Source organism: Nitrospirillum amazonense, assembly GCF_007828035.1.
Classification (GTDB): domain Bacteria; phylum Pseudomonadota; class Alphaproteobacteria; order Azospirillales; family Azospirillaceae; genus Nitrospirillum; species Nitrospirillum amazonense.
The window spans coordinates 53,861-111,531 of record NZ_VITV01000002.1 but is presented as its reverse complement, the minus strand read 5'-3'; the positions used below and the strand labels follow the sequence as shown (position 1 = coordinate 111,531).

Sequence of the window (57,671 nt, the reverse complement as noted above, 5' to 3'; positions counted from 1 at the left end):
TCGGGAGGTGGACGCCGAAGCGCTCCGCCGCCAGCCATTCCCAGGGATAGAGCTTGAACCACAGCGCCAGCGGCCGGCCCGCCGCGTCAACGAAGCGCGTCTTGTCCTTGTCCCAGCCCACCTGGGTGATGGGCAGGTGGGCGGCGTTCAGCCCTGCCTGACGCGCCGTGTCCACCAGGTACTCCACCGTCCGCAACTCCTCCTCATAGTCGGCGTAGGACGACAGGTGGACAAGGGCGCCGGATGGCTGGCGCCGGCCGATTTCCCGCCAGCGGGCGATCAGCCGCTCATGGATGGAATTGAACTGGTCGGCATCGGGCAGGACGTCGCGCAGCCAGAACCATTGCACCACCGCCGATTCGATCAGGGTGGTGGGCGTGTCGGCGTTGTATTCCAGCATCTTGGGTTCGGCCAGTTCCTCCCGGTCCGGGTTGAAGGCCAAATCGAAGCGGCCATAGAGGGCGGGGTCGTCCCGCCGCCAGCTGTCGATGACATAGGCACGGTAGGCCGGGCTGAGGCCGAAGCGGTCCATCAGGCGCGGCGTCGCCACCACGGCCGCCACCGCCTGCAGGCATAGCTGGTGCAGCGTGTTGGTCGCGGCCTCCAGCCTGTCGACCTCCCCGGCGGTTAAGGCGTAGGCGGCGGATTCATCCCACCACAGGCCGTCGGCCTCACTGCCGGGCGGCAGGCCCAGAGAGTGATAGGTCAGGCCCTGGGATTCGATACGGGCGATCCAGTCGGCCCGGGGGGTGAAGCGAACGCGTTCCATGATCGCGGGCCTCCCTACTCGCCACCGCCACCGCCACCGCCGCCGTGGCCGCCACCTCCCTCACCGCCACCCCCGCCGTGGGCGGCGGCGCTTTCGCCGAAACCACCGGTTTCAACGCCGCCGGACTTGGACCCGGCGACATAGCTCGCGCCCCCGCCATGGCCACCGCCGCCGGAACGGCAGTCCGCCTGCTGGTCCGCCTTGCAATCCTGATCATGCTTTGAATCACATCCGCTCAACGACAGCGTCGTCGCGGCGGCCAGGGCCGCCAACGTGATGTGGTGGCTGCGTTTCATGGATTTGGTTCCCAAAGGGTTGGCACCGGGGGTGCACCCGATCAGTCGGCTCACACTGAAAGCCCCTGCTTAACGGGGCATCCCCGCGCAGCGAAGGGTGCGCCGGCGCCGGTCCCGGCACCAATGGCACCGCGACATGTCAGGTCCTGCATAATTGTGCGAGACAGCGGTTTGGACGCGCATGCCGGGTGGTGCGCCCATCCCCCCTTGACGCCCCCCTTGACGCCGTGACGCCCATGGCGCACATGGCTTCGCCACTCCCCGTCCAACCCGGTGCCCATCCCATGCCTTGGCGTCCCATGACGGCGGCCGACCTGCCCCCCGCCTTCACCCTGGCCTGCGCCATCCATGTCGACTTCTTCGAGGCGCTGGACATCATGGCCGACAAGCTGGCGGCCTACCCCGCCGGCTGCCTGACGTTGGAGACGGCCAATGGCGGTATTTCCGGCTACGCGGTCAGCCACCCCTATGCGCGGGGCCGCGTGCCCAAGCTGAACCACCTGCTGGGCGGCCTGCCGGCGGACGCCGACATCTACTACATCCACGACATCGCCATCGACGCCGCCGCGCGCGGCAAGGGTCACGCCGAGATGGCGGTGGACTTGTTGGCGGCGCACGCGCGGAGTGCCGGCTTCCGCGAGATGCGGCTGCTGTCCGTCAATAATTCCGGGGCCTTTTGGCGGCGGCGCGGTTTCAGCCCCGCGCCGGATGAACAAGTGGACGTGTCGTCGTACGGCTCGGATGCCACTTATATGCGACGGGTTCTTTAAACCTTTCGCCCATAACGTGATGGCAACGATGTCAATATAGCAACGGTGCCTTGTCCAAGGTCCGGGTATAGCCAGCTGTTAGAGCGGCGGCGTTAAGCCGCACCCTTTTTCTGGGCCCCTTTCTGGTTGGTGGTAACCGATGTCATTCCTGAACGCGCTGCGCGGCATCAGCGGCCGCATCCTGCTCATTCCGCTGCTGGCCGTAATCGCGCTGGCGGCGCTGGGCGCCGTCACCGTCGTCACCTCCAGCCGGACCCTGATGGAGGAGCGGCAGGCGCGCGCCCGCGTGGCGGTGGAGGCGGCGATATCGCAAATCCAGACGCTGGAAGCCAAGGCGAAGGCGGGTGAAATGCCGGAGGACAAGGCCAAGGAGCTGGCCTTGGACCTGGCCCGCGCCTTCCGCTACGACGGCGACCACTACCTGATCATCCACGATGACACGGGCCTGACGCTGGCCAGCGGGCAAAGCCGCACACTGGAGGGCAAGCGCAACATGGACAGCGTCGACGCCAACGGCGTCCACTATGCCCAGGACCAGCTGCAGCGCGCCAAGGAGGGTGGCGGCTTCAGCTATTACGTTTGGCCGCCCAAGACGGGCGCGCCGCCGGCGCCCAAGGCCACCTACAACAAGCTGACCAGCGGCTGGGGCTGGGTCGTGTCCTCCGGCATCTACATCGACGACGTGGACGCGGCCGCCCGGGCCAGCGGCTATCGCACCGCCGGCACGGTGGGGCTGCTGGCGCTGGCGACCTTCGGCCTGGCCCTGTGGCTCAGCCGGGGCATCACCGGCCCCCTGCTGCGCCTGACCAATACCACCAACCGCCTGGCCGACGGCGATCTCAGCGTCACCGTGCCGGGCACCAGCCGCACGGATGAGATCGGCACCCTGGCCCAGGCGGTCAATGTGCTGCGCGACCGCTCGGCGGAGGCCGTGCACCTGCGCGAGCGCCAGGAAGGGATGAAGGAAGAGGCGGAGCGGGAGCGCAAGGCCGCCCTGGCCCGCCTGGCCGACGAGTTCGAGGGCAGCGTGAAGACGGTGGTGGACGGCATCGCCGCCGCCACGACCGAGATGGCGGCCAGCGCAGACGCCGCCACCACGGCCGCCGCCCGGGCGGAAGACCAGACCACCTCGGCCGCCGCGGCCGCGGAACAGACCAGCGCCAACGTGGCCACCGTGGCCGCCGCGACGGATGAGCTGAGCGCTTCCATCCATGAGATCGCCCGCCAGATCACCCAGTCGTCGGAGATCGCGGCCGGCGCCGTGGCCGAAGTCGGCCGCACCAGCACCGCCATGGGCGACCTGGCGGCCTCGGCCGCGCGGGTGGGCGACATCGTGGCGCTGATCACCGGCATCGCCGGGCAGACCAACCTGCTGGCGCTGAACGCCACCATTGAGGCGGCACGGGCGGGTGAGGCCGGCAAGGGCTTCGCGGTAGTGGCGTCGGAGGTGAAGAACCTCGCGACCCAAACCGCCAAGGCGACGGAGGAGATCCAGGCCAAGGTGGCGGAAATCCAAGGTATGACGGATGCCGCCGTGGACGCCATCGCCGGCATCGGCCAGACCGTGAACCGCATGAACGAGATCACCGCCGCCGTGGCGGCGGCCGTTGAACAGCAGGGGGCCGCAACGGCGGAGATCGCCGGCAACGTCCAGCAGGCGGCCACCGGCACGCAGCAGGTCTCCGGCAACGTGACCGCCGCCCGCCAGGCGGTGACCGAAACCGGCCAGGTCGCCCACACCGTGCGCACCGCCGCCGGCGAATTGTCGGTGGAAGCCGAGCGCCTGCGCGGCCAGGTGCACGGCTTCCTGGCCAATATCCGCTAGGAAGCGAGACCAGCGGCAAGAGCGATCGCTCTTGCCGCTGTAGGCCCCGACGGGGGCCGCCGGAGATTGCCGGGGAGCGTCAGCGGACCGGACATCGAGGATGGCAAGCCGGCGGATGCCGGCGCCCGCAGGGCATCAAACATTGAGCAATAAATTCTCCCGCTCCCAACTGGAGATCACCTGCTGATAGGCGGCGTCCTCGGCTTGTTTCACCGCCGTGACGCAAGCGACGAAGCGCTCGCCGAAGATCTCCCGCAAGGGACGGCTGGCGTTCAGCTTGGCCAGGGCGTCGCCCTGGTGGCGGGGCAAGGTGAAGGCCAGGCGATGGGCGGTGCCCTTCACCGGCTCCGTGGGTTCCAATTCCTGCACCATACCCAGATAGCCGCAGGCCAGGCTGGCGGCGATGGCGAGGTAGGGGTTCGCGTCGGCGCCGGCCACGCGGTTCTCCACCCGCCGCGCCTCCGGCTGGCTCAGGGGCACGCGGAAACCGGTGGTGCGGTTGTCCCGCCCCCAATGGACGTTGATGGGCGCGTCCGACCCCTGCACCAGCCGGCGATAGCTGTTCACGTTGGGCGCCAGCAGGGGCATGGCGCTGGGCAGGTACTTCTGCAGGCCGGCGATATGGCTCATGAACAGGGGCGTGTCGCAGCCATCGGGATGGCCGAACAGGTTGCGCCCCGTTTTGGCGTCCACCAGCGACTGGTGGATGTGCATGGCGCTGCCCGGCTCATTCTGCATGGGCTTGGCCATGAAGGTGGCGTAGATGCCATGGCGGATGGCCGCCTCGCGCACCGTGCGCTTGAACAGGAAGACCTGGTCGGCCAGGCTCAGCGCGTCGCCGTGGTTGAAGTTGATCTCGATCTGGGCGGCACCGGCCTCATGGCTCATGGTATCGACGTCGATGTCCTGCTGCTCGCAGTAATCGTAGACCGCCTCGAAAATGGGATCGAACTCGTTGACCGCGTCGATGCCGAAGGCTTGGCGCCCGCTTTCCTGCCGGCCGGAGCGGCCAACCGGCGGGACCAGGGGATAGTCCGGGTCCTTGTTCACCGCCACCAGGAAGAATTCCAGCTCGGGCGCCACCAGGGGCTTCCAGCCGCGCTCGGCATAAAGCTCCAGCACGCGCTTCAGCACCCAGCGCGGGCTGATGTCCACGCTGGTGCCGTCGGCATAGACGCAATCGCAGATGACGGCGGCGGTGGGCGCCTCATACCAGGGAACGAAGCGCACGCTGCCCGGGTCAGGCAGCATGTAGACGTCGGAGTTTTCCGGGTTGGTGACGCTGTTGGGTGGCGTGTCGCCCGTCACGGTCTGGATGAACACGCTTTCGGGCAGGCGCAAACCGCGATCCCGCAGGATGCGCAGGAACTTTTCCGCCGGGACGATCTTGCCCCGGGCGATGCCCGACAGGTCGGGCACCAGGCACTCCACCTCGGTGATGCGGTTGCTGCGGATGAATTCTTCCAGGACGGCCATGGGGTCGTACACCTCGATATCGGGGATGGGACCGCCGCTCACGGGCGATCCGAACCGGACAAAATCGACAGGGACCGTCCCATCATATCGGGGCGGGAATGCGGCATGGCAGCGGCCAAAGCTGGCGGGAACCCTAGCGCTTGCGGCTTATGCCGAGGTGACAGCGCCCCCATCGGATGGTATGTGCGGACGGGTACGCCCCCTCATCCTCCCGGATCGTCCCGCCGCCATGCCGTCCCCAACCCTTCCCCGCGTCCTGAGTTTCATGGCGTTGATCGGCCTCGCGGCGTTGCTGGCCTACGCGACGGTTTCACCCACCCTGGACCTGGCCGCGGCCGGTTGGTTCTGGACGCAGCAGGCGGGCTTCGCCTGGCGGGCGGATCCGGTGGCCAACCTGCTGCACGAGGCGGTGCAGGTGGGCGCCCGGGTGATGGCCGGCGTGCTGGTTCTGGGCACCGCCTGGACCGCCTGGCGTCGCCGGCCCCTGCTGGGGGCGGACGTGCGCGCCTGGGGCTTCCTGCTGCTATCGCTGGCCATCGGGCCCGGCCTCCTGGGCAATGCCGTGCTGAAGGATCATTGGCACCGCGCCCGCCCCGTCCAGGTGGTGGAATTCGGCGGGGCCGCCCCCTATACCCCGCCGGTGCTGCCGGCGCCCAAGGCCAATTGCGGGCGCAACTGCTCTTTCGTCTCGGGGGACGCGGTGCTGGCCTTCTTCCTGCACAGCTTCGCCTATACCGCGCGGCGGCGGCAGCGCCTGTGGCTCTATGGCGGGCTGGGCGCCGGGGCCGGCGCGGGCCTGCTGCGCATTGGCATGGGCGGCCATTTCTTCAGCGACGTCCTGTACGCCGGCCTGCTGGCGGTGCTGACCAGCGCCCTGCTGCACGCCGCCCTTTACAGCCGCCGCGCCACCCTGGCGCTGTGGTGCCGCTGGCTGCCCGGCTGACATGAGCACCTGCTGGCCGGACAGCTGGTACGTCCACTCCTCTCCGCCCGGCCCCGCCGTTGCAGCGCTGGCGGGCGATACGGACTGCGACGTCTGTGTCGTCGGCGCCGGCTACACCGGCCTGTCCGCCGCCCTGACCTTGGCGGAACGCGGCTACAACGTGGTGGTGGTTGAGGCGGAGCGGGTGGGCTGGGGCGCCTCCGGCCGGAACGGCGGCCAGCTGATCAGCGGCTATAACAAATCCATCAGCGCCATCGCGCGGCTTGGCGGCGCCGACGACGCGCGGCGCCTGTGGGCCTTGGCGGAAGAAGCCAAGGCCCTGCTGGTGCGGCGGGTGGACCGGCACGGCATAGCCTGCGCCCTGCGCTGGGGCTACATCAACGCCGCCGCCAAGCCCCGCCACCGCCGGGATTTGCTGGCCCAGCTGCGCGACGCGGACGCCGTGGGCTATGACCGCCTACGCCTGGTGGAGGGCGAGGCGCTACGCGCCCTGCTGGCCAGCCCGCGCTATGATAGCGGGCTGGAGGATATGGGCAGCGGCCACCTGCACCCGCTGGCCTACGCCCAAGGCCTGGGACGCGCCGCACGGGAGGCCGGCGCGCGCCTGTACGAGAACACACCAGCCCTGGCCATCACCACGGGTGCCGCCCCGGTGGTGACCACACCCCGCGGCCGCGTGCGGTCCCGCTTCCTGGTGCTGGCCGGCAACGCCTACCTGGGCGACCTGGCGCCGCCGCTGACGCGCACCCTGGTGCCCATCGTCACCTACATGCTGGCGACGCAGCCCCTCGGCACGGAACGGGCGGCGGCCCTGCTGCCGGGCGACCACGCGGTGTCGGACACCAACGTCGGCCTGCACTACTTCCGTCGCAGCGCCGATCACCGCCTGCTGTTCGGCGGCCGCGTCAACTACGCCAACCGGGCGATGCCTGACGCCAAGCCCAAGCTGGCGCGGGACCTGGTCCACTGCTTCCCTCAGCTCAAAGACGTGGGCATTGATCATTTCTGGCACGGCAGCGTGGGCATGACCGTCAGCCGCCTGCCCCAGTTGGGCCGCCTGTCGCCCACCACCTACTACGCCCACGGCTACAGCGGCCACGGCGTCGCCCTCACCGGCATCTGCGGCCACTTGCTGGCCGAGGCCATCATGGGCCAGGCTGAGCGCTATGACGTCTTCGCCCGGCTGCCCCAGCACCCTTTCGTGCGCGGCCCTTGGCGCGTGCCCCTGCTGGTGCTGGCCGGCCTGTGGTACCGCCTGCGCGACCTGCTGTGAGAAAAGCCGGAGCGCAGCGACCAGCCCGCGGCCGCAGGCGCTGGAGATTTCTGGGAAGCCGAAGGCGGACTGGAAATCGGGGATGAGCCAAGGGCCGGACGGCCCGCCGGCGCTTGAGGAATCAGAAAAACGGCAGTTCGGCTTCCACCGGTTCCGGGACCGGCGCCCTGGGCATGTCCGACAGGGGGATGTCGAAGGTGACGACCTCGGCCGGGATGCCGATCAGCAACAGCGGGCATGGATTGCCCACGCCCCGGTGCACCCGGTCCTCCAGCTTGCGCCAATGGGTGGTGGCCGCTCCATACTTGTCCTGGCAGAAGGAGGCGGCCCAGGCCTCGGCGAAGGACGGCGCACCGCCGGCCATGCGGCGGGCCACGTCATCCTGCTGTCGGGTGGTGGGGCGCAGGCCCAGGGCCAGCACGTCGGCGTCGCAGGTCAGGCCCCGCCCCTGGGCGAAGCGGCGCACCATGGGCACCATCTCATCCTGCAGGCTACGGCCCCGGGTGACGATGACGCCGACGGAGATGACACCCTCGGCATGCAGTCGCTTGAAGTTCTCCAGGTCCCGGTCGAAGAACGGGTCCTTATTGTTCCACTCGATCTCCAGCGCGATGACGCCGACGCCGGGCACGTCGCGCACATGGTCCACCTCGTGGCTGATGGACTCGCGCCGCTTGCCGTTCACCCGCTTCTCGATGGTGAAGTGCGCCTTCTCCCATCCATGCTCGGCCAGGGAGCGGCGAAGGCGTTGGGTGATCTTGGCCTCACCGCCGCCAGACCCGACGATTTCCGTGACGGGGATGGACAGCGCGCCGATGACGGCGTCCAGCTCGGCCATGGCGTCGGGGAAGTCGACGCCCAGGATAGCCCGGGCATGGGACAGGAACTCCACCTGGAAGCCACGCTGAAGCAAGGTAGGGAACATCTGGAGGTAACGTCCGCTGGCGAAAACCGAGGCGGGGACCCTACCCGATCCTATGGCCCTGTCGATACCGGATCCGGCACAGGCACCTCTGGCGCGTTCAATGGCCGCTAGCGGAGGCCGCTGGCCAAGGCATCAGCTATCGTCGCCGGGATACGTCGGTAGGGCATCTATCTCCATCGGCCATACGGCTTCCGGTCCCTTGCTGTCCGGGAGATGCGTAGTCGCCCGCGGCAGGGGTCGTCTAAGGTCTGCGCCGCGAAGCGGGGTCGCGCTAGCGACTCGGGGAGCCGGACCGCCGGCCCGGCCGACAGACCGTCCCTGATCGCGAGATCGAGTAGGACGCCAGGATGATCATGCCTGATCCGTTCAACCAGGAAATGACCTGAGAGGCGAGCGTGAGTGCTGAGCAAGATTTCACGACAACACTGCAACTAAACTCCGCCGGCGACATGGACAAGGCGGAAGACTGGATTCGGGCCAATATTCGGGGTCGCTGGGCCGTGGAGTTTCTGGGCATGGAAGAAAAACTCGACCCAGGCCTGAACCGCCGTTCCCAGGTCTTGCACGTGTCTTTCCGTTTCGGCCTGCGCGAGGATCTGGAGCGGTTCAAGCGTGACTACGCCGGCATAAAAACGCCAGGATCCTCCACCCCAGCCACGGCGGGCGCCAAACGGCCGAGCGGAAAAGCGCCGGCGGCGAAGCCCAAAAGCAAAGGGATTTTCGCGTGGTTGCGCTCGTGAGGACGCACCCCAGATCCATCCGCTTATCGCTTCCCTTCTAGTCGGAAAGACCTATTTTCCGCGCCGGTCGTGTCTCTAGATTCCCAATGGTTTCATGCTTCTGACCACTATCATCCGGAAGCTTTCAGGAGTACCGCTGACAAGGATTGGCCACGGATGTCCTCCTGGCCGCCGCTGGCCAATTCAGGACGTTGAAAAACGGCCTGCCTAATGGAGTAGGCATATGCCCTGCCAATCCTTTTTCGCACTTGCAGCAGAGTATCGGATAGTGTCAGGATCGCGTCAGGCGTTTAGAAATACATTCTCGGATATGCGATTTCAGTGCCCCTGTCACGCTCTGTTAATCGCCCATAAACAATCAACCGCAGGCTGGAGCCATGCGTAAATTAAAAGAAACCTTCAAGCTGCCGCTTATTTTTGATCGGCGCTTCCTTGCATATTTTCATGACATTTTGGTTGCTGGGATTTCGTTTATTGTTTCGCTGTACCTGAGGGTTGGGGATGGCATCATCCACTATACCCAAGCCCTGGTTCCCGGCGCGGCACTCTTCACCATCATCGCCGCCGCCGCCTACCGACTGTTCGGTATGAACTCGGGCGTTTGGCGCTACGCCTCGTTGCGCGATCTGATGGCCATCGCGCGCGCCGTCACCACCACCATCCTGGTCTTCCTGCTGCTGATGTTCCTGGTGACGCGGCTGGACGCCCTGCCCCGCTCCGTGCCGCTGATCAACTGGTTCGTGCTGGTGGTGCTGCTGGGCGGGCCGCGCCTGCTGTACCGCCTGGCCAAGGACCGCCGCCTGGCCGGCATTCTGGAAAGCAACGCCCGCGACCGCATTCCCGTGCTGCTGGTCGGCGCCGGTGACGAAGCCGAGATTTTCATTCGCGCCATGGCCACGGATCGCGACGCCGCCTATCGCGTCGTCGGCATCCTGGACGACAAGGGCGGCCGCATCGGCCGCGAGATCCACGGCGTGAAGGTGCTGGGCCGCCTGGCCGAGCTGTCGTCCGTGGTCGGCGACTTGGCCGCCGGAGGGCAATGCCCGCGCCGCCTGATCCTGACCCGCCCCCGCGCCCGCCTGTCGGGCACCAGGCTGGGCGCACTGGTGGAAAAGTGCGAGGCGCTGAATCTGGTTCTGGCCCGCCTGCCCGACCTCACCGACTTCCGCGACGCCGTGAACGAGGGGCCCATGACCGTGCGCCCCATCGTCATTGAGGACCTGTTGGGCCGCCCCCAGGTGGCCCTGGACAAGGGTGCCATCGACGGCCTGGTCGCCGGGCGCACCGTGCTGGTCACGGGTGCCGGCGGCACAATCGGTTCCGAACTGACCCGCCAGATCGCGCAGCTGAAGCCGCGCCGTCTGATCCTGCTGGATCATGGCGAGTTCAACCTCTACTCCATCGAGATGGAGATGCGGGAGAACTGCCCGGACCTGGATTGCCGCGCCGTGCTGGCCAACGTCCGCGACCGCAACCGCCTCATGGAGGTCTTCCATGAGGAGAAGCCGGAACTGGTGTTCCACGCCGCCGCCCTGAAGCATGTTCCCATGGTGGAGCTGAACCCGGTCGAGGGCGTGCTGACTAACGTCATGGGCACGCGCAACGTCGCCGATGCCGCCATCGCCGCCGGTGCCGCCGCGATGGTGCTGATCTCGACGGACAAGGCGGTGCGGTCCACCAACGTCATGGGCGCCACCAAGCGCATCGCCGAGTGCTATTGCCAGGCCCTGGACATCGTGGCGTCCAGTGGCGCCGGCAAGGGCTGGCAAACCCGGTTCATGACCGTGCGCTTCGGCAACGTGCTGGGCTCCACCGGATCGGTGGTGCCGCTGTTCAGCCGCCAGCTGCGCGCCGGCGGCCCGCTGACCGTCACCCACCCCGAAGTCTGCCGCTACTTCATGACCGTGCGCGAGGCGGTGGAACTGGTGCTGCAGGCCTCCGCCTACGGCATGAACGCCGGGCGCGACGACCGTGGCCGCATCTTCGTGCTGGACATGGGCCAGCCGGTGAAGATCGTCGACCTGGCCCGGCAGATGATCCGCCTGGCCGGCCTGCGCCCGGACAAGGACATCAAGATCACCTTCACCGGCCTGCGGCCCGGCGAAAAGCTGTATGAAGAGATGTTCGCCGCTGCCGAACCGCCGGAACAGACCTCGGCCGAAGGCGTGCTGGTGGCCTCGCCCCGCGCGGTGGACCTGGCCATCCTGCGCCGCTCGCTGGATGAGCTGGACGCGGCCTGCGCCACCGCCGACGCCGCTCGCCTTCAGGCCCTGCTGCACCATATCGTCCCTGACTATAGCCAGCTGGATCCGGTTCCCCTTCCCTCGGAAACCGTGCTGCCAAATCAAGCGTAGCGTCCTGAGGCTTGAAAAGCGAAGGCCCGGAACCGCCAAGTTCCCGGGCCTTTTGTTTCGGTTGAACACAAGTCGATGGCAGGCCCTCATAGGTCCGGACCGGCGCCGCCGGAGCCTGGGGGAACGACATCTCTGAGGGTCAAGGCACCCGGGCGAAACGCACCGGCGCGTCCGACCAATCCACCAGGACGATGGCGTAAGGGCTGGTCAAGCTGCCCGTGGCGGTGTTGCGCGAGGACTGGTCGAATTCGTGATATTCGACCACCAGGCGGTCGCGCATGCCATCCCGATGTTCCACGCGGGTGTTCACCACCTCCACCCCCGCGCCGGATGAGTTGCGGGACCCGAGGAAAACACCCAGCGCCATCAGCCGTTCCGGCAGAGCGCCGGGGACACGCATCCCCACCAGGTCCCACAGCGACTGCCATTCGGCGGCGTTGCGGGCCACCAGGTATGTCGTGCTTTGCGCCCGGCTCAGCCCGCCGTGCCATTCGCCGCGCCCAACAAGACTGGGGGAAACGGCGGGGGGAAGGGCGTTGTCGTCCGGCGGCGGCTCGCCCCCCAGCCACGCCAAGCTGCCGGAACAGCCTGTCAAGGCGGCGCTCATACCCAGAGCCAGCCCCAGCGCAGCCACACGGCGCGCCGGCCGTGCACGGTGGCCACGACATCCATCTCCCGCCCGGCTGTCACAGCGGGCGGAAGCCGCGACCCGGGAACCCTCCCGGCGGATGGACCGGGGCCGGATCATGCCGCCCGGGGCAGAACGGTTTCCACCAGGGTCGCCCAGTAGCTGGCGCCCATCGGCAGAACGTCGTCGTTGAAGTCATAGCGCGGGTTGTGCAGGGAGCACCCCAGGGCGCTGCCGCCCTGGCCCAGCCAGACATAGGAGCCGGGGCGGGCGTTCAGCATGTAGGCGAAGTCTTCCGCCCCCATGCTGGGCCCCATGTCGCCCAGCACGTTCTCCGCCCCCGCGACCTTGGCGGCCACGGCGGCGGCGATGACCGTGGGGTCGGCATGGTTGATGGTAGGCGGATAGCCCAGGTGGTAAACCAGCTCACCCGTGGCACCGAACACCGGTGGCAGGGTCCGCACCAGATTACGCAAGCCATCCTCCAGCTGCTGGCGTATCTCGGGCGTCAGCGCGCGAACGGTGCCGGCCAGCTTCACCTCGTTGGGGATGATGTTGAAGGCCGTGCCGGCATGGATGCGGGTGATGCTGACCACGCCGCACTCCACGGGCGAAAGGCCGCGGCTGACCAGGGTCTGCGCGGCCACTACAAGCTGGGCCGCGACCACCACCGGGTCCACCCCCAGGTGCGGCTGGGCGGCATGGCCGCCGCGGCCCTGGATGGTGATCTCGAACCGGTCGGCGCCGGCCATGACCGGCCCGGGGCGCACACCCATCTTACCTGGCGGCAGTTCCGGCCAATTGTGCATGCCGAAGACCATGTCGCAGGGGAATTGCTCGAACAGCCCTTCCTCCACCATGCGCTTACCGCCGCCAGCCCCTTCCTCGGCCGGCTGGAAGATGAAGTTCACGGTGCCGGAGAAGTTGCGTGTCTCGGCGAGATAGCGGGCGGCGCCCAGCAGCATGGTGGTGTGCCCGTCATGGCCACAGGCGTGCATCTTGCCCGCCACCTTGGAGGCGTGGGCGAAGGTGTTCTCCTCCTGCATGGGCAGGGCGTCCATATCGGCGCGCAGGCCGATGGTCTTGCCAGTGTCCCGGCCCTCCCCCTGCAGCACGCCCACCACGCCGGTGCCGGCCAGGCCGCGGTGCACCTCGATCCCGAACTCGCTCAGCTTCTCGGCCACGAAGGCGGAGGTTTGCGTCTCTTCAAACGCCACCTCAGGGTTTTCGTGGATGTGATGCCGCCAAGCCGTCATGTCGGCGTGGAAATCGGCGATGCGGTTCTGAATGGCCATAACGGAATCTCAAGGGCACGCGAAGGCGAGGCGCTCTGCGGAAAACGGGGCGATGGCATTTCCCAACCGGGACGGCGCCAAGCGCACGGGTTCGACCACCGCATCATAGCCACGGCCAGGGGGGAACCGCCAGGGGCTTCACCCGCCCGTCATGCGCCCCCGACCGTGTGGGCCGCCCCCAACGGCGCCCGCAGCCTGTGGGAAGACGTAACCCGCACCGGCGCCTGTGCGGTTTTATCGCGCCGCCTCCAGCGGCAGGTGCAGGATGACCTTGAGGCCGCCCTCCGCCCGGTTCTCCAGGCGGATTTCACCGCCGTGCGCACGCACCACGTCGTTGGCGACCGACAGGCCCAAGCCGGTGCCGCCGGTGTCGCGGGAGCGTGAGGCCTCCAGCCTGTAGAAAGGACGGAAGACGTTGTCCCACTCCGCCTCCGGGATGCCCGGCCCCTGGTCGGTGACGGAGACGGCCACCGTCTCACCCTGCACGGCCACGGCCACGTCGGCGCTGATACCGTATTTCAGGGCGTTTTCCACCACGTTGGTGAAGGCGCGTTTCAGCGCCGTGCGCCGTCCGACCACCCGCACCGGGCCCGGCGCCGGACTGAAGCCCACGGGCTTGCCGGCGTCCCGATAATCCTCCGCCGCACGCGACAGCAGCAGGTTGAGGTCCAGGGGCTCCAGCGTTTCCTGCGCCGCTTCGTCCCGGGCGAAGGCCAGCGTGGCGCCGATCATCGACTCCATCTCGCCCAGATCTTCCAGCATCTTCTCGCGCACGCCGTCGTCGTCCACGAACTCGGCCCGCAGGCGCATGCGGGTCAGCGGCGTGCGCAGGTCGTGCGACACGGCGGCCAGCATGCGCGTGCGATCCTCCACGAAGGCGCGCAGTCGGCGCTGCATCTTGTTGAAGGCGGCGGCGGCCAGCCGCACCTCACGCGGGCCGGTCTCATCCAGCGAGGGGGCGTTCATGTCCACGCCCAGCCGGTCGGCGGCCGCTGCGAAGCGGCGCAGGGGACGGGTGGTGAAACCCAGCACCCAGGCGGACAGCAGGATGGCCACGGCGGCGCTGCCCGCCAGCGAGGCCAGGAACCCCGGTTCCGACAGGGCGTCGGCCCCGGCCATGGGGATGTGCACGTTCAGCCAGCTGCCATCGGCCAGCTGGTGGCTGGCCATGACGTACTTGGGCTCCGGCGGGGGGGTGGTGATCGTGCCGAAGGGCGGCAGGGCGATCATGTCCGTGTGATGGGGGCCGGGTGGATTCACCTTGGGCTTCTCATACACGTCCAGCGACACGTCCTGGGTGGTGCCGGCGACGTTGACCTTGAAATTGCCGTCGCGCAGGCCTGCCAGCATCTTGTCACGGATGTCGGCCGGCTGGTGGTCCACCACGCCGGCAATGCTGGCGAGACACCCGGCCAGCTGCCCGCTCTGCGCCGCGGCCACGGCCTCGGCCCGATCGGTGCGGTAAAGCCCCAGCGCGATGGCCTGGCTCAGCAGGATGCCGCCAACCAGCACGGCGAAGATGGAATACGACATGCGGTCGGTGACGGCCCTCATGGCGTGCCGACCTCGGCGGAGAAGATATAGCCGCCGGATCGCACCGTCTTGATGATGGCGGGGTCGGCGGGGTCGGTCTCGATCTTGCGGCGCAGGCGGCTGATCTGCACGTCGATGGACCTGTCGAAGGGGCCGGCGGCGCGGCCGCGGGTGATTTCCAGCAGGTCGTCGCGCGACAGCACGCGGCGGGGCCGCTGCACCAGGGCCAGCAGCAGCTCATATTCCCCGGCCGTCAGCGCGATCTCCTCGCCCGAGGCGGCGCTGAGGCGGCGCTGGGCGGGGTCCAGCATGTAGCCGGCGAAGCTGAAGGCGCCCGCCGCCGGGCTGCCGCCCACGTTGGCCGCCTGCGACCGGCGCAGCACGGCCTTGATGCGCGCCACCAGCTCGCGCGGGTTGAAGGGTTTGGGCAGGTAGTCGTCGGCCCCAATCTCCAGGCCCAGGATGCGGTCGGCGTCCTCGCCCATGGCCGACAGCATGACCACCGGCGGGCCGGATTCCGCGCGGATGGCGCGACAGAGGGCCAGGCCGTCCTCGCCGGGCAGCATCAGGTCAAGGACGATCAGGTCGATGTTCCGGTCGGCCAGGAACTTGCGCATTTCCTGTCCGTCGCGAGCGGCGGTGACGCGGTAGCCGTGGCGGGTCAGGTAGCGGGTCAGCAGGTCGCGGATTTCCCGGTCGTCGTCGACCACCAGCAGATGAATGTTCTCAGACATCTCTCGTCCCATATGCGGGCCCGAACCCGCCCGCCGGACAACGCCTCACAAGGCGCTTCCCAAAGGGCGTATCCGAGCATGGACAACTGTACCGGCAATCTCCGTCGCGTCCGACGGGGATGTTGTAACGACACTGTAAATGCCCGCAAGGCCGGTTACGCACTGTTTCATTCGACCGGCCTGGCGGAAATCTCGGCGAAACAGGGCCATGGTCAGATGGGACCGTCAACGAAAACAGGAAAGCCTGAGGCCCCGGGGGCCAAACTTCAGCCAAACCCACCCGGCGGCCCGCTAAAAGCCCCCACCCGAGGAGAACCACCATGAACCGTTTCGCCGCCCTGATGACCGCCACCGCCCTGCTGGTGGGCGCCGCCGCCCCGGCCTTCGCCGACGACGCGATGGTCAGCAGCTCTGACGCCCGCAAGGCTGTCCAGGCTTATCTGCAGGCCCACGACAAGGCCAACCTGCGTGTCGGCAGTGCCACCCGCAAGGACGAGTACTACAACGTCCCCGTCGTCACCGCCGAGGGCATTCCGCTGAAGTCCTTCCGCGTCGACGCCACCAGCGGCAAGGTACTGGACCGCTAACCCTTCCCCTTCCGCGGAGCCCCGACGGGGAATCGTGGGCCGCCTGGCGGCCCCTCCGCACCGATGCGAGACCGGTGGTGGTGGCGCCCCTTCCCCGCCACCGGTTCGAAACGGGATGGCCTGATGGTCGTGTGGCCATCCCCGATCGCACCCGGCGGACGGCGAGCGCGTAGCGCCGTCCGCCGGCTTCCCTTCGGCCGACAGTTCCGGCCGCCCTGCTCCCCCCTCGGAGACGCCCCATGAAAAGCCGACGCGGGCCCCTGCTCACGCTGACGGACGGCGGTGAAGGCGGCTCCCTGCAACAGCGCCTGTTCGACCGCCTGCGCCATGCCATCGCCACCGGCGTGGTGGCGCCCGGCGAGCGCCTGCCCTCCACCCGCACCCTGGCCCGCGACATGGGCCTGTCGCGCAACACCGCCGTGGCGGCAATCGAGCGCCTAACGGCCGAGGGCTACCTGGAATCCCGCGTGGGATCCGGCACCTTCGTGGTGGAAAACCTGCCCCCCGACTACGCCCCGGCCGAGGTTCGGGCCCCGGCGCCGCGCGCCCAGGGCCCGGGGCCGGCGGAAACGGCCCTGCCGTCGCCCACCCTGCCTTTCCGTCCCGGCATCGCCGCCGGTGACCAGCTGGACATCGAGGCCTGGCGCCGAGTGCTCAGCCGTTCCTGGCGCAGCCTCTCGGCCCGCGCGCTGGAGCGGGACAGCGCCCCCGGCTGGCGCCCCTTGCGCGTGGCGCTGGCCAGCTTCCTGGAGGCCAGCCGTGGCCTGCGCTGCCATCCCGACCAGATCCTGATCCTGCCCGGCCGCGCCGCCGCCCTGGACCTGGCGGTGGGCCTGGCCGCCAGCCCGGGCGACCGGGTGTGGACGGAGGATCCCGGCTGCCCCCTGACGCAAGCCCTGGTGCGACGCCTGGGCATGACGCCCGTACCCGTTCCAGCCGATGCCGACGGGCTGGATCCCGCCAAAGGCGCGGCCCTGGCGCCGGATGCCCGGCTGGCCGTGGTCACCGCCAACTGCCAGATGCCGCTGGGCACGGTCATGAGCCTGGAACGCCGCCAAGCCCTGCTGGACTGGGCCGCGCGCGCCGACGCCCACGTGATCGAGGATGACGGCGACGGCGGCTTCACCTTCGAAACCCGCCCGCCGGCCACCCTCATGAGCCTTGACCGCTTGGGGGATCGCCCCGGGGCCCACCTGGGGGACCGGGCCGCCCAGCGGGGCGGCCGCGTGCTGCATGTCGGCGGGTTCGAGCGTATTCTCTACCCCGGCCTGCGCATCGCCTATCTCGTGGTGCCGGACCACCTGCTGGACCGGGCGCTGGAGATGCGCGCCCTGTTCGAGTTGCACGCCCCCGTGGTGGAGCAGAGCGCGCTGGCGGAGTTCATCGACGAAGGGCACCTTGCCTCCCACCTGCGCCGCTCTCGCCTGACCTACCAGGAACGGCGCGAGACGCTGATCGATGCCGCCCGCCGCCTGTGGGCCGGCGCGCTGACCCTGACGCCGGCGGCGGCCGGGCTGCAGATGGCGGCCAAGCTGGCCGACGGACTGGCCCTGAAGACGGTACCCGGCATTTCCCCCACCCTGGCCCCCGACATCGCCCTGCGCCAGGCGGCGCGCGCGCGGTCCATTGACGTGACGCCGCTCAGCAGCTTCCACGCCGGCCGGGGCGGCACCCAGGGCCTGGTGCTGGGCTATGCCGCCTTCCCCCCACCCCTGATCCTGAAGGCGGCGCAGCGCCTGGCCGAGACGCTGGAGGCGCATGCCAGCGGTACCGCCTGCGCCTATTGATTACCCATCATCCCGGTCCATGGAAAATATCGTTGCGCCCGCTCAAAAGGCCGTGTTCGACCAAAGACGGACCGCTTGGGCAATTTGTCCAGCGGATCCGGGCTTTTCACCCCGGGCTTTCGGGGTTAAGGTCCATTTGCCCGCCGAATTGATCAACATCAAAGCTGATGGCCCCGGTCCACTGGCATGGTACTTCTGCTCGGTCGCGGCCTGCCGGCACTTGCCAGCGGTGATTTCGCTGCCCACTATGAGGACAGTGAGCACTTGGTCGGTGATGGTTGTCGTGTCGACCGGTAGCTTGCCGCCGGTCTTCTAGGATTAGAGGACCGCTCCACGAAGGAGCCATCGGACAGATGGATTACGAAGCCTTTTTCCGCTCCCAGATCGATGGCCTTCGCCGCGAGGGCCGCTATCGCGTGTTCGCCGATCTGGAACGCCGCGTGGGTGAGTTTCCGATCGCCTCCTACTACCCTTCCCCGGATGAGCCGCCGCGCGACGTGACCGTGTGGTGCAGCAACGACTATCTGGGCCAGGGCCAGAACCCGGTGGTGCTGGCGGCCATGCGCGAGGCGCTGGCCAAGTCCGGCGCCGGCGCCGGCGGCACCCGCAACATCTCCGGCACCAACCACTACCACGTGCTGCTGGAGCGGGAGCTGGCGGACCTGCACCGCAAGGAAGCGGCGCTGCTGTTCACCTCGGGCTACATCTCCAATGAGGCGTCGCTGTCGACGCTGCCCAAGCTGTTGCCCAATTGCGTCGTCTTCTCCGACGCGCTGAACCATGCCTCGATGATCGAGGGCATCCGGCACAGTGGTGCTGAGAAGCATATTTTCCGCCACAACGACCCCGAGCATCTGGACCAGTTGCTGAGCCGATACCCGGCCGACCGCCCCAAGCTGGTGGCGTTCGAAAGCGTCTACAGCATGGACGGCGACATCGCCCCCATCGCCGAGATCTGCGACGTGGCGGACAAGCACGGCGCCATGACCTATCTGGATGAGGTCCATGCCGTGGGCATGTACGGCGCCCGGGGTGCCGGCGTGGCGGAGCGTGACGGCGTGCTGGACCGGTTGACGGTCATCGAGGGCACGCTGGGCAAGGCATTTGGCCTGATGGGCGGCTACATCACCGGTTCGGCCGCCCTGGTCGACTGCGTGCGCAGCTTCGCCTCCAGCTTCATCTTCACCACCTCCATCGCCCCGGTCATCGCCGCCGGCGCCGCCGCCTCCGTCCGCTACCTGAAGGAGCATGACGAGCTGCGCGTGCTGCATCAGGAACGGGCGGCCACGCTGAAGCGTCTGCTGACGGAGGCCGGGCTGCCGGTCATGCCATCTGTCAGCCACATCGTGCCGGTGCTGGTGGGCGATCCGCGCCTGTGCAAGCAGGCCAGCGACGATCTGCTGACCAAGCACGACATCTATGTCCAGCCCATCAATTACCCCACCGTGCCCAGGGGCACGGAACGGCTGCGCATCACGCCCACGCCCTTCCACGACGACCATCACATGGCCCGCCTGGTGGATGCCTTGCTGGACGTGTGGAGCAGGCTGGAACTGCGCAAAGCGGCCTGAGGCCGTCACCTGATGAAAGGCCGCCCACCCCGGGCGGCCTTTTTCATTGAAGCACCACCAACCGATACCAATGCACTGGAGCGCCGCGACGGTCCGCGTCTTGCGCTCCGGCGCACCCGCGGGCTAGATCCACGGGATATGTTTGAGGGGCGCCATGGTTGAGCAGACCGATTTCGACGATCTTGTTGAACAGCTCAAGGTCGAGTTCCGCGACGACGTCCATGATCGCCTGGGCGCGCTGTATGAGACGCTGAAGGCGGTGTCGCTGGGGCGCATCCCCACCGCCGACGGCCTGCTGGCCATCCGCCGCGACGCCCACAGCCTGCGTGGTTCCGGCACCTCCTTCGGCTTCCCCCTGGTCAGCCTGATCGCCCAGCGTCTGGAGGCCTACCTGACGGGCCTGAAGGATCTGACGGAAAGCCAGATCGTCGACCTGCACACGTTCGCCGATCGCATCGCCGAGGCCGCGGACCGGGACGACACGCCGGACCTGGCGGCCACCAACGCCGTCATCCGCGCCCTGCCCTCGCGCTATGAGTTCGACATTGCCGACGTGGAAGTCCACGACGTCGACATCATGCTGGTCAGTCCCAACAAGATCGTGGCCCGCCGGGTGGCGGCGGAATTGGCGGCCTGCGGCTTCAAGGTCAACACCCTGGCCGATCCCATCGAGGCGCTGGCCGTGGCCGTGCGCGTACCGCCGGACATGATCATCGCGTCCGCCGTCATGGACGGCCTCGGCGGAGTGGACCTGATCCGCGCGCTGAAGGCCATCTCCCTGACCGAAAGCGTGCCCATGGCGCTGCTGACCAGCCTGGACGCCGCCAGCCTGAAGGGCGTGCCCGGCGAGGTGGCGACCGTGCGGCTGGGCCCTAGCTTTGGCGACGACATCGCCGCCGCCATCACCCATTTCAACCTGGGCTGAGGCAGTTCCAACCCGCAGGCGGCCTGCGCCGGTGTGAAGAGGCCTTGCCACCAATCGCCTCTTCGCACCGGCCGAAGCCCGGCATGATTCATCCCCGGGTGATCATCGGCAACCTTCCTCAGCCCTTTTCAGCCGTGGCCGGTGCCGTCAAGACCTGATGAATGAGAGCAGGTCGGGGTTGAGGACATCCGCATGCGTGGTCAGCATGCCATGCGGGTAGCCCGGATAGGTCTTCAGCGACCCATTCTTGAGCAGATCGACCGCGCGCGGCACGGAGCTGGCGAAGGGGACGACTTGATCGGCCTCGCCATGCATCACCAGCACCGGCACCGTAATCTTCTTGAGGTCTTCGCTGTAATCTTCCAGCCACGTGTCGACAGTCGCGTAGTGGGCCAGCGCACCGCCGGCCATGCCCTGACGCCACCAGTTCGCGATGATCGCCTCCGAGGGCTCGGCCCCATCAAGGTTGTAGCCGTAGAACGGATTCTCTGGAACGAACCGGTAGAACTGCGATCGGTTGCCCAGCACACCCGCGCGGATCGCTTCGAACCACTCCGGCGGCTGACCGGACGGGTTGTCCTCGCTCCGATACATGTTCGGCGTCAGGGAAGCGACCAGTACCGCCTTCGCGACGCGCTCCGGGTGGCGGGCCACATAGCGAGCCACCTCACCGCCACCTGTGGAGTGCCCGATATGGACCGCATCGCGCAGCTCCAGGTGCTCGGTCAGGGCCGCGAGGTCGGCAACCCAGTGGTCCATGTCGTTGCCGGTGCTCGGCTGGTCGGACCGGCCGTGGCCACGCCGGTCGTGAGCGATCACCCGGTAGCCGTGGCGAAGGAAGAAGGTCATCTGGGCGTCCCAGTCGTCCGCCGTAAGCGGCCAGCCGTGGCTGAAAACGATCGGCTGGCCTGAACCCCAATCCTTGTAGAAGAGGGTTACGTTGTCCGTCGTGGTAATGGTCGGCATCACGTCGCTCCGTCTCAATCACAGTGCGGGTTCAGACTTCGGGGCGAGCGTAAATGGCCCTTCTGCCGCCGACAAAGACCTTGTACGTTCAAGCTATGCCTCAAAAGCATAACGAGGGGTTCGATGGAACTGCGGCATCTCCGGTATTTCGTCGCCGTTGCGGAGGAAGGCGGCCTGCTGACCGCCGCCCAACGGCGGCTGAACACCTCGCAGCCCTCTCTGAGCCGGCAAATTCGCGACCTGGAAGCGGAAGTCGGCGTGACGCTGCTGGAGCGGCAGGCCCGCGGCGTGACACTGACCCCCGCAGGGCGCGTTTTTCTTGACCACGCGCGGCTGGCGCTGCTGCAGGTCGAGGCAGCGACCGATGCCGCCCGCCGGATGGCACAGCCGGAAAGGCCGATGCTCACCATCGGCTTCATGGTGGGGCTTGAGGTCACGTGGCTCCCTCATCTGCTGCGCATCATCCGCGAGGAAGCGCCGGAGGTTGAAATCACCCTGAGCAGCCTCTCGTCCCCAGATCTCGCCCTCGCCCTGATGCGTGGCAGGCTGGACGTCGCCTTCCTCCGCCCCGAGGCCCAGAGCGTGGGCCTATCCTTCAAATTGCTGGCGAAGGAGCCTGTGATTGCCGTGCTGCCGGCGGGCCATCGCCTGGCCTCCCTTAGGAAGATTCAGCCGCAGGACCTTGCCGGTGAAATCTATGTCAGTTCGGCCAGAACCTCGCCGGTCCTGCAGTCGGTGATCCAGGACTACGCCACGAAGATTGGCATCACGCTCAAGGCGAAGTACGAAGGCGAGAACATATCGTCGGCAATGTCGCTGGTCGCGTCCACGGGCGGCATCACGCTGGTGCCGCTGTATGCGCAAAACATACTGACGCCGAACGTCGTGGCCAGGGCGCTGGAGGGCGTGCCCCCGACCGTCGACCTGACCCTGGGCTACAACCAGGCCAATCCTTCGCGCCTGCTGCGGCAGCTTCTGGCCCGTACGGACGAACTGATCGCAAGCGTCCAAAATCAGAGCATCATCCGCTACGCCGAAGCGCCGTCGTGACCCGACGCGCCCAGCGGTATCCGGCAGGCGATGTTATCCGGCGGCGCCTGTCATGGAGAGCCGGCGGCGCGCAACCAGGCCAGCGCCTTGCCTCGGTCGCCGAACACAGCCTCCGCCAGCGCCAGCGCGCCGGCCGCGCGGAAGGCCTGTTCGCTCGCCTCCATGGCCGATAGGCAGTGTGGGCGCCGCAACTTGGCCAGCAGGCGCCCCTGGCGGGCAGCGGTGGCACGAAAACGGCGTTTGGTATGATCGGTTCGTAGTGACGGCTTGGTCATGGAGAGCCCTCCACCAGGTCACGTAAGTGATGCGCGGGGGACGCCCAGACGGCTTATCGATGCCGCGTCCCCACGCGAAATGATCAGCGCGCCTCCCATTATGCAACGCGCGACCCGGCTGACCATGACTCAAATCAGCCCGTCCGGCAACCCATCCCGGCTCACCCTATCTCGTCGAGGTACTGCCGGGAGAGACGGACGTAATGCGGCGCGGTCAGGGGCAGCGTGGCCTTGTCCTGCTCCGTCAGGGGGCGCAGCAGGCGCGCCGGGCTGCCGCCCCAAAGCTCCCCCGCCTTGACCCGCTTGCCCGGGGTCACCAGGGCGCCGGCGGCGACCATGGCGCCGCTTTCCACCACGGCGCCATCCATGACGCAGGCCTTCATGCCGATGAAGGCGCCATCCTCGATGACGCAGCCGTGCAGCAGCGCCATGTGCCCGATCGTCACATTGTCGCCGATGACCGTGGTGAAGCGCTCATGCGTGCAGTGAACGGTGGTGCCGTCCTGGATGTTGGTCCGCTTGCCGATGCGGATCTGGTTCACGTCTCCGCGCACAACCACGTTGTACCAGAGGCTGGCCTCCTCCCCGATCTCCACATCGCCGATAACGATGGCATTCGCCAGGAAGGCGCTGGGGTGGATACGGGGCAGGACGCCCTTGTAGGGCAGCACCGTGGGCCGCACGGTCGTGAGGGCCTCGCTGGCATTGGTCATTTTTTCTCCCTCATGCGCCGGGCGGCCACACCCGTGGCCTTGGCTTCCTCAATTTCCGGTCCGCTACGCTCCCCGGCAATCTCCGGCGGACGCAGTCGCATCCTAACCATCATGCGACGCATGATGGTCTTGGTGTTGCGCAAGGGAAAGAGGCCCGCGCTTGACACCCGGGCCCCATACATAAGGCGGCTTCCCGATCACGGGAACCCAATCACGGAAACAGGGGCGCCTGCTCCAGGCCGCGATCCTCGGGATAGCCCATCATCAGGTTCATGTTCTGGATGGCCTGGCCCGAGGCGCCCTTCACCAGATTGTCGATGACCGACAGCAGAATGGCGCGGCCCGGCACGCGGTCGGGGAAGACGCCGATCAGGCAGTGGTTGCTGCCCTTCACGTGGCGGGTCTGCGGCGCCACGCCGGCGGGCAGCACGCGCATGAAGGTTTCGCCCTTATAGGCGTCCACCAGGGCGGCGCGCAGGTCATCGGCCGTCTTGCCCGGCGCCAGCTTCACATAGATGCTGGCATGGATGCCGCGGCTCATGGGCATCAGGTGGGGCGTGAAGTTCAGCACCACCGGCCTGCCGACGGCCTCGCTGACACCCTGCTCAATCTCCGGCGCATGGCGGTGGCCGGCGACGCCATAGGCGTGCACGCCCTCCGCCACCTCGCCATACAGGTTGGCCTGCTTGGCGTCACGGCCGGCGCCGGACACGCCCGACTTGGCATCGATGATGATGTCATCGGCCTGGATCAGGCCCTGGCGCAGCAGCGGCAGCAGCGGCAGCTGCGACGCCGTCGGGTAGCAGCCGGGGTTGGCCACCAGGCGGGCGGCCTTCACCGCCGCGCGGTTGGCCTCCACCAGGCCGTAGACGGCCTCGGCCTGCAGCTCCGGCGCCTTGTGGGCGTGGCCGTACCAGGTGGCGTAGGTGTCGACATCGTGCAGGCGGAAGTCGGCGGACAGATCCACCACCTTCAACCGCGGCGGCAGGCTGGCGATGACCTCCTGCGTCGTGCCGTGCGGCAGGGCGCAGAAGACGAAATCGACGCCGTCCCAGTCCACCTGGTCGATCTTCACCAGGTCCGGCAGATCATATCCGCCCAGGTGCGGGAAGACCTCGGCCAGGGGCTTGCCGGCCTGTCGCTCCGCCGTCAGGGCCACCAGGCGGACGTCGGGATGACGGACCAGCAGGCGGACCAGTTCGGCGCCGGTGTAACCGGAGGCACCGAGGATGGCGACGCGCAGGGCGGTGGACATGGGATGTGATCTCCTGGATGCGGACGGATGGGATGGTGGTTGTGAGGCCACATAATCAATCGGGCCCGATACTGCAACCAAGGGGGACGCATGGCTAAGGCCACCTCGTCCCCTCAGCCATGCGTTATTGTCCGCCCCACCTAGTCAAAGCGTCGTCAAAGCGTCACGCCGGCCTTCTTCAGGGCCTGCTGCATCATGGTCATGCTGTCCTCGTTCATGCGGAACTGGATGCGCACGACGCCGTCCACGATGCTGGCCACACGGCCGGGAATGGCGTGGTCGCCCAGACCGCCCACCAGCAGGTCGTCGCCCGGCTTGTTGGCCATCTGGCCGATGCGGGCCGCCAGACCGGCGGCCGACAGGTCGATGGTGCGGCCTGGGTAGATGGGACCCGGCTTACCCGTGGCCATGCATTGCACGGTGATGGGCAGATCCGCCGGGACGCGCTCAAACTGCCGGCGGTCGCCCGCCCGCTCCATGGCGCCCAGGAACTCCTCCACCTCCATCTGCAGCTGTTCCGCCTGGCTGGACAACTCTCCCGCCGCGGCGTGCAACTGGCTGGAGGCACTGAGCGTGAACTGGGCACTTTCCTCCACCGTGTTCATGTTGCCCGCCACCTCCGCCGTGCGGGCCGCCGCCTCCTGCACGTTGCGGCTGATCTCGGTGGTGGCCGCCCCCTGCTCGGTGACGGCCGAGGCGATGGTGGCGGAGTTGCCGCCCATCTGCTCGATGACGTCGGTGATGTAGGTGATGATGGACACGGCGTCGGCGGCGGCCGTCTGCACCGCCATGGCGCGGCTGGCGATGTCCTCCGTCGCCTTGGCCGTCTGGCCCGCCAGCGACTTGACCTCATGCGCGACCACGGCGAAGCCCTTGCCGGCCTCACCCGCCCGCGCTGCCTCGATGGTGGCGTTCAGGGCCAGCAGGTTGGTCTGGCCGGCGATGTCGTTGATCAGCTGCACCACCGTCTGCACGCCGGCCGCCACCTCCGACAGCTCCGCCATCACGGTGCTGGCCTTGCGCGCCTCCTCCACCGCGCGGGCAGTAGTGGCGGCGGTGAACTCCACCTGGCGGCCGATTTCCGAACTGGAAACCGTCAGCTCCTCCGTCGCGGCGGCCACGGTCTGGGCGTTCTGGTTGGCGGCGGTGGCGCCGGTGGCCACGGTCACCGCCAGGCCGCTGGTGATCTCCGCCTGTTCGCGCAGGCCGCCGGACGTCGCCTCCAGCTCTGTCGCGGCGGCAGCGACCGAGCGCAGCTTGCCCGCCACCATGGCCTTGAAGTCACGCACCAGGACCTCCAGCGCGTCATGCCGGCGCTGCTGCGCCTCCCGCGCCGCCGCCTGCTCCTCCTCCAGCCGGCGGTTGGCCAAGGCGTTGTCGCGGAAGACCTGCAGCGCGCGGGCCATTTCCCCCAGCTCGTTGGGCGCGTCGGTGCCCGTGATGGTGAAGGTGAGGTCGCCCTGGGCCAGGCGGCGCATGTCGCCCGTCAGCTCACCCAGGCTGCGCGACAGGCTGCGGGCGATGACGAAGGACAGCGATCCCACCAGCAGCAGGGCGATGACGCCCTCCACCACGCCGCCCACCACCAAGGCCCGGCCTTGCGCCTGCACATCGTCCAGATAGACGCCGGAACCCAGGACCCAGCCCCAGGCCGGGACCAGGGTCACATAGGACAGCTTGTCCACCGGTTCCGTCTGCCCCGGGCGCGGCCACTTGTAGGGCACGAAGCCGTGGCCCTGCGGCCCCGTCGCCATGGCGACGAAGTCGCGGAACATATAGGTCCCGGCTGGGTCCTTGAAGTCGGTCATGTCCTTGCCCTCCAGATCCGGACGGCTCGGGTTCATGACCAGGACACCCTTGGTGTCGTTCACGAAGACGTATTCACCGGCGAAGCGCACGGCCCTGAGGGCCGCCAGCGCCGCCGCCTGGGCGTCGGCCCTGGGCAGGGCGCCCTGCTTTTCCTTCTGGATATAGGCCTCGACGATGGTCTGCGCGGCCCCCACCGCGTCCTGCGCCATGTCGCGGCGATCCCCGTAAAGCTGCGTGCGTTGCTGCGCCACGCCAAGGCCGATGTAGACCAGTGCCGCCAGCACGGCGACGCCCACCAGAACCCAAAGCCGCTGATTGATCGTCCGGTCATTGAACCAGCCCATCTACCAGACCCCCCTCAATAGATGTACATCCATGCGATGCTTATTCTTGATGGAATATCCGACGCGCCACGGTTCTTCAACCTTCGGCCGGTTACGCTTTTTCTGGGGGCGCTGGCGGGCGAGCGGGCGGGCTGGGCCCCGGAAATCAACCGGCAGTCAACGGCCGGGTATTACACCGGCGCCTCAAAAGCCGTGACACATTAACCTGTCGTGAATCGAACGCCCATGCCGGAGGGCGGCCAGCACAGCCAAGTGGCGGCCCATCCTGTTCTTCCGGGTTGTCTACGAAACTAGCCTTGAGGTTAAGTTTTATCCAAATTAAAGTGGCTCCGTATATCCAGGTTGGATAAGTCGGCGTCGGATCAATACTCGCGCACCCCCGGGTGCCGGCGGCTCCAGAACGGGGCGGCCCTCCTGGGACACAAAGTACTTCCGCTGTTCCCATAAGGGGCGCGGCGGGGGGGTTGAAGACCCACGTGGCTGTGGGTGCGCCCAGAAGGGGCGTGGTGGTGCCGAGTGTTAAACATCTCAAAGAGATGTGATCGGAGAGGGTGATGGTTTCGTCTATCGGTACTGTACCACCATCGCAGATCGCGGCTTATTCGACAGCGGCTATTCAGGCCCTGACCACTCAGGACGTCGCGGCCCTCACCACCGCCCAGATCGCTGTTCTTTCCTCCACCCAGGTCACGGCCTTCACGGCCAGCCAGATGGTGTTCAGCGCCCAGCAGCTGCAGGCGTTCAGCGATGAGGACATCGCCGCCTTCAGCCCCGCCGATCTCGAGGCGCTGAAATCCAACCAGGTGCAGGCCCTGACCTCCAGCCAGGTGGAGGCCATCACCGTCAGCCAGCTGTCGGGCCTGTCCACCGCCGCCATCCGCGATTTCAGCCGCGCCCAGGTGGGCTACCTGTCCACAGGCCAGCTGAACGCCCTGTCCACCAGCCAGATCCAGGCCCTTAGCACGGCGCAGGTGCCCGGGTTGACGGTCGGCCAGATTTCGGGCCTCAGCACGGCCAACCTGTCGGCGCTCAGCAGCAGCCAGGTGGCGCTGTTGACCACCGCCCAGGTCCGGGCGCTGACCACCGATCAGCTGAACGCGCTGACCACGGCAGACATGCGGGAATTCTCCGGCACACAGCTGGCGGCGCTCAGCACCGACCAGATTGTGGCGCTCAGCACCCGCAACCTCTCGGCCCTTAGCGCCGGACAGATGCTGGGCCTGACCGCGGCCCAGGTCAACGTCTTCACCACCAGCCAGATGGCCGGCCTGACCACCCAGCAGTTGGCCAGCCTGAGCGCCACCCAAATGCGGGTGCTGGACACCGCCCAGCTGAACGCTCTCAGCACCGATGATTTCCGCGCCCTGACCACGGCGCAAATCGCCAACCTGACGACGGAACAGGTGGCGGGCCTAAGCGTCGCCAACCTGTCGGCGCTGAACAGCGCCCAGGTCGCCCGGCTGAGCCAGGCCCAGGTCCAGGCACTGACCACGGACCAGCTGAACGGCCTGACCACCGCCGACGTTCGGGAACTGTCCGCCACGCAGATCCTGCAGCTGTCCACCGCCCAGCTCGCCGGCCTCAGCACCGCCGGCGTGGCCGCCTTGACCACCAACCAGACCTTGCTGATGTCGGCCGCGCAGATCCGGGCGCTCAGCACCGACCAACTGAACGCCCTGGCCACGGCCGACGTGCGCCTGTTCAGCGCCCAGCAGCTGGGCGCCCTGACCACCGATCAGATGGGCGCCCTGGCGACCGTCAGCCTGGCGGCGCTGAGCGCCACGCAGGTGACGCAGCTGACGACGGCGCAGGTCGGCGCCCTCAGCTCCAGCCAGGTTCAGGTGTTCTCCTCGGCGCAGCTGGCGGCCCTGAGCACCGGGCAGATCCGCGCACTGGGCGCGGATGGCTTGGCCGCCCTGGATTCGTCCCAGGTATCGCGCCTGAGTTCGGCGCAGATCCGGGCGCTCAGCACCGACCAGCTGAACTCCCTGTCCACCGCGGACATCCGGGCCCTGACCTCCGGCCAGTTGACGGCCCTGACCACGGCGCAGTTGGCCAACCTGGAAACGGGCAGCCTTGCCGCCCTGTCCACCAGCCAGGTGACGCAGTTGGCCGCTGCCCAGATCAAGGGGCTGAGCAGCGACCAGCTGAACGCCCTGGGCACCGCCGACATCCGCGCCCTGACCACGGCGCAGATCGCCGGCCTGACGACCGAGCAGGTGGGCAACCTGACCACGGACAAGGTGGCGGCGCTGTCCTCCCTCCAGGTGGCGCAGCTGACGTCCGCCCAGATCAAGGCGCTGACGACGGAGCAGCTGGGCGCCCTGCCCTCCGCCGATGTCCGTGCCTTCACCTCCGGCCAGCTGCGGGCGCTGACCACAGATCAGCTGTCGGCGTTGAGCGGCAGCGCCATTTCCGGCTTTACCACCACCCAGCTGAACGGCTTCACCTCCGACCAGCTGTCGGCGCTGACGACCGACCAGATGGCTGGCCTGACCACCCTGCAGGTGGCAGGCTTCGGCTCCGCCCAGGTGCGGGGCCTGACCAGCGACCAGCTGAACGCCTTCACCACCGCCGACATCGCGGCGCTGACCACCGCGCAGCTGTCGGCGCTGAGCACGGATCAGCTGTCCAACCTCACCACCCTGAACGTGGCGGCGCTGACCAGCGTCCAGGTTGCGCGCCTGACGACCGCGCAGCTGAAGGCACTATCCAGCGACCAGATCAACGCCTTCGACACCGCGGACGCCCGGGCGCTGACCTCCACCCAGGTGAAGGCGCTGACCACCGACCAGGTGGCGGGCCTCAGCACCGCCAACCTGTCGGCCCTGACCTCCGCCCAGATCGCGAGCCTGACGGCCGACCAGGTGGGCGCGCTCAGCACCAGCCAGGTGGCAACCCTGGCCACCAACCAGGTGACGGGCCTGTCCAGCCTGCAGCTGAAGGCGCTGAACAGCGACCAGATCAACGCGCTCAGCACCGGCGACGTGCGCGTCCTGGCCACCGCCCTGACCGCGGCCCTGACCACCGACCAGGTGGCGGGCCTGAACACCGACAGCCTGGCGGCGCTCAGCACCGCGCAGGTGGCCGCGCTGTCTAGCGGCCAGATCCGGGCGCTGGGCAGCGATCAGTTGAACGCCCTGTCCACGGCGGACATCCGCGCTCTAACCACCGCGCAGATCGGGGTGCTGACCACCGACCAGCTGTCCACCCTCAGTACCGCCACCCTATCCGCCCTCAGCAGCACGCAGATCAACCGCCTGTCGTCGGCCCAGGTGCGATCGCTGGGCAGCGACCAGCTGAATGCGCTGAACAGCGCCGATCTGCGGGAATTCACCTCCACCCAGATCGGGCAGCTGACCACCGACCAGCTGTCGGGCCTGACCACGGCCAGCCTGTCCAGCCTGTCCAGCACTCAAATGCTGGGCCTCACCACGGCACAGGTGACGGCGCTGACCACCGACCAGGTGGCGGGCTTGGCCACCAGCCAGGTGGCGGGCCTGACCACGGCCCAGGTCCAGGCGCTGAACAGCGACCAGCTGAACGCCCTGTCCACCGCCGACGTCCGCGCCCTGTCCACCGCCCAGATCGGGGTGCTCAGCACTCTCCAGCTCACCAACCTGGGCACCGACGCCCTCAACGCCCTGTCGACGGCCCAGGTCACGCGCCTCACCAGCACCCAGTTACGCGCGCTCAGCAGCGACCAGTTGGGCGCGTTGTCGACCGCCGACGTGCGGGCGCTGGGCTCCCAGCAGCTGGCGGCCCTGACCACGGACCAGCTGTCGACCCTCAGCACCGCCAACCTATCGGCGCTCAGCAGCACCCAGGTCATCGGGCTGTCCAGCGCGCAGCTGCGGTCCCTGACCAGCGATCAGCTGAACGCCCTGACCACGGCCGACGTCCGGGAATTCACCTCCGCCCAGATCGCGCAGCTGACGACCGACCAGGTGTCCGCCCTGGCGTCGGATAATCTGGCGGCGCTCAGCACCAGCCAGGTGGCCGGCCTCAGCAGCGCCCAGCTGCGCTCCCTCACCAGCGACCAGTTGAACGCCCTGGGCAGCGCCGACATCCGGGAATTCAGTTCGGCCCAGCTGGCAACCCTGACAACCGACCAGATTTCCACGCTGGGCACCGCCACCGTGGCGGCGCTGTCGACCACGCAGCTGGCCGGCCTGGGCACGGCCCAGGTGGGGTCGCTGACCACCGACCAGGTGGGCGCGCTCACCACGCTGCAGGTGTCCAAGCTCAGCACGGCCCAGTTCCGGGCGCTCAGCAGCGACCAGCTGAACGCGCTGAACAGCGCCGACGTGCGCATCCTGACCACGGCGCAGGTGGGCGCGCTGACCAGCGACCAGCTGCTGTCCTTCAGCAGCGACACGATTGCCGCCCTCAGCACCGCCCAGGTGGCCAGCCTGTCGGCGGGTATCCTGAACGCGCTGACCAGTGACCAGTTGAACGCGCTGTCCACCGCCGACATCCGCGCCCTGACCACCGCCCAGGTGGCAGCCCTCAGCACCGGCCAGCTGTCCACGCTCAGCACCGACAACACCGCGGCCCTCACCACCGCACAGGTGGCCAAGCTGTCGACCACCCAGGTGGGCGCGCTGACCAGCGACCAGTTGAACGCCCTGTCCACCGCCGACGTACGGACGCTCAGCAGCGCTCAACTGCGGGCGGTTGGCACCGACCAGATCGCGGCGCTGAACTCCACCAACCTTTCGGCCCTCGGCAGCGCCCAGGTCACCGGGCTGTCCAGCACCCAGATCCGGGCGCTGACCAGCGACCAGCTGAACACCCTGACCACCGCGGACATCCGCGAATTCTCCTCGGCCCAGGTGGCGCAGCTGACCACGGACCAGGTATCGGCCCTGGCCACCACCAACCTGTCGGCGCTGACGACCCAGCAGCTGGCGGGGCTGGGCACCGATCAGCTGGTGACGCTGACCAGTGATCAGGTAGTGGGACTGACGACCCAGCAGGTGGCGGGCCTCAGCACCGGCCAAGTGCGGTCGCTGACCACTGACCAGTTGAGCGCCTTCTCCACCGCCGACGTGCGTGCGCTGACCACGGCCCAGCTGGCCGTGCTGTCGTCCGACCAGTTCGCCGCCCTCGGCACCGCCGCCGCCACCGTGCTTACCACCGCCCAGGTGGCGCAGCTCACCACGGCGCAGGTCCGCGCCCTGACCAGCGATCAGCTGAATGCCCTGTCCACCGCCGACATCCGCGCGTTGACGACGGCGCAGGTCGCGGTGTTGACCACCGACCAGCTATCGACCTTGAGCGCCACCAACCTGTCGGCGCTCAGCAGCACGCAGGTGGGCAAGCTGTCCAGCGCCCAGGTTCAGTCACTGACCAGCGACCAGCTGAACACCCTGACAACCGCCGACCTGCGGGAATTCACGTCGGCCCAGCTGGGGGTGCTGACCAGCGACCAGGTGTCCAACCTCAGTTCCACCAACCTGTCGGCCCTGACCAGCAACCAGGTGGTGGGCTTCACCAGCGCCCAGGTGCAGGCGCTGACCACCGATCAGCTGAACGGGCTGTCGAGCGCCGATATCCGCGAATTCACCTCGGCGCAGGTGGGCGTCCTGACCACCGACCAGCTGGCGGGCCTTTCCACAGCCGTGGTGACGGCCCTCAGCACCACCCAGCTGGCCGGCCTTACCACCGCGCAGCTCGGGGCGGTCACCAGCGACCAAGTGGCGGTGCTGTCCACGCTGCAGGTGGCGAATCTGGCCACCGCCCAGGTGCGGGCCCTGACCAGCGACCAGCTGGGCGCGCTCAACAGCGCCGACGTGCGCGCCCTGACCTCCGGCCAACTGGCGGCCCTCTCGACCGACCAGATCATCACCCTCGGTACCGGCACGGTCGCAGCACTCAGCACCCTGCAGGTGACCCGCCTGTCCACCACCCAGGTGCAGGCCCTGACCAGCGACCAGCTGAACGCCCTGTCGACCGCCGACGTGAGGGCACTGACCTCCGCCCAGGTCGCGGCGCTGACGACAAATCAGCTGTCCACCCTGGGTTCCGATAATCTGTCGGCGCTCGGCAGCGCCCAGATCAACAAGCTGTCCAGCAGCCAAATCCAGGCCCTGGGCTCTGATCAGCTGAACGCCCTGACCACCGCCGACATCCGGGAGTTCACGTCGGCACAATTGTCCGCCCTGACCACCGACCAGCTGGCGAACCTCAGCTCCGACAACCTTTCCGCACTGGCCAGCACCCAGGTGGTGGGCCTGACCAGCGCCCAGGTGCGGGTGCTGACCACCGACCAGCTGGGCGCGCTGACCTCCGCTGACATGCGGGAGTTCACCTCCACCCAGGTGCAGGCCCTGACGACCCTGCAAATCGCCGGGCTCAGCACAGCGGCGGTTTCGGCGCTGACGACCACGGAACTGGGTGGCCTGACATCATCCCAGCTGGCGGCGCTGACCACCGACCAGGTCGCCAGCCTGAGCACGCTGCAGGTGTCCAAGCTTTCCACGGACCAGATCCAGGCGCTGAACAGCGATCAGCTGAACGCGCTGACGCCGACCGACGTCCGGGCGCTGACCACGGCGCAGCTGTTGGCACTGACCACCCGCCGGGTGTCCGCGCTGGGCAGCGACACGGTGGCCGCCCTCAGCACCATGCAGGTGGGCAAGCTCTCCACCGACCAGGTCCAGGCGCTGAACAGCGACCAGTTGAACGCCCTGTCCACGGCCGACGTGCGCGCCCTCACCTCCACCCAGGTGGCGGTGCTGACGACGGATCAGCTGTCCACCCTCAGATCCACCAACCTGTCGGCGCTCGGCAGCGCCCAGGTGAACAAGCTGTCCAGCGCCCAGGTCCGCGCCCTGACCACCGACCAGCTGGACGCGCTGACCACCGCCGACATCCGCGAGTTCACCTCCGCCCAGCTGTCGGCCTTCACCACCGACCAGCTGTCCAACCTGACCTCCGACAATCTGGGCGCCCTGGCCAGCAACCAGATCGTGGGCCTGACCAGCGCCCAGCTGCAGGCCATCAGCAGCGACCAGCTGAACACGCTATCGACCGCCGACATGCGGGAGTTCACGTCGGCCCAGGTGTCGGCGCTCAGCACGGACCAGCTGGCCGGCCTGAGCACCACCAACTTCGCCGCCCTGTCGACAACACAGCTGGCGGGTCTGACGGGTGCGCAGATAACGGCGCTGACCACCGACCAGACCCGCGCCCTCAGCACGCTGCAGGTGGCCAAGCTCAGCACCGGGCAAACCCAGGCGCTAACCAGCGATCAGCTGAATACCCTGAACAGCGCCGACGTCCGCGCGCTGACCACGGCGCAGCTGGCGGCGCTGACCACCGACCAGCTGTCCAACCTGGGCACGGACGCGGTGGCAGCCCTCAGCAGCGCCCAGGTGTCCCGCCTGTCGACCGACCAGATCCAAATCCTGAACAGCGATCAGCTGAACGCGCTGACCACCCTGGATGTTCGCAATCTGACCACTGCCCAGGTCGCGGTCCTGTCCACCGCCCAGCTGTCGGCCCTGGGCTCGGACAATCTCTCGGCGCTCAGCAGCGCGCAGGTCAGCCGGCTGTCGAGCGACCAGCTGCGGGCCCTGACCAGCGATCAGCTGAACACCCTGACCACGGCCGACATCCGGGAGTTCACCTCCGCCCAGTTGGCGACGCTGACCACCAGCCAGCTGACAGCGCTCAACACCGGCAACTTCGCAGCACTGACCACCACTCAACTGGGCGGGCTGGCCAGCGACCAAGTGGCGGCGCTGACCACGGACCAGACGGGGGCCCTCAGCACACTGCAGGTGGCCAAGCTGACCACCACGCAGGTGCAGGCGCTGACCAGCGATCAGCTGAACACGCTCAACAGCGCCGACGTGCGCGCGCTGACCACTGCGCAGCTGGGCGCCCTCAGCACCGATCAGCTGTCCGGCTTGGGCAGCGACACCGTGGCGGCGCTGACTACCCAGCAGGTGGCGAAACTGACCACCGATCAGGTGCGGGTGCTGAACACCGACCAGTTGAACGCGTTCAATACCGCCGACATCCGCGCCCTGACCACGGCCCAGCTGCAGGCGCTCAGCACCAGCCAGCTGTCCAGCCTGAACACCGACGGCACGGCCGCGTTGACCAGCGCCCAAGTGGCCAAGCTGACCACCGACCAAGTCGCCGCGCTGACGACCAACCAGTTGAACGCGCTCAATACCGCCGACATCCGTGCCCTGACCACGGCCCAGGTCGCCGCCCTGACCACGGCGCAATTGGCCGCCCTCAGCACCGCCAACGCCAGCGCCCTGACCAGCGCCCAGGTGTCCAAGCTCGGCACCGACCAGGTGCGGGCCCTGACCAGCGACCAGCTGAACGCCCTCAGCACCATCGATATCCGTACCCTGACAACGACCCAGGTGGCGGCCCTGACCACGGCCCAGCTGGCGACGCTCGGCACCACCAACCTGGCGGCGCTCAGCACCGCCCAGCTGGGGGTGCTGACCACCGATGAAGTCCAGGCGCTGACCACCGACCAGCTGCCAGGCCTGACCACGCAGCAGGTGGCCGGCCTTAGCACCGCGCAGCTGCAGGCGCTGGGCAGCGACCAACTGAACGCGCTGACCACCACCGAGGTGCGGGCGTTGAACAGCCTGCAAGTGGCGGCGCTGACCACCGCCCAAGTGTCGACGCTCAGCACCGACAGCGTGGCGGCGCTGACCACCGCCCAGGTGATCCGCCTGACCACCGACCAGGTGCGGGCGCTGACGACCGACCAGCTGAACGCCCTGACCACGGCCGACGTGCGGTCGCTGACGACGGCCCAGATCACGGTGCTCCGCACGGCCCAGCTGTCCGCTTTGAACAGCGACAGCGTGGCCGCCTTGAGCACTGCCCAGGTGGCCAAGCTGAGCACCGACCAGGTGGGGGCGTTGACCACCGGGCAGCTGAACGCCCTGACAACGGCCGACGTGCGCGTCCTGTCGACGGCACAGCTGAACAGCCTGTCGACCGACCAGGTCGTGGCGCTGGACACCCTGCACGTGGCGGCGCTGACCAGCGCGCAGGTGTCCCAGCTGGGCACCGGGCAGATCCACGTGCTGACCAGCGACCAGCTGGTGGCCCTGCCGACGGCGGACATCCGCAGCCTGACCTCAGCCCAGATCGGGGCGCTGACCACCGATCAGTTGGCCAATCTCGGCACAGCCAACCTGGCGGCCTTCACCACCGGCCAGCTGGCGGGGCTGACCAGCGACCAGTTGAACGCACTGACCACCGACCAGCTGGGGGCGCTGACCACGGCCCAGGTGACGGGCCTGAGCACCACGCAGATCCAGACCCTGACGACGGCCCAGCTGAACGCCCTGGCCACGGCCGACGTGAGGGTGCTGACCACCGCGCAGGTGACCGCCCTGACGACGGACCAGCTGCTGGCGCTGAACAGCGACAGTGTGGCGGCGTTGACCAGCGCCCAGGTGTCCAAGCTGACCAGCGACCAGGTGCAGGTGCTGAACAGCGACCAGCTGAACGCCCTGCCCTCCGCCGACCTGCGCGCCCTGACGACGGCCCAAATCCGGGTGCTGAGCACGGCGCAGCTGGACGGACTGACCACGGACCAGGTGCAGCGGTTGTCCACCACCCAGGTGGCGGCACTGGCCACCAGCCAAGTGGCGGGCCTGACCACCGGCAACCTGTCGGCCCTGACCAGCGACCAGGTGCAGCGGCTATCCACCGCCCAGCTTCAAGCCCTGACCACCGCTCAAGTGCACGCGCTGACCACCGATGACGTACGGGAGTTCAGCACCAGCCAGGTCGCGGCCCTGACCACCGCCCAGGCCCATGCGCTGACCACCGATCAGCTGTCTACGATGGGACAGCGGCTCGCCCTGGCCGTTACCGGCGCCCAGGTCGCCGCCTTCTCCAGCGACCAGGTGAATGCCTGGATGAACAGCATCCTGGGCACCTCCGGTTAAGCCTGGCTTCAGGCGACATGGGCGTCGTTCCGATAGCGGTACGATGCCTGCTTTCCCATAACCGCCAAGTGACATCTGCCGCGCCAGGGGATAGCGCCCTGCGCCTGTTCTCACATCACGCTCAAAAAGAAACGGCCGCCCCGGGTGGGGCGGCCGTTCTTATACTCTCTGCCTTTGAAATCAGGCTCAGGCGGCCTTGCCGCTCTTCGCGATGATTTCGTCGGCCACGTTCTTCGGCACCGGGTCGTAGTGCGAGAACTCCATGGTGTAGGAGCCACGACCCGAGGTCATGCCGCGCAACTGACCGATGTAACCGAACATTTCGGACAGCGGCACGTGGGATTCGACGGCGATGTTGTGGCCACGCTCCAGCTGGCCCAGCACCGTGCCGCGACGACGGTTGATGTCGCCAATCACGTCGCCCAGGTAGTCATCCGGAACGACCACTTCGACCTTCATCACCGGCTCCAGCAGGATCGGACCGGCGGTCCGGATGCCTTCGCGGAAGCAGGCCTTGGCGGCGATTTCGAACGTCAGGGCGTTCGAGTCCACTTCGTGGTACTTACCGTCCAGCAGGGTGGCTTCGAAGTCCACGGTCGGATAGCCAGCCAGGACGCCGTCTTCCTTCTGGACTTCCAGGCCCTTGCCCACCGACGGGATGTATTCGCGCGGCACCGTGCCGCCGACGACCTTGTCCACGAAGGAGAAGCCGGCGCCACGTTCCTTCGGCTCGAAGCGGACCTTCACTTCGGCGAACTGGCCCGAACCACCGGTCTGCTTCTTGTGGGTGTAGGTGTATTCGACGGTCTTGGTGATCGTCTCACGATAGGCCACCTGCGGGCGACCCATCACACCTTCCACACCGAACTCCGTGCGCATACGGTCGAGCGTCACTTCCAGGTGCAGCTCGCCCATGCCGCGCAGCAGGGTCTGGCCGGTGTCGCGGTCCGTTTCCAGACGCAGCGACGGGTCCGCGCGGACCATCTTGCCGATGGCGGCGCCGAACTTGTCCTGGTCGGCACGGTTCTTCGGCTCCACCGACACGCTGATGACGGGGTCGGGGAAGCGCATGCGCTCCAGCACCACCGGGGCGGTGGCATCGCACAGGGTATCACCGGTGTCCGTCTCGGCCAGCGAGACGAAGGCCACGATGTCGCCCGCGCGGGCTTCTTCCAGGTCGTTCGCTTCCTTGGCGAACATTTCCACGATACGGCCGATGCGCTCACGCTTGCCGCGGGTGGTGTTCAGCAGGGAGGTGCCCTTGGCGACGACGCCCGAGTAGACGCGCACGAAGGTCAGCGAACCGTACTTGTCGTTGATGACCTTGAAGGCCAGGCCAGCGAAGGGCTCGTCGTCCGACGACTTGCGCTCGCCGTTCGGGTTGCCGTCCGGGTCCACGGTCTTGATGGCCTCGACGTCCGTCGGCGACGGCAGGAAGGCGACGACCGCGTCCAGCAGCTGCTGCACGCCCTTGTTCTTGTACGAGGAACCGCACAGGACCGGGGTGAAGTCGCCCTTCAGGGTGCCGAGGCGCAGGCATTCCTTCAGCACGGCGGGGGACGGCTCTTCACCGGACTCCAGGTACTGCTCCATGGCCGCGTCGTCCTGCATCAGGCAGGTGTCGATCAGCTCGGCGCGGTACTCGCCAACCTTGCTCAGCAGCTCACGGTCGTAGGCGTTGGTGATCTTCAGCTTGTCGGCCAGGTCGTCGGTGACGTCCCAGATCTCCCACTGGCTGTCCTTTTCCTCGGAGAACCAGACGTAAGCCTTCATCTCGACGAGGTCGATCATGCCCTGGAAGTTGTCTTCCGAGCCCAGCGGCAGCTGGATGACGGCCGGGGTGGCGCCCAAGCGCTTGCGGATCATGTCCACGCAGCGGCTGAAGCTGGCGCCGGAACGGTCCATCTTGTTGACGTAGCACATACGCGGAACGTTGTAGTTGTCCGCCAGGCGCCAGTTGGTCTCGGTCTGGGGCTCCACACCGGCCACGCCGTCGAACACCACCACGGCACCGTCGAGCACGCGCAGGGAGCGGTTCACCTCGATGGTGAAGTCCACGTGGCCTGGGGTGTCGATCAGGTTGATCTTCTTGTCCTTCCAGAAGCAGGACACGGCAGCGGACTGAATGGTGATGCCGCGCTTCTGTTCCTGTTCCAGATAGTCGGTCGTGGTCGACGACTTCAGGTCCTTGGTGTCATGAATGTCGACGATCGTGTGCTTGCGACCCGTGTAGTACAGGATGCGCTCAGTGGTCGTCGTCTTGCCGGCATCGACGTGGGCGATGATGCCGATGTTGCGAATGTCGTCCAGCGGTGTGCTGCGGGGCATTAGAGGGCTCCGTCGTCCAACGTCCGGTGCAAAAGAATGAAGCCGGCGCGGGGGATGTTCAAAAACGAGCGCGGGCCCTGAAAGGACCCGCATGAAAAAAGGCCGGGGGGTCGACGGCACGCCGCATTACCTCCCGGGCGGGCGGATATCTAGCGCGTTCCGCCACCTTTTCCAAGGGCTCATGCGGCATGTCACCCCTGAGCAGGGGAGATTCACGCGCATGGCGGGGCCTTTCCCTGTCGCCTGCCCGATTCCGCCGGGCGGTATACCGGGAGCGGGGCCGATTGCAGCGCAATCCGGCTCCGCTCCCGGCATGGCCTAGGGCTAAAGTACCCCCCGAGTTCGCGAAATCCCGACCAAATGCACCCTTGGTGATCGTGCGCGGACAGCGTGGAATCAACGCTGTGCACCAGGCGGCCCCAACCCCCGGGGCCGCCGCTCCACTTACCCGCAATGGGTGCCCCAGAGTGGAATTGTTAACGATTGGCGGGCAAGCCTGCTTGCCAGCTCCCTGACCGGGCGCACCCCGGACGGCAAGACGAAAGCGGATAATCCTGGACCTCAACGCCCCCGCCCACGGCGGCACCGAAAGAACAAGTCCGCAGGAGAGCGCCCGGCCGTCCCCGGACGCGACCATCGCCGACGCGCACGCCGCCGGCGCCGACATCCCCATCCCCCCCGACGACACCCAGGCGCGCCCCCTTCAGGGCCTGTCCATCCCCCGCCGCCTGTTCCTGGCCTTCACCCTGCTCTTCGTCCTGGCGGCCGCAGTCTGCCTGTGGGGCATGCGCAGGATCGACGTCATCGTCAGCACCACCCGCGACAGCCAGCAGGCCCTGGCCGTCATCCAGGCGGTGGAGGCGGTGCGCACCACCATGCTGGACCAGGAGACGGGCCTGCGCGGCTATATCGTGGCGGGCGACCCCACCTTCCTGGAGCCGACCCGCCAAGCCATGCAATCGCAGGAAAGCCGCCTGGCAAGGCTGGAGGCGCTGATCCAGAGCGACATGGACCAGCGGCGGCGGGTGGACACGCTGCGCGCCGAGGTGCGTGATTGGCAGGACGGCTACGCCAACCCCACCCTGACCATGGCGACAGACCCCACGACGCGGGCCCTGGCCCGCGACCAGGCCCGGGCCCTAGGGGGCAAGCGTTCAATGGATGCGGTGCGCAGCACGCTGGACGCCATCGCGACGGCGGAACGCGAGATGCTGGACCAGGATCTGGTGCGCCAGCAGAACGCCCAGTCGGAAGGGGCGCTGGGCATCCTGGTGGGCGGCCTGATGATCGTCGCCACCGCCATCGGCATCTGGGTGCTGCTGTCGCGCAGCCTGGTGCTGCCCATCATGGCCTTGACCACGGCGCTGCGCGGCATCGCCCGGGGCGACACCAGCGTCACGGTCACCGGTGCCGGACGCAGCGATGAGCTGGGCACCATGGCACGCGCGCTGCAGTCGCTGAAGGAACAGCAGCAGGCGCGCGAGCGCCAGCGGGCGGAGCGCCAGGCCTTGGAACGCCGCATGCTGGCCACCGTGCAGGAAAGTCGTGAGCGGCTGGACAGCATCCTGAACAGCCTGGAGGACGGTGTCCTGACCATCAATGAGGCGGGCGTCATCCTGTCCGCCAACCGCGCCGGCGCCACCATGCTGGGCCGCGACGTGCGCCAATTGCTGGGCCTGCCGGTGGACGATTTCCTGACCCTGCCCAGCCTGGCCGGGGCCAGCGCCGCCGCCAGCGCCGTGCTGGAAGAGGCGGCCGGCACCCTGTGGCTGCCCCTGGCGCTGGAAGGGAACCGCCCCCGCGAGGTCGAGGTGCGCGGCGAGGAACGCCGCTTCCCAGCGGAACTGACCGTCACCACCACCCAGCTGGATGACCGCCCCCTTTACACCCTGGTGCTGCGCGACATCACGCACCGCAAGGAGGTGGAGCGCATGAAGGACGCCTTCATCTCCACCGTCAGCCATGAATTGCGCACGCCGTTGACCTCCATCCACGGGTCCATCCGCCTGGCGCTGGGCATGCCGGACGCCCTGACCGAACAGGCGCAGAACCTATTGCGCATCGCCGACCGCAACAGCGAGCGGCTGATCGCCATCGTCAACGACCTGCTGGATATCGAGCGCATTGAATCCGGCACCCTGGACCTGAAGGCGGACAAGCTGGACCTGGCGGAATTGGCGGCGGAGACGGTGGCGACGCTGCGCCCCATGGCCGAGGAACACACCATCACCCTACGCCACACTTCCGCCGGCCCCCTTCCCGTGGTGGGCGACCCGCGGCGCCTGCGGCAGGTGCTGGCCCACCTGCTGTCCAACGCCATCAAATATTCCAACCCGGGCGGCGCCGTCACCGTGCGGGGCGACATGCAGGAAGGCCGCATCCGCCTCTCGGTGCACGACAACGGCCCCGGCGTGCCCGACTGGTTCAAGCCGCGCCTGTTTCAGAAATTCGCCCAGGCGGACTCGTCGGATAGCCGGCAGAAAGGGGGGAATGGCCTGGGCCTGTCCATCGTCAAAGCCATCGTGGAGCGCCACGGCGGGCACATAACCCTGACCAGCCACCCGGGCGACACGGAATTCGTGCTGACCCTGCCATCCAGGCGTATCGGCGCCCGGTCCGACGCCCCTGCGGCCGCCGACATGCCGCAGCCCCCGTGCCCTGAGCCCCCGTGCCCTGAGCCCCCCTGCCCTCAGGCCCCCTGAACGGCATCTTGGCGGCCCGATAGCCTGTGGCCGACTGTCGCCCGAACTCCATTTGCGCCCGCTGGCCCCGGCGGCTACCCTGATGCGCACTGTAGCGCCACGGGGACGCCGGCATGTCCCGCCCAAGACCACCGCGAGGCAGCATGGCCGAGTCACTGAACCGCATCCTCTATGTCGATGACGAGCCGGACATCCGCGCCATCGTCGAACTCAGTCTGCGCCATGTCGGCGGCTTTGACGTGCAGATGGCTGAATCCGGTGCCCGCGCCTTGGAAATCCTGGACGGCTGGACGCCCCAGTTGATCCTGCTGGACGCCATGATGCCCGGCATGGACGGCCCCGCCACCCTGGCCGCCATCCGCCAGCGCCCGGCCCTGGCCGGCGTGCCCATCGCCTTCATGACCGCCAAGGTCCAACCGTCGGAAGTGGCACGGTTCAAGGAGCTGGGCGCCGTGGGCGTCGTCGCCAAGCCCTTCGACCCCATGAGCCTGCCAAACACCGTGCGCGAACTGTGGGGTGGCGCCGGCCCGACATGATCCAGGACACCCCACCCACCATGCCGACCCTGCCAGCGGACCTGCTGGCGCGGATGCAGAAAATCCGCCAGGACTTCTTGGCCGGCCTGCCGGACCGCCTGACGCAAATCCGGCAGGCGGCCGAGGCGCTGGAAGGACTGGACGGCGACGACGCCACCGCCGCCCGCGCCGACCTGTCGCGCCATGCCCATTCCCTGGCCGGCTCCGGCGCCACCTTCGGCCTGCCGGACCTGAGCGTCGCCGCCCGCGTGCTGGAGGGCGTGATCAACCGGCCGGGCGCCATCGCCCCGTCGGTGCTCCGCGCTGCTATCGATGGACTGGAGCGAACAATCGCCGGCGCCGCCCCGTTGGCCCCCGCCGTCGATACCCTACCCACCGCCCCCACCCTGTCCAGCGAGGGGCCCTACCGTTCCGTCTACCTGATGCAAGCCGATGGCGCGGGCGCCGAGGATCTGGCCGACATCCTGGCCGCCTACGGCTATAAGCTGACCGCCTTCCCCGATGGCGACGCCCTAGCCGCCGCCGTGGCCGATGCCGCACCGGAAGCGATCATTCTGGACGTCAACCCGCACGGCATGATCCCCAACGCCACGCAGATGACGGACGGAAAGGGGCGCAAGATACCGACCCTCGCGCTGTCGTCCGCCACCGGCTTCGCCGCGCGGCTGGCAGCGGCAAGGGCCGGCTGCGACGCCTATGTGGTGAAACCGCCGGACGCCAACGCCCTTGTCGATCATCTGGACCGCCTGACGGAACGCGACCCCGACCAGCCGTTGCGCATCCTGATCGTGGATGACGACGCCACGCTGGGCGCCTATTACGAGATGGCGCTACGGTCCGCCGGCATGCAGACACGGTTGGTGACCGACCCGCTGCAGGCGGTCGAGGCGCTGTATGACCACAATGCCGACCTGATGGTGACCGACCTCATCATGCCCCAGTGCACGGGCTTCGAACTGGCGTCGGTCCTGCGGCAATATGATGGCCTGCTGGCCCTGCCCATCGTCTTCCTGACGGCGGACCTGGACGCGGAGACGCACCGCTCCGCCGTGCGCACGGGCGTTGATGCCTATCTGACCAAACCCGTCGATCTGGGGGACCTGGCCGAAACCGTGCGCGCCCGCGCCCGGCGCGCCCGCCAGTTGAAGGCGCTGATGGTGCGCGACGGCCTGACCGGCGCCTACAACCACCCCATGATCCAGGATTTGCTGGCGACCGAGGTGGCCCGCGCCCAGCGTGACGGAACGGACCTGTCCTTCGCCATGCTGGATATCGACCATTTCAAGAAGGTCAACGACCGCTACGGCCATGGCGCCGGCGACCGCGTCATCAAGGGCCTGTCACGCCTGTTGCAGCAGCGGCTGCGGCGCAGCGACATGATCGGGCGCTATGGTGGCGAGGAGTTCGCCGTGCTGATGCCTCAGACCAAGGCCCAGGACGCGGCGGAGCGGCTGAACCTGTTGCGCCAGCAGTTCAGCGAAATCCCCTATGTGCACGGCGACACCCAGTTCCAGGTGACCTTTTCCGGCGGCGTAGTGGGACTGAAGCCCGGGCTGGATGCCAAGGCCCTGAACCTGACGGCCGACGCCGCGCTCTATCGCGCGAAGAACGCCGGCCGCAACAGGATCGAGCTGGGCTGATTTCAGCGGCGCCGTGGGCCGGCCGGCTTACCGCACGGGCGCCGTCACCACCTTGGCCGTGGTGCTGACCGCCGTGCCGGCCACGTCGGCCGCCGTGCCCACGGCCGTGCCGGCGGCATCGACCACGACGCAGCCGCTGAGGGCCCCCAGCGCCAGGCCCAGCACCAGTACGCTTCTGCCCACCCGGTAAATCTTTCCCTGGAATAACGACACGCCCGACATGGTGAAACCCCTTGGCTGGCCTGGCTTCCCGTCTGATCCGGGATTCCTGGGGGCCGGCCGCCGGCCCCCTTCCCTTTATACGGAAGCAAAGGGCGGGCCAGGGTGGTCTCTGTCAGGCTATGCCGTCTGGGGCGGTTTGGTCAGGCTATGCCTTCCGGGGCGGTCATGTCGAAACCCAGGGGCGTCACCGACACCAGGCCGTGCTTGAGCGCGCCGGCGTCCGTGTCCGGGCCCAGGATGGGCATGTGGCGGCGAAAAGCCATCCAGTAATAGGTGCCGCCGCGCATGTCGGCGCGCGGTTCCACGTCGATGCGATCCAAGGTGCCCCGGCTCTGCCGCGTCAGCACCACGTCGCCCACATCGGCCGCGTCCACGTCGGGGAAGTTCACGTTCAGCACGGCGTTGGTGGCGACCCGCAGGTCCAGCGCATAGTCCAGCGACCGGGCGAAGACGGCCCGCGCCGTGTCCCAGCGCACCTGTCCGCCCTTGGCGAAGGATTGGCTGAAGGCGATGGCCGGAACGCCCAGCAGGCGCGCGGTCAGGGCCGCCGCCACGGTGCCCGAATAGGGTACCTCGTCGCCCACATTGGCGCCCCGATTGATGCCGGACAGCACGATATCCGGCGGATTGTCTTTCAGCAGGTGGCGCAGGCCGAAGATGGCGCAGTCGCTGGGCGTGCCGGTCAGGGCGTAGCGGCGTTCCCCCCGTTCCTCCACCCGCAGGGGCGTGGTCAGGGTGACGGCACGCGACATGCCGCTCTGGTCCTTCTCCGGCGCCACCACCCAGACCTCCTCCGCCACCCCGGCCACCAGGTCGGCCAGCAGGGCCAGGCCGGGCGCGTTGATGCCGTCGTCGTTGGTGAGCAGCACGCGGCCCAGGCGGCGGGCGGGCGGGACGGATGACGTCATGACTCTGGCCTCGAAAGCGGTGGAACCCTATAGATACGGGCGCACCTTTCCGGGCGGCGGCGCGGATGGCAAGCCGCAATGTCGCGCCCCACTCCGCTTTTACCGCTTTTCCCGTCCAATCCTTCAGGAACCCCGGGACCATGTCCGACGACCGGCTGTCCACCGCCCTTTGGGTCCAGTTGCACCTGCGCCGCTGCGCCGCCGACAGCATCCCCGTCTATGTCCTGCGCAAGGGCGAGGCGGAGAGCGGGCTGATCCTGCTGAAGGTCGTCATCCCCTTCCAGGGCGCCAAGGTCTACACGCAGAGCCGCGACATGGACGGCAAGCTGGGCTGGTTCCCCGGCCTCAGCGGCGCCCAGGTGCCGGAATCGGAGGCCGACGCCTTCATCGAGCGCGCCACCCGCCGCGATCCCGACCTGTGGGTGATCGAGGTGGAAAGCCGCGACGGGTCGCACCCGTTCGAGGGCAAGGTGATCTGAGCCCTAGGTGCCCCCCTGCCCGGATCAGACAAGTTTCGACGGAATTGCACGCCGTATATTTAAATTATTATTTACAAACCGACCCGCCAACCTTGAACAAGGCATCTGAATCGCCCTAATTCCCCTTATAAAACAACCCATAAGGGAGAGCGGCATGCCAAGATCCGTGAGTGTCAGGGTTAAAATCCTGGCGGCCGTCCTTTTGCCGGTCGCCGCGATGATCATCATCGCCATCCTGAGCACGTTCCATGAGCGCACCCTGATGTTGGAAGGCCGCAAGGAACAGATGCTGCGACAGGTCGAGTCGGCAACCAGCCTCCTGGCCTATTATCACGACCTCTCGAGCAACGGAAAACTCAGCGAAGCGGAGGCGTTGGAGCGCGTGAAGACGGACATCCGCGCCATCCGCTTCGCCAACGGCAATTACATCTTCGTCTACAGCGATACCGGGATCGCCCAGGTCGTCGGTCCCCAGCCGCAGATGGAGGGCAAGGACCTGATCGACCTCAAGGATCCGAACGGCGTTCCGTTCATCCGGCTGTTCATCGAGGCGGCGCGCGCCGGCGGCGGGGACGTGGCCTACGCCTTCCCCCGCAAGCAGGGCGATGCGCCCGTGCCCAAGCTGGCCTCCATCCGCCCCTTCGCCCCGTGGAAGCTGCTGGTGGGCGCCGGTGTCTACATCGATGACATCGACACCCTGTTCCATCAGCGCCTGATGACCTACGGCACCGCCCTGGCGGTGGTGAGCCTGGCCATCCTCGGGCTGTCGCTCTACCTGGTGCGCACCATCACGCACCCGCTGGAGGCGATTACCGATGCCATGGTGCGCCTGACCGATGGTGACCGGAATATCGCCATCACTCACGCCGCGCGGGGGGACGAGATCGGCAAACTGGCGCGGGCCCTGACCGTGTTCCGCGACAGCCTGATGGAACTGGACCGGAAGGAGCAGGAACGGCGGGAGGCGGCCGGCCGCGCCGCCGCGGCGCTGAAGTCGGAGCGCGAGGCCATCGCCAACACCTTCCAGCAGAGCGTCATGGGCCTGATCCAGCGCAGCGCGGAGGCGGCCAACGAAATCCACCACACCACGGAGACGATGAGCGACGTGGCCGACCGGGCCAGCATCCAGGCCCGGGACGCCGCCACCGCCGCCGGACAGGCCAGCACCAATGTGCAGACGGTAGCGGCCGCGTCGGAGGAGCTGTACGCGTCCATCAGCGAGATCAGCCGCCAGGTGGCGGACGCGGCCCGCATCGCGGTCGAAGCGGCGGACCAGACGGGCAAGATCAACACCATGATGCTGAGCCTGTCGCAATCGGCAGGCCGGATCGGCGAGGTGGTTCAACTGGTGGCCGGGATCGCCAGCCAGACCAACCTGCTGGCCCTGAACGCCACCATCGAGGCGGCGCGCGCCGGCGAGGCGGGCAAGGGCTTCGCTGTGGTCGCCAGCGAGGTGAAGACCCTCGCCACCCAGACGGCCAAGGCGACGGAGGAGATCACGGCCCAGGTCGCCGATGTCCAGCAGGAAACGGCGCAGGCCGTCGCCGCCATCCGCACCGTCAGCGGCGTCATCGACCAGATCCGCACCATTTCGTCCGGCATCGCGGCGGCGGTCGAGGAACAGGGCGCCGCCACCCGGGAGATCGCCCGCAACGTCACCGAAGCGGCCAGCGAAACCGAGGAGATGAGCGCCAACATCGGCGGCCTGACCGAAGCGGCGGCGACCACGGGATCGGTGGCGCAGAAACTGCTGTCCGCCTCAAGCGACCTCGCCCGCAATGCCGAACGCATGCGCGGCGACGTGGACAATTTCCTGCGCGGCATCCGCGCCGCCTGACGCGCCGGAGGGCCAACGCGGCGGGGGGCCCTACTCCGCCGCGTTGGCGCGGCCGTCGGTGTTGGCGGGGACCAGGCGGCGGGCGGCGCGGCGGGCCTTGCCGCGATGCAGCTGCCGGTCGATCCAGCGGCTGAAATCCTCCATGTAGAGGTACAGCACCGGGGTGATGTAGAGCGTCAGCAGCTGCGACACCACCAGGCCGCCGACCACCGCCACGCCCAGGGGCTGGCGCAGCTCGGCGCTGGCACCGGAGGCGAGCGCTATGGGCAGCGTGCCCATGAGGGCCGCCATGGTGGTCATCATGATGGGGCGGAAGCGCAGCAGGCAGGCGCGGTAAATGGCGTCCTGCGGCGCAGCACCCTCTCGCCGGGCCTCCAGCGCGAAGTCGATCATCATGATCGCGTTCTTCTTCACGATGCCGATCAGCATCAGCACGCCGATGATGGCGATGACGCTGAGGTCGAAGCCGAACAGCATGAGCGAACCCACCGCCCCCACCGCCGCCGAGGGCAGGCCGGACAGAATGGTCAGCGGGTGGATGAAGCTTTCATACAGCACACCCAGCACGACGTAGATGACCAGCACGGCCGTCAGCAGCAGCAGGCCCTGGTTGGCCAACGCCTGCTGGAACACCTGGGCGGTGCCCTGGAAACTGCCGGATATGCTGTCCGGCATGCCGATGTCGCGCTGCACGCCCTCGATGGCCGTCACGGCGGCCCCCAGGGAGACGCCCGGCGTCAGGTTGAACGACAGGGTGACGGCCGGCAGCTGCCCCTGGTGGTTCACGCTGATGGGGCCCGACGTGCGGTCGATGCGGGCCACGGCGCCCAGGGGGATCAGCTTGCCGCTGTCGGAACGGATGTAGATGCGGTTCAGCACGTCGGCCGACTTCTGCGCCTCCGGCGACAGCTCCAGGATCACCTCGTAATCGTTGGTCGGCGTGTAGATGGTGGAGATCTGGCGCGTGCCGAAGGCGCTGTAGAGGCTGGAGCGCAGGTTCTCCGCTGTCAGGCCCAGCATGTAGGCCTTGTCCAGGTCGATATGGATGGAAGCGTTCTGGCCGGACAGCTGCAGGTCGCTGGCCACGTCCTGCAACTGCGGCATCTGCGCCATCTTCTGCATCAGCCGGTCCGACCATTGGTACAGCTGCGGCTGGTCCAGGCCCTGCAGCGTATACTGGTACAGGCTCTTGGACTGGCGGCCGGAGACGTTCAGGTTCTGCACCGGCTGGAAGAAGACGTTGATGCCGGGGATGCCGGCCACGTCCCGGCGTAAACTCTGCAGCACCGCCTCCATCTTGGGGCGGTGGGCGCGGTCCTTCAGCGACATGAAGACACGGCCGGCGTTGGTGACGTTGCCGCCACCGCCGACAGAGGAGATGAAGGTCTCCACATAAGGATTCTTGGCCACCGCCGCCGCCACCTGCTGCTGCAGGACGATCATGGCGTCGAAGGAGATGTCCTGCCGGGCTTCCGTCTGGGCGAAGATCTGGCCGTTGTCCTCGGTGGGGAAGAAGCCCTTCTGCACCTGCTGGAACAGCACGACGGTGCCCACCAGGGTGGCGAAGAACACGGCCACCACCACGCGGCGGTGGGCCAGGCACCAAGTCAGCGTCCGGTCGTAGCCTTTCAGCCAGGCCTGGAACCCCGCCTCCGTCACCCGCTCGAACCGGTTGGGCTTGGCATGGTGGTCATGGTGGATGAAGCGGCTGCACAGCATGGGCGTCAGCGTCAGCGACGTGATGGCCGAGGCCGCGATGGCCAGGGTCACGGTCACGGCGAATTCATGGAACAGCCGGCCCACCACGCCGCCCATCATGAAGATGGGGATGAACACCGCCACCAGCGACAGGGTGATGGAGATGATGGTGAAGCCGATCTCCCGGCTGCCCTTCACCGCCGCCTCGAACGGGCTCATGCCCTCTTCGATGTAGCGGACGATGTTCTCCAGCATGACGATGGCGTCGTCCACCACCAGGCCCACCGACAGGGTCAGCGCCAGGAGCGAGATGTTGTCGATGGAAAAGCCGAAGGCCTTCATGGCGCCGGCGGCGCCGATGAGGGAGATGGGCACGGCGATGCCGGGGATCAGCGTGGCGCTGACCTTGCGCAGGAACAGGAAGATGACCATGACCACCAAGCCGATGGTCAGGATCAGCGTGAACTGCACATCCTCCACCGCCGCGCGGATGGACAGCGACCGGTCGATCAGCACGTTGATGTTGATGGAGGGCGGCAGGCTGGCCTTGAAGGTGGGGATGACCCGCTTCACGGCGTCCACCACCTCCACCGTGTTAGCGTCGGGCTGGCGCTGGATGGCCAGGACGATGGTGCGGGTGCCGTTGAACCAGCTGGCGGTCCGGTCGTTCTCCACCCCGTCGATGACACTGGCGACGTCGCCCAGGCGCACCGGGGCGCCGTTGCGGGTGGCGATGACCAGGTGGGAGAAGCTCTGCGCGTCGAACAGCTGGGTGTTGGTCTCCAGGATGAGCTGCTGCGCCGAGCCCGAGACCACGCCGACGGGAGAGCTGGAATTGGCGGCGACGATGGCGTTCTGCACCTCATCCACGCCGATGCCCCGGGCGGCCAGCGCCTCCGGGTTCAGGCGGATGCGCACCGCGAACTTCTGCGCCCCCCAAACCTGCACCTGCGCCACGCCGCTGAGGGTGGACAGGGCTGGGCTCAGCAGGGTTTCGGCGTATTCGTCCACCTGGCTCAGCGGCAGGGTGGCGCTGCTGAGGGCCAGCAGCAGCACCGGCTGGTCGGCCGGGTTCACCTTGCGGTAGCTGGGCGGGGTCGTCATCTCGATGGGCAGGCGGCGCTGCACCCGGGACAAGGCCGCCTGCACGTCCAGCGCGGCGCTGTCGATGTCACGGTCCAGTTCGAACTGGATGTTGACGTTGGTGCTGCCCTGCACGCTGCTGGAGGTGATGCTCTCGATGCCGGCGATGGTGGAGAACTCACGCTCCAGCTGGATGGCGACGGAGGACGCCATGGTGTCCGGGCTGGCGCCCGGCAGGCTGGCCGACACGCTGATGACGGGAAAGTCCACGCGCGGCAGGGCCGCCACGGGCAGGTATTTGTAGGCCAGCACGCCGCTGAGGATCAGCGCCGCCGTCAGCAGGACGGTCATCACCGGCCGGCGGATGCAAAGCTCGGAAATGTTCACGTGCGCGCCTTTCCGCTGGCCTGCACGGCGCCCGCGCTGGGATTGGCGCTGTCGGCCTCGACCCCGCCCCCTTGGGTGGCCGGGCGTTCCACGATCTTTGCACCGGGGACCAGGCGCAGCTGGCCTTCGGTCACCACCCGCTCACCCGCCTCGACGCCGCTCGCAATGACGGCACCCTGCTCGGCGAAGCGACCCACCGTCACCGGGCGCATGTCGACCGTGTCGTCGGCCTTGACCACGAAAACGTAAGCGCCGGCCTGGCCGCGCTGCACCGCCACCGCCGGCACGGACAGCACGTCGGCCTCCATGCCCAGGTGCAGGGTGACGTCCACGAACTGGCCCGGCCACAGGGCGCGGTCCTTATTGTCGTACAGGCCCTTCAGCTGGATGGTGCCGGACTGGGCGTCCACGCTGTTGTCAATGAAGACCAGGCGGCCCGTGGCGGCGACCAGGCCGTCGGCGGTCTTGGCCGAAACCAGGGGCGGCCGGCCGGACCGCAAGGCCTGGCGTACCGCCGTCACATGCTTCTCCGGCACGGTGAAGGCGACGTTGATGGGCGCCACCTGCACCAGGGTGGTGAGGGTGGAGCCGCTGTCGCTGCCCTTCACCAGGTTGCCGGGACGCAATTGGATGCTGCCCACCACCCCGTCGATGGGGGAGCGGATTTCGGTGAAGGCCAGGGTCAGGCGGGCCTGGTCCACCGCCGCCTGGTCGGCCAGCACCGTGGCCTCCTGCGCCTTGGCGGTGGCCGACGCCTGCTCGTTCTGCTGCATGGAGACGGCGCCCCGCGCGAACAGGTCGGCGTTGCGCTTGGCGTCGGACCGCGCCTGGCCCAGGTTGGCCTGGTCACGGGCCAGGTTGGCCTCCGCCTGCATCAGGGCGGCCCTGGCCGGGCGCTGGTCCAGCAGGAACAGCAGGTCACCGGACTTGACCTCCTGCCCCTCCTCCACCTTCGCTTCCATCAGCTGGCTGTCGATGCGGGCGCGCACCTGCACGGTGGAGATGGGCTGCACCGTGCCCACGGCGGCCACGTCGATGGGCATGGCGCCGCGCCGCACGTGCGCCGTCACCACCGGCACCGGGCCGTTGCTGTTAGTGCCAGGGCCACGCGTGCCCGGCGGGGCCGAGGCTTCCGCTTCAGCCCCGGGCGCTTCGGACTTGGCCCCCCACACGCGGTACCCGCCGTACGCGGCGATCAGGGCAAGGACCAGCGCGGCGGCGGCCGTGCGACGATTCATCGGGACTTCTCCGGGAACGAACGGGGGCGGGCGACATCGGGACCGGTGGCATCATGGGGCAAAACGGTGACAGTTGCCTTAACGCGGTTGAAAACGACACCAGCCGCCGCCCGTCGGACGGCGGACATCACGCCCAGCCCTGTCAGCCCACGCGTCGGCATCTGCGACCCAACCCCGCGCCTCGTCCGCACAACCGCCAGCCCCCCGGGCCCCACCCCCAAGCAGGCAAAACGTCGCGGATCCCGGTTTTCGCAGTCTTATAAGATATACATCGGCCTCAGGCATTATCCTTAAAGTCTGAGGCCCCGCCAGCGCGTGAAGCGGCCTGCACGAGCGACGGGAGACAGGTACCCGGCGCCGTCCCCTTTGGCGGAACATACCGCCCATCTCCGGCCACGGCGCGTTCATGCCTTCGCAGCCTGCGATGGATAGGGTACACCGGCGCCGTTTTCCCACATTTCCGCATTCAAAGACCTGAGGAGGCTTCTGAAACGATGCGCCGTCTGCTGCTGCTGTCCACCATCCTGGCGGGTTCGCCCGTCCTCTCGGCTTCGGCCGCCCTGGCCGCAGACGTTTCGTCCTCCTATACCGCCGACCATACCGCCGATCGACATACCGACGACCCCCATACCACCGGCGGGCAGACACCCGCCTCTATGGCCCCCGCCGCCGACAGCGACTCTCCGCTGGACCAGATCATCGTCACCGCCACCCGCCGGGCCGAAGCCCTGCGCGACGTGCCCGCCAGCGTGTCCACCGTGTCGCGCGACGAGTTCGAACAGAAGGGTGTGCTGTTCATCGGCGATGAACTGACGGACCTGCCGGGCGTGCTGGTGTCCAAGAACGACATGGGCACCTACACCTCGATCACCCTGCGCGGCGTGCCCAGCAAGGTGCATAACGACACGCTGGTGGTGATGATGGACGGCATCCCCTACGTCACCGGGGATGACGAGGTCGACCTGGAACAGCTGCCCTACAGCGCGGTGGGCAGGGTGGACGTGGTCCGCGGCCCCATGTCGGCCTTGTACGGCCGGGGCGCCATCAGCGGCACCATCAACTACCTGACCCGCGAGGTTACCGGCGAGACCAAGGGCGAGGTCACCCTGCAGGCCGGCAGCGACGGCTGGCTGCACGGCGACGCCCTGCTGCAGACGCCCACCGTGAAGGGTGGCGCGCTGCTGCTGGACGTGGGGCATGAGCGGGGCGACGGCTGGCGCGACCGCACCGGCCGCAACGAGACCAACCTGTTCCTGAAGCACCAGCTGGACATGGGCGATGCCGGCCGCCTGACCGTCACCGCCACCTGGGTGGACACCCGCCAGCAGCTGGCGGGCGAGCTGCCGGTGGACAGCCGGGGTGAGCTGGTCGCCCTGCCGGGCGGCCGCGAGGCCAACTGGAACGAGGACAACGCCGGCTTCTACAAGCGCATGGCCACGGCCACGGCGACGTACGAGCGTGACCTGGCCGAGGGCCTGGTGGCCACCACCAAGCTGCATGTCCGCCAGGCTCTGACCTCCGCCCTGCAGGGCTTCGCCAACGAGTACGACCCCAGCGCCGGCTCGGTCACCTTCACCGGCTTCCGCGTGGACGGCAACACCATCACCGGTTATGGCGAGCAGCAGCTGTCCTGGACCCACGGGCCCTGGCAGGTGCTGGGCGGCGTCAGCGCGGAGCAAGTGCGCGCCCACCATACCGAGCATTGGACCGGCCAGCTGGACGACACCTACTACTACGGTGAGCAGCGCAGCATCCTGACCGGCCAGAACATCGACACGGATGAGTGGGTGACGGACACCCAGTTGAACGCCTACGGCCGCGAGCGCGCCTACGCCGCCTATCTGCAGGTGGACCGGACCTTCGGGCCCGTCACCCTGGACGTGGGCGGCCGCTATGACTACTTCGAGCGGCATGTCGTCTATGGCGACACCACCAGCGGCGGGCCCAACGGCACCATCACGCCGGGCGGCACCGCCTATGACGACAACGCCCATTTCAGCCCCAAGGCGTCGGTCACCTGGAAGGTGACGCCCGAGGTCAGCGCCTATGTCGCCTACGGCCAGGGCTTCTCCGCGGCCTTCGGGCCGCTGTGGTCCTTCCGCACCCGCCAGACCGGCCTGAACCCGGAACTGGCGGACAATGTGGAGGCCGGCGTGAAGGGCGATGCCTTCGGCGGCCTGCTGTCGGGCAGCGTCACCATCTATCGCCTGCAGCGCCACGACCTGCTGCAGGTGGTGGAGGTCAATGGCGTGCCGCAGACCTTCAACACGGGTGAGCAGCTGTCGCAGGGGGTGGAACTGGCGGGCAGCGCCCGGCTGGACAGCCTGGTGCCCCACCTGTCGGCCGACGTCACCTACGGCTATACCGAGGCCTACTGGCTGGACGACCGCTTCGTGGAAAGCGACACGCTGATCCAGCGCGACTTCACCGGCAAGCGGGTGCAGGGCGTTCCCCGGCATACGGGCAGCGTCGCCCTGAACCAGGGCATCCCGGCATTGGGCCTGTCGGCCAAGCTGTGGGTGGAGATGTTCGGCGACTATGCCTACGACAGCCAGAACAGCCGCGTCAGCGGTGGCTACGCCCTGTGGAACACCACCTGGACGTGGACGCCGCCCCATCAGGACACCGTGGATTTGAGCCTGACGGTGCGCAACCTGTTCGACCGCAAGGTGAACCTGATCGAGGCCGACGACAACGGCCCCCTGGGCGCCTTCCCCCAGCCGCCGCGCCAGGTCCTGGGCACGGTCAAGGTGCGGTTCTAGGCGGCCAAGGCCTACGGCACGTTCAAAGACCGGCGCGCGGGGGCCCTCCCGCGCGCCGTTTCTTTATCGCCATCGGCCTAACCGTGTGATCAGGCTTCCCGTCATTCCGAAAAGCCGTAGCCTGAGCATGACGCTTCCTGACGCGACGGACGGCCATGACAAGCAGCATTGCCCTGTACTTCCCCATGCTGGTCCTGTTCCTGTTCACCCTGCTGGTGGGCCTGCGGCTGTTCATCATGCGGGTGCGGGCGGTGAGGCGGGGGAATGTCCGGCTGTCCTACTTCCGCAACTTCACGGTGGGCACCCAGACGGACGGTTGCGCCACGGCCCAGCGCGCCTTCAACAACCTGCTGGAGGTGCCGCCGCTGTTCTACGTCATCTGCGTGGTGCTGATGGTGCTGCGCCAGGGCGACCATCTCTATGAGGCGCTGGCCTGGGTCTTCGTGGCGCTGCGCGTCATCCAAAGCGCCATCCACCTGACCTACAACAACGTGCTGCACCGGGCGGCGGTGTTCATCCTGTCCATGGCCGTGCTGGCGGCGATGTGGGTGCGGCTGGGCCTGACGCTGCTGACCTTTCCCGCCTGACGCTCAGCGGTTGGGCCTGACACGCCAGTAGAGGTAGGAGCGGAGGACCGAGATCAAGGCCAAGGGCAGCAGCACCGCCATCGTCAGGCGGGGCCCGCGGATCAAGGCCGGCGGCAGCCACAAGGTCAGCGCCAGCAGCAGGAAGCCGCCGGCCACAAACAGTCGGCCACCGAAGCGGTGCGTCTGGTCCCACACCCATTCGTCGTTGCGCGTCCACGGCGTGCGGATGCCCAGCAGACCGTTCTGCCGCACCTTGCCCATCACATTGCCCATCAGGACCAGGAACACGCCCATAATCAGCGCGTGGGTGCGGCCCATGTCCACCGGGTGGCCCAAAGCGCCACCCACTAGGGCGAAGTGGGTGAGCGCCAGCATGCCGGTCAGCGACAGACAGGCCGTGCGCCACGCGGTCCCTGACCGCGCCAGGGCCGCCGCGCTGGGCGAAAACCGGGCCAGCAGGACCGTGAGCGCCGCCCATCCCACGACAGTCAAGGGCAGGATCGCCAGCGCCCAAGGTGCCGGGGCAACCCCATTGACCTGACCGTTGGCGCCCCAATGGATGGGCAGGGTCGCCTCCATCCCGACCTGCGCCAGCGTATAGATGCTGACCAGCACCATGACGGCCAGGATCTGGGCCGTCATCAGCCAATAGAACCGAGCGGACATCTGCATGCTCCTCGCGGGACCGCTATTTTCCCGGTTTGACCAGACCGGGGCTATGGGCCGCCCGCTCCCCCTGCCCTATCCCCATGCTGTCCATGAGGCCCGACAGCGCCTCTTCCATCACCGACAGGTTCAGGCGGTAGTAGATAGTGGTGCCCTGACGCTCCTGGTCCACCAGGTCGGCTTCGCGCAGCACGGCGAAATGGCCGGACAGGGTGGGCTTGGCCAGGTCGAAATGGCGGGCGATGTCGCCGGCCGACAACGGCCCCTCCCGCAGCAGCTGCAGGATGCGGCGGCGGCTGGGATCGGCCAGGGCTTTAAAGACGCGATTCATAATAACGGTATTTAGCTAATTAGCGAAATATAGTCAAGTCGCTTTGGCGGCGCCTTCCTCAGTTATTGCATTTTGCAAATTTCGCCAGCGAGGTAGCTCTTGTTGAATGCAACACTCCGCCAAGTGGCAAAATGCGTGACGCAAATGACACACTTTGCGGTGTGTAGGAAATTTTTGCCCAGCACCCCCTATTTCATTCCCTGAACGTTCCCACAATCCTGGCAAACGCGGAATCGACACTATAGACTCCGCTGTGATTTTTCGGTGACCGCCGGCCCGGGAGCGGACCTTGGAAAACCTGTTGCAGACCCTGCGTAATCTGGGGCCGGTACGGCTGGGCGCCATCGGTGGCGTCGCGCTGCTGATCCTGGCCCTGTTCGGCTTCCTGCTGTTCAACGGCTCCTCGCCCAACATGGCCCTGCTGTACAGCGACCTGTCGCCCAGCGACGGCGGCGCCATCGTGCAGCAACTGGACCAGATGCAGCCCAAGGTGCCCTACCAGGTCAGCCCGGACAGCACCCGCATCGAGGTACCCGCCGACCAGGTGGGCCGCATCCGCATGCTGATGGCCCAGCAGGGCCTGCCCACCGGCGGCAACGTCGGTTATGAGATCTTCAATCAGGCGGAAAGCCTGGGCACCACCAGCTTCATGCAATCCGTCCAGCAGCTGCGCGCGCTGGAGGGAGAGCTGTCGCGCACGGTGAACACCCTGGCCCCGGTGCAGCAGTCCCGCATCCACCTGGTATTGCCCAAGCGCGAGCTGTTCAGCCGTGAAACGCAGAAGGCCACGGCCAGCGTCGTCCTGCGCCTGCGGCCCGGCCAGCAGCTGAAGAAGGAACAGGTGGCCAGCGTCCAGCACCTGATCGCCGCGTCGGTCCCGGGACTGCAGCCCGACATGGTGTCGGTGGTGGACGACAAGGGCAACCTGCTGGCCCGGGGCATGGGCTCCGACAGCAAGGAAGCCATGATGGCGACGGCGGAAGAAAAGCGCCTCGCCTATCAGCAGCGCCTGACCGACAAGGTCGAGGAGATCGTGGGCCGCACCGTGGGCATGGGCAAGGTGCGGGCGGAGGTGACGGTCGACATGGATTTCGACCATATCACGACGAACAGCGAGATCTTCGACCCCGACAGCCAGGTCGTGCGCTCCACCGAGACCAACAACGAGAACTCGGAAGACATCAACAAGGAAGGCCAGGACCCGGTGACGGTGGCGAACAACCTGCCCTCCGCCAACGCCGAGAACACCACCAACGGCTCCTCCAGCTCCAAGACCACCAAGACCAACGAGCGCATCAATTACGAGATCAGCAAGACCGTGAAGGTCCACGAGCGCGAGGCCGGCCAGGTGCGCCGCCTGTCGGTCGCCGTGCTGGTCGACGGCAATTACGTGCCCGACGACAAGGGGGTGGCCCAGTACCAGCCGCGCTCGGATGACGAGCTGCAGAAGCTGGGGTCCCTGGTCAAATCATCCATCGGCTTC

At 67.8% G+C, this 57,671-nt stretch carries 40 protein-coding genes (2 of these 40 running past the window's edge); 20 read left to right on the top strand and 20 right to left on the bottom strand.

The genetic code is table 11. From position 1 onward, the window contains the following. Positions 1 to 769: the 5' portion of a glutathionylspermidine synthase family protein gene (locus tag FBZ87_RS04500; RefSeq protein ID WP_145609181.1), read on the bottom strand. The gene continues 404 nt to the left of window position 1, outside the view; 769 of the gene's 1,173 nt are visible here — the first part of the coding sequence; the start codon lies at positions 767 to 769; its stop codon lies beyond the left edge, outside the window. A 14-nt stretch (positions 770 to 783) separates the two neighbouring features. Beyond that, the gene (locus tag FBZ87_RS29090) at positions 784 to 1,065 is read right to left on the bottom strand and encodes a hypothetical protein (protein ID WP_186454573.1); all 282 of its coding nucleotides are present in this window, start codon (positions 1,063 to 1,065) and stop codon (positions 784 to 786) included. A gap of 284 nt (positions 1,066 to 1,349) precedes the next feature. Between FBZ87_RS29090 and FBZ87_RS04490 the strand changes: the two genes are divergently transcribed. Together FBZ87_RS04490 and FBZ87_RS04485 are read left to right on the top strand one after the other, a co-directional pair. Next, positions 1,350 to 1,835 (top strand): GNAT family N-acetyltransferase, encoded by a 486-nt coding sequence (locus FBZ87_RS04490; RefSeq protein ID WP_186454572.1) that lies wholly within the window; start codon positions 1,350 to 1,352, stop codon positions 1,833 to 1,835. Positions 1,836 to 1,974: 139 nt separating this feature from the next. Then, a complete protein-coding gene (locus tag FBZ87_RS04485) occupies positions 1,975 to 3,660 on the top strand; it encodes a methyl-accepting chemotaxis protein (RefSeq protein WP_145609178.1) in 1,686 nt (561 codons plus the stop codon). A 135-nt stretch (positions 3,661 to 3,795) separates the two neighbouring features. On the opposite strand, the gene FBZ87_RS04480 is transcribed toward FBZ87_RS04485, so the two are convergent. Beyond that, the gene (locus FBZ87_RS04480) at positions 3,796 to 5,136 is read right to left on the bottom strand and encodes a glutamine synthetase family protein (RefSeq protein ID WP_145609751.1); all 1,341 of its coding nucleotides are present in this window, start codon (positions 5,134 to 5,136) and stop codon (positions 3,796 to 3,798) included. A gap of 229 nt (positions 5,137 to 5,365) precedes the next feature. Between FBZ87_RS04480 and FBZ87_RS04475 the strand changes: the two genes are divergently transcribed. Further along, complete coding sequence (locus FBZ87_RS04475; protein WP_145609177.1) at positions 5,366 to 6,079, top strand: phosphatase PAP2 family protein; 714 nt, start codon at positions 5,366 to 5,368, stop codon at positions 6,077 to 6,079. 1 nt (position 6,080) lies between these two features. After that, positions 6,081 to 7,352, top strand: a complete 1,272-nt coding sequence (locus FBZ87_RS04470; RefSeq protein WP_145609176.1) for an NAD(P)/FAD-dependent oxidoreductase — start codon at positions 6,081 to 6,083, stop codon at positions 7,350 to 7,352. Between the two features lie 121 nt (positions 7,353 to 7,473). Here the strand turns inward: FBZ87_RS04470 and FBZ87_RS04465 are convergent, their stop codons facing one another. Continuing rightward, positions 7,474 to 8,277: a BglII/BstYI family type II restriction endonuclease gene (locus tag FBZ87_RS04465; RefSeq protein ID WP_088871697.1), complete on the bottom strand. Its 804-nt coding sequence runs from the start codon at positions 8,275 to 8,277 to the stop codon at positions 7,474 to 7,476. Between the two features lie 395 nt (positions 8,278 to 8,672). Between FBZ87_RS04465 and FBZ87_RS04460 the strand changes: the two genes are divergently transcribed. Together FBZ87_RS04460 and FBZ87_RS04455 are read left to right on the top strand one after the other, a co-directional pair. Continuing rightward, positions 8,673 to 9,017, top strand: coding sequence for a hypothetical protein (locus tag FBZ87_RS04460; protein WP_145609175.1), 345 nt, complete (start codon positions 8,673 to 8,675; stop codon positions 9,015 to 9,017). A 452-nt stretch (positions 9,018 to 9,469) separates the two neighbouring features. Further along, the gene (locus FBZ87_RS04455; RefSeq protein ID WP_246134235.1) at positions 9,470 to 11,371 is read left to right on the top strand and encodes a polysaccharide biosynthesis protein; all 1,902 of its coding nucleotides are present in this window, start codon (positions 9,470 to 9,472) and stop codon (positions 11,369 to 11,371) included. 139 nt (positions 11,372 to 11,510) lie between these two features. On the opposite strand, the gene FBZ87_RS04450 is transcribed toward FBZ87_RS04455, so the two are convergent. The 4 genes from FBZ87_RS04450 to FBZ87_RS04435 all read right to left on the bottom strand — a co-directional run bounded on the left by FBZ87_RS04450 (position 11,511) and on the right by FBZ87_RS04435 (position 15,561). Beyond that, positions 11,511 to 11,978, bottom strand: a complete 468-nt coding sequence (locus FBZ87_RS04450) for a hypothetical protein (protein ID WP_145609173.1) — start codon at positions 11,976 to 11,978, stop codon at positions 11,511 to 11,513. 137 nt (positions 11,979 to 12,115) lie between these two features. Beyond that, on the bottom strand, positions 12,116 to 13,294 hold the full coding sequence (locus FBZ87_RS04445; RefSeq protein WP_145609172.1) for a M20 aminoacylase family protein: 1,179 nt from the start codon (positions 13,292 to 13,294) through the stop codon (positions 12,116 to 12,118). Positions 13,295 to 13,528: 234 nt separating this feature from the next. Then, positions 13,529 to 14,848 carry an ATP-binding protein gene (locus FBZ87_RS04440; protein ID WP_145609171.1) on the bottom strand — a complete coding sequence of 440 codons (1,320 nt, stop codon included), beginning with the start codon at positions 14,846 to 14,848 and terminating at the stop codon, positions 13,529 to 13,531. Beyond that, positions 14,845 to 15,561, bottom strand: a complete 717-nt coding sequence (locus tag FBZ87_RS04435; RefSeq protein WP_145609170.1) for a response regulator — start codon at positions 15,559 to 15,561, stop codon at positions 14,845 to 14,847. Before FBZ87_RS04435 ends, FBZ87_RS04440 begins: the two co-directional genes overlap by 4 nt. Before the next feature lie 320 nt (positions 15,562 to 15,881). On the opposite strand from FBZ87_RS04435, the gene FBZ87_RS04430 reads away from it, so the two are divergent. The 4 genes from FBZ87_RS04430 (at position 15,882) to FBZ87_RS04415 (ending at position 20,431) form a co-directional block, all read left to right on the top strand. Further along, positions 15,882 to 16,148 carry a hypothetical protein gene (locus tag FBZ87_RS04430; protein WP_145609169.1) on the top strand — a complete coding sequence of 89 codons (267 nt, stop codon included), beginning with the start codon at positions 15,882 to 15,884 and terminating at the stop codon, positions 16,146 to 16,148. Between the two features lie 239 nt (positions 16,149 to 16,387). Continuing rightward, positions 16,388 to 17,935 carry an aminotransferase-like domain-containing protein gene (locus FBZ87_RS04425; RefSeq protein WP_145609168.1) on the top strand — a complete coding sequence of 516 codons (1,548 nt, stop codon included), beginning with the start codon at positions 16,388 to 16,390 and terminating at the stop codon, positions 17,933 to 17,935. A 353-nt stretch (positions 17,936 to 18,288) separates the two neighbouring features. Continuing rightward, entirely contained in the window at positions 18,289 to 19,506 is a 1,218-nt protein-coding gene (gene hemA, locus FBZ87_RS04420; RefSeq protein WP_145609167.1) for a 5-aminolevulinate synthase, read from the top strand. A gap of 154 nt (positions 19,507 to 19,660) precedes the next feature. Then, positions 19,661 to 20,431: an Hpt domain-containing protein gene (locus tag FBZ87_RS04415; protein WP_145609166.1), complete on the top strand. Its 771-nt coding sequence runs from the start codon at positions 19,661 to 19,663 to the stop codon at positions 20,429 to 20,431. A gap of 147 nt (positions 20,432 to 20,578) precedes the next feature. Here the strand turns inward: FBZ87_RS04415 and FBZ87_RS04410 are convergent, their stop codons facing one another. Beyond that, entirely contained in the window at positions 20,579 to 21,397 is an 819-nt protein-coding gene (locus FBZ87_RS04410; protein WP_145609165.1) for an alpha/beta fold hydrolase, read from the bottom strand. A 123-nt stretch (positions 21,398 to 21,520) separates the two neighbouring features. Here FBZ87_RS04410 and FBZ87_RS04405 point away from each other — a divergent pair, with 123 nt between their 5' ends. Next, positions 21,521 to 22,447, top strand: a complete 927-nt coding sequence (locus FBZ87_RS04405) for a LysR family transcriptional regulator (protein WP_145609164.1) — start codon at positions 21,521 to 21,523, stop codon at positions 22,445 to 22,447. A 50-nt stretch (positions 22,448 to 22,497) separates the two neighbouring features. Here FBZ87_RS04405 and FBZ87_RS04400 read toward each other — a convergent pair whose 3' ends face one another. The 4 genes from FBZ87_RS04400 to FBZ87_RS04385 all read right to left on the bottom strand — a co-directional run bounded on the left by FBZ87_RS04400 (position 22,498) and on the right by FBZ87_RS04385 (position 26,843). Then, positions 22,498 to 22,722 carry a hypothetical protein gene (locus FBZ87_RS04400; RefSeq protein ID WP_145609163.1) on the bottom strand — a complete coding sequence of 75 codons (225 nt, stop codon included), beginning with the start codon at positions 22,720 to 22,722 and terminating at the stop codon, positions 22,498 to 22,500. Between the two features lie 161 nt (positions 22,723 to 22,883). Then, positions 22,884 to 23,435 (bottom strand): gamma carbonic anhydrase family protein, encoded by a 552-nt coding sequence (locus FBZ87_RS04395; RefSeq protein WP_145609162.1) that lies wholly within the window; start codon positions 23,433 to 23,435, stop codon positions 22,884 to 22,886. Positions 23,436 to 23,646: 211 nt separating this feature from the next. Then, positions 23,647 to 24,690: an N-acetyl-gamma-glutamyl-phosphate reductase gene (gene argC, locus FBZ87_RS04390; RefSeq protein WP_145609161.1), complete on the bottom strand. Its 1,044-nt coding sequence runs from the start codon at positions 24,688 to 24,690 to the stop codon at positions 23,647 to 23,649. Positions 24,691 to 24,845: 155 nt separating this feature from the next. Continuing rightward, positions 24,846 to 26,843 (bottom strand): cache domain-containing protein, encoded by a 1,998-nt coding sequence (locus tag FBZ87_RS04385; protein ID WP_145609160.1) that lies wholly within the window; start codon positions 26,841 to 26,843, stop codon positions 24,846 to 24,848. A 554-nt stretch (positions 26,844 to 27,397) separates the two neighbouring features. Between FBZ87_RS04385 and FBZ87_RS04380 the strand changes: the two genes are divergently transcribed. Further along, positions 27,398 to 36,784: a beta strand repeat-containing protein gene (locus FBZ87_RS04380; protein WP_145609159.1), complete on the top strand. Its 9,387-nt coding sequence runs from the start codon at positions 27,398 to 27,400 to the stop codon at positions 36,782 to 36,784. Positions 36,785 to 36,970: 186 nt separating this feature from the next. Here FBZ87_RS04380 and fusA read toward each other — a convergent pair whose 3' ends face one another. Next, positions 36,971 to 39,112, bottom strand: a complete 2,142-nt coding sequence (gene fusA / locus FBZ87_RS04375; protein WP_145609158.1) for an elongation factor G — start codon at positions 39,110 to 39,112, stop codon at positions 36,971 to 36,973. A gap of 785 nt (positions 39,113 to 39,897) precedes the next feature. Here fusA and FBZ87_RS04370 point away from each other — a divergent pair. The 3 genes from FBZ87_RS04370 to FBZ87_RS04360 all read left to right on the top strand — a co-directional run bounded on the left by FBZ87_RS04370 (position 39,898) and on the right by FBZ87_RS04360 (position 43,990). Further along, positions 39,898 to 41,814: an ATP-binding protein gene (locus FBZ87_RS04370; protein WP_145609157.1), complete on the top strand. Its 1,917-nt coding sequence runs from the start codon at positions 39,898 to 39,900 to the stop codon at positions 41,812 to 41,814. Between the two features lie 143 nt (positions 41,815 to 41,957). Beyond that, a complete protein-coding gene (locus tag FBZ87_RS04365) occupies positions 41,958 to 42,350 on the top strand; it encodes a response regulator (RefSeq protein ID WP_145609156.1) in 393 nt (130 codons plus the stop codon). Continuing rightward, complete coding sequence (locus FBZ87_RS04360) at positions 42,347 to 43,990, top strand: diguanylate cyclase (protein ID WP_145609155.1); 1,644 nt, start codon at positions 42,347 to 42,349, stop codon at positions 43,988 to 43,990. Before FBZ87_RS04365 ends, FBZ87_RS04360 begins: the two co-directional genes overlap by 4 nt. Before the next feature lie 27 nt (positions 43,991 to 44,017). On the opposite strand, the gene FBZ87_RS04355 is transcribed toward FBZ87_RS04360, so the two are convergent. Together FBZ87_RS04355 and surE are read right to left on the bottom strand one after the other, a co-directional pair. Continuing rightward, positions 44,018 to 44,173: a hypothetical protein gene (locus FBZ87_RS04355; RefSeq protein ID WP_211106848.1), complete on the bottom strand. Its 156-nt coding sequence runs from the start codon at positions 44,171 to 44,173 to the stop codon at positions 44,018 to 44,020. Positions 44,174 to 44,352: 179 nt separating this feature from the next. Beyond that, a complete protein-coding gene (surE, locus tag FBZ87_RS04350; RefSeq protein WP_145609154.1) occupies positions 44,353 to 45,120 on the bottom strand; it encodes a 5'/3'-nucleotidase SurE in 768 nt (255 codons plus the stop codon). Between the two features lie 140 nt (positions 45,121 to 45,260). Here surE and FBZ87_RS04345 point away from each other — a divergent pair, with 140 nt between their 5' ends. Beyond that, positions 45,261 to 45,599, top strand: coding sequence for a DUF1491 family protein (locus tag FBZ87_RS04345; protein ID WP_145609153.1), 339 nt, complete (start codon positions 45,261 to 45,263; stop codon positions 45,597 to 45,599). A 154-nt stretch (positions 45,600 to 45,753) separates the two neighbouring features. Continuing rightward, positions 45,754 to 47,436, top strand: coding sequence for a methyl-accepting chemotaxis protein (locus FBZ87_RS04340; RefSeq protein WP_145609152.1), 1,683 nt, complete (start codon positions 45,754 to 45,756; stop codon positions 47,434 to 47,436). 30 nt (positions 47,437 to 47,466) lie between these two features. On the opposite strand, the gene FBZ87_RS04335 is transcribed toward FBZ87_RS04340, so the two are convergent. Together FBZ87_RS04335 and FBZ87_RS04330 are read right to left on the bottom strand one after the other, a co-directional pair. Beyond that, positions 47,467 to 50,604: an efflux RND transporter permease subunit gene (locus tag FBZ87_RS04335; RefSeq protein ID WP_145609151.1), complete on the bottom strand. Its 3,138-nt coding sequence runs from the start codon at positions 50,602 to 50,604 to the stop codon at positions 47,467 to 47,469. Continuing rightward, positions 50,601 to 51,842 carry an efflux RND transporter periplasmic adaptor subunit gene (locus FBZ87_RS04330; protein WP_145609150.1) on the bottom strand — a complete coding sequence of 414 codons (1,242 nt, stop codon included), beginning with the start codon at positions 51,840 to 51,842 and terminating at the stop codon, positions 50,601 to 50,603. The genes FBZ87_RS04335 and FBZ87_RS04330 overlap by 4 nt, the downstream gene beginning before the upstream one ends. Positions 51,843 to 52,336: 494 nt before the next feature. Here FBZ87_RS04330 and FBZ87_RS04325 point away from each other — a divergent pair, with 494 nt between their 5' ends. Both FBZ87_RS04325 and FBZ87_RS04320 read left to right on the top strand, forming a co-directional pair. Then, positions 52,337 to 54,604 (top strand): TonB-dependent receptor, encoded by a 2,268-nt coding sequence (locus FBZ87_RS04325; protein WP_145609149.1) that lies wholly within the window; start codon positions 52,337 to 52,339, stop codon positions 54,602 to 54,604. A 155-nt stretch (positions 54,605 to 54,759) separates the two neighbouring features. Further along, a complete protein-coding gene (locus FBZ87_RS04320; protein WP_145609148.1) occupies positions 54,760 to 55,191 on the top strand; it encodes an MAPEG family protein in 432 nt (143 codons plus the stop codon). Positions 55,192 to 55,194: 3 nt separating this feature from the next. Here the strand turns inward: FBZ87_RS04320 and FBZ87_RS04315 are convergent, their stop codons facing one another. Further along, positions 55,195 to 55,857 (bottom strand): SdpI family protein, encoded by a 663-nt coding sequence (locus FBZ87_RS04315; protein WP_186454570.1) that lies wholly within the window; start codon positions 55,855 to 55,857, stop codon positions 55,195 to 55,197. A 22-nt stretch (positions 55,858 to 55,879) separates the two neighbouring features. After that, positions 55,880 to 56,188 carry an autorepressor SdpR family transcription factor gene (locus tag FBZ87_RS04310; protein ID WP_145609146.1) on the bottom strand — a complete coding sequence of 103 codons (309 nt, stop codon included), beginning with the start codon at positions 56,186 to 56,188 and terminating at the stop codon, positions 55,880 to 55,882. Between the two features lie 289 nt (positions 56,189 to 56,477). Here FBZ87_RS04310 and fliF point away from each other — a divergent pair, with 289 nt between their 5' ends. Then, on the top strand, positions 56,478 to 57,671 hold the 5' portion of the coding sequence (fliF, locus tag FBZ87_RS04305; protein WP_088871724.1) for a flagellar basal-body MS-ring/collar protein FliF. Its footprint extends 468 nt past the window's final position; 1,194 of the gene's 1,662 nt are visible here — the first part of the coding sequence; it begins with the start codon at positions 56,478 to 56,480; its stop codon lies off the right edge, out of view.

Bases quoted from the DNA above. Each gene is read 5' to 3' on its own strand.
- FBZ87_RS29090 (WP_186454573.1), bottom strand. From the start codon at position 1,065: ATGAAACGCAGCCACCACATCACGTTGGCGGCCCTGGCCGCCGCGACG.
- FBZ87_RS04490 (WP_186454572.1), top strand. From the start codon at position 1,350: ATGCCTTGGCGTCCCATGACGGCGGCCGACCTGCCCCCCGCCTTCACC.
- FBZ87_RS04485 (WP_145609178.1), top strand. From the start codon at position 1,975: ATGTCATTCCTGAACGCGCTGCGCGGCATCAGCGGCCGCATCCTGCTC.
- FBZ87_RS04480 (WP_145609751.1), bottom strand. From the start codon at position 5,136: ATGGCCGTCCTGGAAGAATTCATCCGCAGCAACCGCATCACCGAGGTG.
- FBZ87_RS04475 (WP_145609177.1), top strand. From the start codon at position 5,366: ATGCCGTCCCCAACCCTTCCCCGCGTCCTGAGTTTCATGGCGTTGATC.
- FBZ87_RS04470 (WP_145609176.1), top strand. From the start codon at position 6,081: ATGAGCACCTGCTGGCCGGACAGCTGGTACGTCCACTCCTCTCCGCCC.
- FBZ87_RS04465 (WP_088871697.1), bottom strand. From the start codon at position 8,277: ATGTTCCCTACCTTGCTTCAGCGTGGCTTCCAGGTGGAGTTCCTGTCC.
- FBZ87_RS04450 (WP_145609173.1), bottom strand. From the start codon at position 11,978: ATGAGCGCCGCCTTGACAGGCTGTTCCGGCAGCTTGGCGTGGCTGGGG.
- FBZ87_RS04445 (WP_145609172.1), bottom strand. From the start codon at position 13,294: ATGGCCATTCAGAACCGCATCGCCGATTTCCACGCCGACATGACGGCT.
- FBZ87_RS04440 (WP_145609171.1), bottom strand. From the start codon at position 14,848: ATGAGGGCCGTCACCGACCGCATGTCGTATTCCATCTTCGCCGTGCTG.
- FBZ87_RS04435 (WP_145609170.1), bottom strand. From the start codon at position 15,561: ATGTCTGAGAACATTCATCTGCTGGTGGTCGACGACGACCGGGAAATC.
- FBZ87_RS04430 (WP_145609169.1), top strand. From the start codon at position 15,882: ATGAACCGTTTCGCCGCCCTGATGACCGCCACCGCCCTGCTGGTGGGC.
- FBZ87_RS04425 (WP_145609168.1), top strand. From the start codon at position 16,388: ATGAAAAGCCGACGCGGGCCCCTGCTCACGCTGACGGACGGCGGTGAA.
- hemA (WP_145609167.1), top strand. From the start codon at position 18,289: ATGGATTACGAAGCCTTTTTCCGCTCCCAGATCGATGGCCTTCGCCGC.
- FBZ87_RS04415 (WP_145609166.1), top strand. From the start codon at position 19,661: ATGGTTGAGCAGACCGATTTCGACGATCTTGTTGAACAGCTCAAGGTC.
- FBZ87_RS04410 (WP_145609165.1), bottom strand. From the start codon at position 21,397: ATGCCGACCATTACCACGACGGACAACGTAACCCTCTTCTACAAGGAT.
- FBZ87_RS04405 (WP_145609164.1), top strand. From the start codon at position 21,521: ATGGAACTGCGGCATCTCCGGTATTTCGTCGCCGTTGCGGAGGAAGGC.
- FBZ87_RS04400 (WP_145609163.1), bottom strand. From the start codon at position 22,722: ATGACCAAGCCGTCACTACGAACCGATCATACCAAACGCCGTTTTCGT.
- FBZ87_RS04395 (WP_145609162.1), bottom strand. From the start codon at position 23,435: ATGACCAATGCCAGCGAGGCCCTCACGACCGTGCGGCCCACGGTGCTG.
- argC (WP_145609161.1), bottom strand. From the start codon at position 24,690: ATGTCCACCGCCCTGCGCGTCGCCATCCTCGGTGCCTCCGGTTACACC.
- FBZ87_RS04385 (WP_145609160.1), bottom strand. From the start codon at position 26,843: ATGGGCTGGTTCAATGACCGGACGATCAATCAGCGGCTTTGGGTTCTG.
- FBZ87_RS04380 (WP_145609159.1), top strand. From the start codon at position 27,398: ATGGTTTCGTCTATCGGTACTGTACCACCATCGCAGATCGCGGCTTAT.
- fusA (WP_145609158.1), bottom strand. From the start codon at position 39,112: ATGCCCCGCAGCACACCGCTGGACGACATTCGCAACATCGGCATCATC.
- FBZ87_RS04370 (WP_145609157.1), top strand. From the start codon at position 39,898: ATGCGCAGGATCGACGTCATCGTCAGCACCACCCGCGACAGCCAGCAG.
- FBZ87_RS04365 (WP_145609156.1), top strand. From the start codon at position 41,958: ATGGCCGAGTCACTGAACCGCATCCTCTATGTCGATGACGAGCCGGAC.
- FBZ87_RS04360 (WP_145609155.1), top strand. From the start codon at position 42,347: ATGATCCAGGACACCCCACCCACCATGCCGACCCTGCCAGCGGACCTG.
- surE (WP_145609154.1), bottom strand. From the start codon at position 45,120: ATGACGTCATCCGTCCCGCCCGCCCGCCGCCTGGGCCGCGTGCTGCTC.
- FBZ87_RS04345 (WP_145609153.1), top strand. From the start codon at position 45,261: ATGTCCGACGACCGGCTGTCCACCGCCCTTTGGGTCCAGTTGCACCTG.
- FBZ87_RS04340 (WP_145609152.1), top strand. From the start codon at position 45,754: ATGCCAAGATCCGTGAGTGTCAGGGTTAAAATCCTGGCGGCCGTCCTT.
- FBZ87_RS04330 (WP_145609150.1), bottom strand. From the start codon at position 51,842: ATGAATCGTCGCACGGCCGCCGCCGCGCTGGTCCTTGCCCTGATCGCC.
- FBZ87_RS04325 (WP_145609149.1), top strand. From the start codon at position 52,337: ATGCGCCGTCTGCTGCTGCTGTCCACCATCCTGGCGGGTTCGCCCGTC.
- FBZ87_RS04320 (WP_145609148.1), top strand. From the start codon at position 54,760: ATGACAAGCAGCATTGCCCTGTACTTCCCCATGCTGGTCCTGTTCCTG.
- FBZ87_RS04315 (WP_186454570.1), bottom strand. From the start codon at position 55,857: ATGTCCGCTCGGTTCTATTGGCTGATGACGGCCCAGATCCTGGCCGTC.
- FBZ87_RS04310 (WP_145609146.1), bottom strand. From the start codon at position 56,188: ATGAATCGCGTCTTTAAAGCCCTGGCCGATCCCAGCCGCCGCCGCATC.